Source organism: Mesorhizobium temperatum (genome assembly GCF_002284575.1).
Classification (GTDB): domain Bacteria; phylum Pseudomonadota; class Alphaproteobacteria; order Rhizobiales; family Rhizobiaceae; genus Mesorhizobium; species Mesorhizobium temperatum.
On the sequence record NZ_NPKJ01000015.1, the window covers coordinates 112,164 to 161,817 of the forward strand.

The 49,654-nt window shown below is 64.1% G+C and carries 40 protein-coding genes (1 of these 40 running past the window's edge); 17 read left to right on the forward strand and 23 right to left on the reverse strand.

Annotated features, from left to right (window positions below; all coding sequences use genetic code 11):
• Nucleotides 1–292, reverse strand: the 5' portion of a protein-coding gene (locus CIT26_RS03520; RefSeq protein WP_095491265.1) for a hydantoinase/oxoprolinase family protein. The gene continues 1,808 nt to the left of window position 1, outside the view; only the first 292 of its 2,100 coding nucleotides appear in the window; its start codon is at nucleotides 290–292; the stop codon falls past the left edge of the window.
• 220 nt (nucleotides 293–512) lie between these two features.
• Here CIT26_RS03520 and CIT26_RS03525 point away from each other — a divergent pair, with 220 nt between their 5' ends.
• The 5 genes from CIT26_RS03525 (at nucleotide 513) to CIT26_RS03545 (ending at nucleotide 6,864) form a co-directional block, all read left to right on the forward strand.
• Nucleotides 513–1,340 (forward strand): ferredoxin--NADP reductase, encoded by an 828-nt coding sequence (locus CIT26_RS03525; protein WP_095491266.1) that lies wholly within the window; start codon nucleotides 513–515, stop codon nucleotides 1,338–1,340.
• Between the two features lie 160 nt (nucleotides 1,341–1,500).
• A complete protein-coding gene (gene deoC, locus CIT26_RS03530) occupies nucleotides 1,501–2,550 on the forward strand; it encodes a deoxyribose-phosphate aldolase (protein ID WP_095491267.1) in 1,050 nt (349 codons plus the stop codon).
• A 16-nt stretch (nucleotides 2,551–2,566) separates the two neighbouring features.
• Nucleotides 2,567–4,939: an aldehyde dehydrogenase family protein gene (locus CIT26_RS03535; protein ID WP_095491268.1), complete on the forward strand. Its 2,373-nt coding sequence runs from the start codon at nucleotides 2,567–2,569 to the stop codon at nucleotides 4,937–4,939.
• 186 nt (nucleotides 4,940–5,125) lie between these two features.
• Nucleotides 5,126–5,857: an SDR family oxidoreductase gene (locus tag CIT26_RS03540; protein WP_095491269.1), complete on the forward strand. Its 732-nt coding sequence runs from the start codon at nucleotides 5,126–5,128 to the stop codon at nucleotides 5,855–5,857.
• A gap of 161 nt (nucleotides 5,858–6,018) precedes the next feature.
• Nucleotides 6,019–6,864, forward strand: coding sequence for a fumarylacetoacetate hydrolase family protein (locus CIT26_RS03545; protein WP_095491270.1), 846 nt, complete (start codon nucleotides 6,019–6,021; stop codon nucleotides 6,862–6,864).
• A 163-nt stretch (nucleotides 6,865–7,027) separates the two neighbouring features.
• Here CIT26_RS03545 and CIT26_RS03555 read toward each other — a convergent pair whose 3' ends face one another.
• The 7 genes from CIT26_RS03555 to CIT26_RS03585 form a co-directional block, all read right to left on the reverse strand.
• Nucleotides 7,028–8,026 (reverse strand): ABC transporter ATP-binding protein, encoded by a 999-nt coding sequence (locus tag CIT26_RS03555; RefSeq protein ID WP_095484638.1) that lies wholly within the window; start codon nucleotides 8,024–8,026, stop codon nucleotides 7,028–7,030.
• Between the two features lie 31 nt (nucleotides 8,027–8,057).
• Nucleotides 8,058–9,113, reverse strand: coding sequence for a Gfo/Idh/MocA family protein (locus tag CIT26_RS03560; RefSeq protein ID WP_095491272.1), 1,056 nt, complete (start codon nucleotides 9,111–9,113; stop codon nucleotides 8,058–8,060).
• Between the two features lies 1 nt (nucleotide 9,114).
• A complete protein-coding gene (locus CIT26_RS03565) occupies nucleotides 9,115–9,582 on the reverse strand; it encodes a DUF4304 domain-containing protein (RefSeq protein ID WP_095491273.1) in 468 nt (155 codons plus the stop codon).
• Nucleotides 9,579–10,418 (reverse strand): carbohydrate ABC transporter permease, encoded by an 840-nt coding sequence (locus CIT26_RS03570; protein ID WP_095491274.1) that lies wholly within the window; start codon nucleotides 10,416–10,418, stop codon nucleotides 9,579–9,581. Before CIT26_RS03570 ends, CIT26_RS03565 begins: the two co-directional genes overlap by 4 nt.
• Nucleotides 10,419–10,426: 8 nt before the next feature.
• Nucleotides 10,427–11,350: a carbohydrate ABC transporter permease gene (locus CIT26_RS03575; protein ID WP_095491275.1), complete on the reverse strand. Its 924-nt coding sequence runs from the start codon at nucleotides 11,348–11,350 to the stop codon at nucleotides 10,427–10,429.
• 240 nt (nucleotides 11,351–11,590) lie between these two features.
• A complete protein-coding gene (locus CIT26_RS03580; protein ID WP_095491276.1) occupies nucleotides 11,591–12,850 on the reverse strand; it encodes an ABC transporter substrate-binding protein in 1,260 nt (419 codons plus the stop codon).
• Between the two features lie 2 nt (nucleotides 12,851–12,852).
• Entirely contained in the window at nucleotides 12,853–13,809 is a 957-nt protein-coding gene (locus CIT26_RS03585; protein ID WP_095491277.1) for an N-acetylmuramic acid 6-phosphate etherase, read from the reverse strand.
• Nucleotides 13,810–14,009: 200 nt separating this feature from the next.
• Here CIT26_RS03585 and CIT26_RS03590 point away from each other — a divergent pair, with 200 nt between their 5' ends.
• From CIT26_RS03590 to nagA, 4 genes are read left to right on the forward strand one after another with little or no spacing between them, the layout of a single operon-like run.
• Nucleotides 14,010–14,891, forward strand: a complete 882-nt coding sequence (locus CIT26_RS03590; RefSeq protein WP_095491278.1) for a glucosamine kinase nucleotide-binding domain-containing protein — start codon at nucleotides 14,010–14,012, stop codon at nucleotides 14,889–14,891.
• Entirely contained in the window at nucleotides 14,888–15,670 is a 783-nt protein-coding gene (locus CIT26_RS03595) for a GntR family transcriptional regulator (RefSeq protein WP_095491279.1), read from the forward strand. Before CIT26_RS03590 ends, CIT26_RS03595 begins: the two co-directional genes overlap by 4 nt.
• A gap of 32 nt (nucleotides 15,671–15,702) precedes the next feature.
• Nucleotides 15,703–16,713, forward strand: a complete 1,011-nt coding sequence (locus tag CIT26_RS03600) for an SIS domain-containing protein (protein ID WP_206072718.1) — start codon at nucleotides 15,703–15,705, stop codon at nucleotides 16,711–16,713.
• Nucleotides 16,710–17,888 (forward strand): N-acetylglucosamine-6-phosphate deacetylase, encoded by a 1,179-nt coding sequence (gene nagA / locus CIT26_RS03605; RefSeq protein WP_095491281.1) that lies wholly within the window; start codon nucleotides 16,710–16,712, stop codon nucleotides 17,886–17,888. Before CIT26_RS03600 ends, nagA begins: the two co-directional genes overlap by 4 nt.
• Nucleotides 17,889–17,930: 42 nt before the next feature.
• Here nagA and CIT26_RS03610 read toward each other — a convergent pair whose 3' ends face one another.
• The 5 genes from CIT26_RS03610 to CIT26_RS03630 all read right to left on the reverse strand — a co-directional run bounded on the left by CIT26_RS03610 (nucleotide 17,931) and on the right by CIT26_RS03630 (nucleotide 28,114).
• Entirely contained in the window at nucleotides 17,931–19,310 is a 1,380-nt protein-coding gene (locus CIT26_RS03610) for a malonyl-CoA decarboxylase (protein ID WP_245319074.1), read from the reverse strand.
• A 222-nt stretch (nucleotides 19,311–19,532) separates the two neighbouring features.
• Entirely contained in the window at nucleotides 19,533–20,210 is a 678-nt protein-coding gene (gene rpe / locus CIT26_RS03615) for a ribulose-phosphate 3-epimerase (RefSeq protein ID WP_095491282.1), read from the reverse strand.
• Between the two features lie 413 nt (nucleotides 20,211–20,623).
• A complete protein-coding gene (locus tag CIT26_RS03620) occupies nucleotides 20,624–22,429 on the reverse strand; it encodes a hypothetical protein (RefSeq protein WP_245319076.1) in 1,806 nt (601 codons plus the stop codon).
• A gap of 167 nt (nucleotides 22,430–22,596) precedes the next feature.
• Nucleotides 22,597–26,121, reverse strand: a complete 3,525-nt coding sequence (locus CIT26_RS03625; protein WP_095491283.1) for a DUF7929 domain-containing protein — start codon at nucleotides 26,119–26,121, stop codon at nucleotides 22,597–22,599.
• 10 nt (nucleotides 26,122–26,131) lie between these two features.
• Nucleotides 26,132–28,114 carry a hypothetical protein gene (locus CIT26_RS03630; protein WP_095491284.1) on the reverse strand — a complete coding sequence of 661 codons (1,983 nt, stop codon included), beginning with the start codon at nucleotides 28,112–28,114 and terminating at the stop codon, nucleotides 26,132–26,134.
• A 530-nt stretch (nucleotides 28,115–28,644) separates the two neighbouring features.
• Here CIT26_RS03630 and dnaK point away from each other — a divergent pair.
• From dnaK to CIT26_RS03660, 6 genes are all read left to right on the forward strand, one after another.
• Nucleotides 28,645–30,561, forward strand: coding sequence for a molecular chaperone DnaK (dnaK, locus tag CIT26_RS03635; protein WP_095491285.1), 1,917 nt, complete (start codon nucleotides 28,645–28,647; stop codon nucleotides 30,559–30,561).
• A gap of 211 nt (nucleotides 30,562–30,772) precedes the next feature.
• Complete coding sequence (gene dnaJ, locus CIT26_RS03640; RefSeq protein WP_095491286.1) at nucleotides 30,773–31,903, forward strand: molecular chaperone DnaJ; 1,131 nt, start codon at nucleotides 30,773–30,775, stop codon at nucleotides 31,901–31,903.
• Between the two features lie 143 nt (nucleotides 31,904–32,046).
• Entirely contained in the window at nucleotides 32,047–32,652 is a 606-nt protein-coding gene (gene pmtA / locus CIT26_RS03645) for a phospholipid N-methyltransferase PmtA (RefSeq protein WP_095491287.1), read from the forward strand.
• Between the two features lie 265 nt (nucleotides 32,653–32,917).
• Nucleotides 32,918–33,514 carry an NADPH-dependent FMN reductase gene (locus tag CIT26_RS03650; protein ID WP_095491288.1) on the forward strand — a complete coding sequence of 199 codons (597 nt, stop codon included), beginning with the start codon at nucleotides 32,918–32,920 and terminating at the stop codon, nucleotides 33,512–33,514.
• 20 nt (nucleotides 33,515–33,534) lie between these two features.
• Nucleotides 33,535–34,218: an orotidine-5'-phosphate decarboxylase gene (pyrF, locus tag CIT26_RS03655; protein WP_095491312.1), complete on the forward strand. Its 684-nt coding sequence runs from the start codon at nucleotides 33,535–33,537 to the stop codon at nucleotides 34,216–34,218.
• 168 nt (nucleotides 34,219–34,386) lie between these two features.
• Entirely contained in the window at nucleotides 34,387–34,674 is a 288-nt protein-coding gene (locus CIT26_RS03660) for a DUF1330 domain-containing protein (protein ID WP_095491289.1), read from the forward strand.
• A 23-nt stretch (nucleotides 34,675–34,697) separates the two neighbouring features.
• Here the strand turns inward: CIT26_RS03660 and CIT26_RS03665 are convergent, their stop codons facing one another.
• The 7 genes from CIT26_RS03665 to CIT26_RS03695 form a co-directional block, all read right to left on the reverse strand.
• Nucleotides 34,698–35,051 (reverse strand): cupin domain-containing protein, encoded by a 354-nt coding sequence (locus tag CIT26_RS03665; protein ID WP_095491290.1) that lies wholly within the window; start codon nucleotides 35,049–35,051, stop codon nucleotides 34,698–34,700.
• Between the two features lie 20 nt (nucleotides 35,052–35,071).
• The gene (locus CIT26_RS03670) at nucleotides 35,072–36,325 is read right to left on the reverse strand and encodes an NAD(P)/FAD-dependent oxidoreductase (protein ID WP_245319079.1); all 1,254 of its coding nucleotides are present in this window, start codon (nucleotides 36,323–36,325) and stop codon (nucleotides 35,072–35,074) included.
• Between the two features lie 13 nt (nucleotides 36,326–36,338).
• Nucleotides 36,339–37,409, reverse strand: coding sequence for a D-alanine--D-alanine ligase family protein (locus CIT26_RS03675; protein WP_095491313.1), 1,071 nt, complete (start codon nucleotides 37,407–37,409; stop codon nucleotides 36,339–36,341).
• Nucleotides 37,410–37,586: 177 nt separating this feature from the next.
• A complete protein-coding gene (locus CIT26_RS03680) occupies nucleotides 37,587–38,468 on the reverse strand; it encodes an SMP-30/gluconolactonase/LRE family protein (RefSeq protein WP_095491291.1) in 882 nt (293 codons plus the stop codon).
• Entirely contained in the window at nucleotides 38,465–39,106 is a 642-nt protein-coding gene (locus tag CIT26_RS03685; RefSeq protein ID WP_095491292.1) for a 2-dehydro-3-deoxy-6-phosphogalactonate aldolase, read from the reverse strand. Before CIT26_RS03685 ends, CIT26_RS03680 begins: the two co-directional genes overlap by 4 nt.
• Nucleotides 39,103–40,056, reverse strand: a complete 954-nt coding sequence (locus tag CIT26_RS03690) for a 2-dehydro-3-deoxygalactonokinase (RefSeq protein ID WP_095491293.1) — start codon at nucleotides 40,054–40,056, stop codon at nucleotides 39,103–39,105. The genes CIT26_RS03685 and CIT26_RS03690 overlap by 4 nt, the downstream gene beginning before the upstream one ends.
• Complete coding sequence (locus CIT26_RS03695; RefSeq protein ID WP_095491294.1) at nucleotides 40,053–40,820, reverse strand: SDR family NAD(P)-dependent oxidoreductase; 768 nt, start codon at nucleotides 40,818–40,820, stop codon at nucleotides 40,053–40,055. The genes CIT26_RS03690 and CIT26_RS03695 overlap by 4 nt, the downstream gene beginning before the upstream one ends.
• Before the next feature lie 393 nt (nucleotides 40,821–41,213).
• Between CIT26_RS03695 and gshB the strand changes: the two genes are divergently transcribed.
• Together gshB and CIT26_RS03705 are read left to right on the forward strand one after the other, a co-directional pair.
• Nucleotides 41,214–42,155, forward strand: a complete 942-nt coding sequence (gshB, locus tag CIT26_RS03700; RefSeq protein WP_095491295.1) for a glutathione synthase — start codon at nucleotides 41,214–41,216, stop codon at nucleotides 42,153–42,155.
• Nucleotides 42,156–42,337: 182 nt separating this feature from the next.
• Nucleotides 42,338–43,870: a YifB family Mg chelatase-like AAA ATPase gene (locus CIT26_RS03705; protein WP_095491296.1), complete on the forward strand. Its 1,533-nt coding sequence runs from the start codon at nucleotides 42,338–42,340 to the stop codon at nucleotides 43,868–43,870.
• Between the two features lie 137 nt (nucleotides 43,871–44,007).
• Here CIT26_RS03705 and CIT26_RS03710 read toward each other — a convergent pair whose 3' ends face one another.
• The 3 genes from CIT26_RS03710 to CIT26_RS03720 all read right to left on the reverse strand — a co-directional run bounded on the left by CIT26_RS03710 (nucleotide 44,008) and on the right by CIT26_RS03720 (nucleotide 49,354).
• Nucleotides 44,008–44,550 carry a hypothetical protein gene (locus CIT26_RS03710; RefSeq protein WP_095491297.1) on the reverse strand — a complete coding sequence of 181 codons (543 nt, stop codon included), beginning with the start codon at nucleotides 44,548–44,550 and terminating at the stop codon, nucleotides 44,008–44,010.
• A gap of 236 nt (nucleotides 44,551–44,786) precedes the next feature.
• Complete coding sequence (locus tag CIT26_RS03715; protein ID WP_095491298.1) at nucleotides 44,787–46,961, reverse strand: malate synthase G; 2,175 nt, start codon at nucleotides 46,959–46,961, stop codon at nucleotides 44,787–44,789.
• A 365-nt stretch (nucleotides 46,962–47,326) separates the two neighbouring features.
• Nucleotides 47,327–49,354 carry a hydantoinase/oxoprolinase family protein gene (locus CIT26_RS03720; RefSeq protein WP_095491299.1) on the reverse strand — a complete coding sequence of 676 codons (2,028 nt, stop codon included), beginning with the start codon at nucleotides 49,352–49,354 and terminating at the stop codon, nucleotides 47,327–47,329.
• Between the last annotated feature and the right edge of the window lie 300 nt (nucleotides 49,355–49,654).

The window sequence follows — 49,654 nt, forward strand, 5'->3', positions numbered from 1 at the left end:
GCGTGGTAATCATGCCGGTCTTGGCCAGCCGGCGTTCGAGCACGGCGTTGGTGGTGGTCGTCGTGCCGTGCACGATGAGATCGATGCCGCGGATGGGGAAGCCGGTGGCACTGAGCGCCGAAACGACGCCGAAGGCCTGGTTGTCGATAGTGGTCGGGGTCTTGGCGATATGCACCCGGCCGCCGTCCCGGCCGTCGATCAGAAGCAGGTCAGTAAAGGTTCCGCCGACGTCGATGCCGGCGACGACGCTGCCCGAGGAATCCAGCGTCTGCGCCGAAAAATTCTCTTCCATTGTCGAAACCCGAAATGTCAGGACTACAGATATGTCTCAGTTTGGAAAGGTGTTTCACGCTGGCGTCTTGACGCAAATATCATTTGTATACTAATAAATTCCGGACACAAGAGCTTACCGCTTCGCAGTGTGCAAACGGCACGCCGGAACCTGATCGGTTCGGGCGCGCAGGAGAAGGTTTGGCGTCAGCGCCCTCGGGTTGGCCAGAAGGTTAGGTTTGATGAACACCACATCCGCGCTCAACACCGCCGGCGCCCGGCCGCTGCAGTTCCCAATTCCGGCCAACGTCTATGCCGAAACCGTCGTCTCGGTGAAGCACTATACCGACCGGCTGTTTTCGTTCCGCATCACCCGGCCGCAGTCGCTGCGTTTCCGCTCCGGCGAGTTCGTCATGATCGGCCTGCCCAACGCCGAGAAGCCGGTGTTCCGCGCCTATTCGATCGCCAGCCCTGCCTGGGACGACGAACTGGAATTCTTCTCGATCAAGGTGCCGGACGGCCCGCTGACCTCGCAGCTGCAGAAAATCCAGATCGGCGACACCGTCATCATGCGGCAGAAGTCGACCGGCACGCTGGTGGTCGACGCGCTGACCCCGGCCAAGCGCCTGTTCATGATCTCGACCGGCACCGGCATCGCGCCCTTCGCCAGCCTGCTGCGCGATCCTGATACCTACGAGAAGTTCGAGCAGGTCGTCCTGACCCACACCTGCCGCGACAATGCCGAACTCACCTACGGCCAGGAGCTGGTTGCAGAGCTGGAGAACGATCCGCTGATCGGCGAACTGACTGGTGGCCGCGTCACGCTCTACAATTCGACGACGCGCGAAACCTCCGAGCGCATGGGTCGTATCACCGCGCTGATCGGCTCGGGAAAATTCTACAGCGATCTCGGCATCGACAAGCTAGACCCTGAGACCGACCGCATCATGATCTGCGGCTCGATGCATATGCTTAGGGATGTCAAGGAACTGGCCGAAAGCCTCGGCTTCCAGGAAGGCTCGCTGCATCATCCGGCGAGCTTCGTTGTCGAGCGTGCCTTCGTCGGCTGAGACACCGGGGCGCCGGCGACGTCCCCTAAAGTGGGTTTGACCATACGGTCAAAAATCTGCTGCTTTCGCGGCCTTTTTCAATTATGACCGCCTGAAGGACTCGTGAAGCGCTGCTTCACGGTCTATCTTCGGCATAAGTCGTCGAACGAAAGGGCAGGAGATGAGCAGCACCATCCGCGAAGCCGATCTCGGACCTTCCAAGATCACGCCGCTGCCGGCGCGCACCGCCGCCAATGCGCCGGCGCCGCAAGCGCACGGCATTGCCCGCAACCCCGGCATGAAACTCGATCTCGGCTTCATGGAATCGATGCGCAGCGTCAACCGCTCGGCGCTGGAACGGCGTGTCGCCAGCCTGACCAAGCGGCGCTCGATCAAGGCCGACAACCAGGCCGCCTGGCTGCTGCGCGCCGTCGCCTGCATGGACCTGACCACGCTGAACTCGAACGACACCGAAGAGCGCGTCCGCCGGCTCTGCGCCAAGGCGGTCAATCCGTTCCGCCGCGACATCGTCGAAGGCCTCGGCATTACGGGTGAAAAGATCCGCCCGGCGGCGGTCTGCGTCTATCACCCCTTCGTCGCCACCGCAGTCGATGCGCTGCGCGGCAGCGGCATCCATGTCGCCGCCGTATCCACCGCCTTCCCGCACGGCCTCACCCCGCTGTCGACGCGCCTGCAGGAGATCGAAGCCTCGGTGAAGGACGGCGCCGACGAGATCGACGTCGTCATTCCGCGCGGCCTGGTATTCGGGGCGAAATGGCAGGAACTCTATAACGAGATCGTCTCGATGCGCGCCGCCTGCGGCGAAGCGCATCTCAAGGTCATCCTCGGCACCGGCGACCTCGCGACGCTGCGCAACGTCATGCTCGCCTCGATGGTGGCAATGATGGCGGGCGCCGATTTCATCAAAACCTCGACCGGCAAGGAAAGCGTCAACGCGACGCTGCCGGTCGGCCTCGCCATGGTGCGCGCCATCCGCGCCTATTTCGAGGAGACCGGCTATCTCATCGGCTTCAAGCCGGCGGGCGGCATTTCCACGGCAAAGGCATCGCTCGACTGGCTGGTGCTGATGAAGGAGGAGCTCGGCCGCCGGTGGCTGGAGCCGGACCTGTTCCGCTTCGGTGCGTCCAGCCTGCTAACCGACATCGAGCGCCAGCTCGAACATCACCTGACCGGTCACTATTCGGCCAATCATCGCCACGCGATGGCGTGATTTTCGGGAGCGCTCCATGAACATTCTCGAACGCTATCATGCCATGGACTACGGCCCGGCGCCGGAGGCCCGCAATGAGACCGATGCCTGGCTTGCCGCGCGCGATTTCGGCAAAGCACTGTTCGTCGGTGGCGACTGGAAAGCAGCCGGCGGCGGCAGGACCTTCGACACAAGCGACCCGTCTTCGGGAAAACTGCTGGCCAAGGTTTCGGATGCCGGTGCTGCCGATATCGATGCGGCGGTTTCGGCCGCCACAAAAGCGCTGCCGAAATGGAGCGCCAGCTCCGGCTACAGCCGAGCGAAAGTGCTCTACGCCATCGGCCGCGCCATGCAGCGCCACCAGCGCCTGTTTGCGGTGCTTGAATCGATCGACAACGGCAAGCCGATCCGCGAAAGCCGCGACATCGACGTGCCGCTGGCCATCCGCCATTTCATCCACCATGCCGGCTGGGCGCAGGCGCTGGACAAGGATTTCCCGGATCAGAAGGGCGTCGGTGTCGTCGGCCAGATCATCCCGTGGAACTTCCCGCTTTTGATGCTGGCCTGGAAGATCGCGCCGGCGCTGGCCGCCGGCTGCACCGTGGTGCTGAAGCCGGCCGAATTCACGCCGCTCACCGCCATCCTGTTCGCCGAGATCTGCGAACGATCAGGCGTGCCGAAGGGCGTCGTCAACATCGTCCAGGGCGGGCCGCAGGCTGGCGCGGCCATCGTCAACCATCCCGGCGTCCAGAAGATCGCCTTCACCGGCTCGTCCGAGGTCGGCAAGATCATCCGCAAGGCGACTGCCGGGTCTGGCAAGAAACTATCGCTGGAACTCGGCGGCAAGTCGGCCTTCGTCGTCTTCGAGGATGCCGATCTCGACAGCGCCGTCGAGGGATTGGTCGACGGCATCTGGTTCAACCAGGGCCAGGTCTGCTGCGCCGGCTCGCGCCTGCTGGTCCAGGAAGGCATCGCCGATGCCTTCATCGCCAAGGTCAAGACGCGGATGAGCCGGTTGCGCGTCGGCAGCCCGCTCGACAAGAACACCGATATCGGCCCGCTGGTCGACCTGACCCAGCTCGATCGCGTCAGGGGTCTGGTCGCCGCAGGCGCCAAGCAGGGCGCCGTCTGCTGGCAGCCGGACGTGGCGCTGCCGTCCTCCGGCTATTACCATCTGCCGACGCTGGCAACAGGCGTTTCGCCGGCCAACATCCTGGCGCAGGAGGAGGTGTTCGGGCCGGTGCTGGCGACCATGACCTTCCGCAACACCGAGGAAGCGATCGAGCTTGCCAACAACACGCGCTACGGGCTGGCCGCCTCGGTGTGGAGCGAGAACGTCAACCTTGCGCTGCACGTCGCGCCGCAATTGAAGGCCGGTGTCGTCTGGGTCAACGGCACCAATATGTTCGACGCCGCCTGCGGCTTCGGCGGCTACCGCGAAAGCGGTTTTGGCCGCGAAGGCGGGCGCGAGGGCATGTTCGAATATCTCTCGGCAAAACTGCCGCTCGGCCCGGCCATCAAACCGGCAGTGGCTGCTGCCCAGTCGATCGAGCGGGCGGAAGGCGACGCCATCGATCGCACGGCAAAGCTGTTCATCGGCGGCAAGCAGGTCAGGCCGGACGGCAATTATTCGATTGCCGTCGCCACCGCCAAGGGCAAGCTTGCCGGCGAGGTTGGTCTCGGCAGCCGCAAGGATATCCGCGACGCCGTCGCGGCCGCACGTGCCTGCAAGGGCTGGCCGGAGGCGACCGCCTATAATCGCAGCCAAGTGCTCTACTATCTGGCCGAGAACCTGTCCGGTCGTGCCGACGAATTTGCCGCGCGCCTCACGGAGCTTACCGGCGCCACCGCCAAGGCCGCGCGCGAAGAGGTCGAGATGTCGATTGAGCGGCTGTTCCTCTATGCCGGCCTGACCGACAAGTTCGAAGGCCGTGTCCACCAGCCGCCGGCCCGCGCCGTCACCTTGGCACTGCATGAGCCGGTCGGCGTCGTCGGCATCGTGGCGCCCGACAATGCGCCCCTGCTTGGCCTGATCTCGCTGGTGGCGCCGGCGCTCGCCATGGGCAACACAGTGGTCGCGGTGCCTTCGGAAAAATATCCGCTGGTTGCCACCGATCTCTATCAGATCATAGAATATTCCGACGTTCCGACCGGCGCCATCAACATCGTCACCGGCCGCAGCGCCGAGCTCGCCGGCGTGCTGGCCAAGCACGACGATGTCGACGGGCTCTGGGTTTTCGCCGATGCCGAGACCTGCGACAAGGCCGAGGCCGACTCTGTCGGCAATCTCAAGCGCGTCTGGACCGGCAACGGCCGCAGCCTCGACTGGACGTCGACCGAGGCCGCCGGCGATGCCTTCCTGCGCCGTGCCATCGAGGTCAAGAACGTCTGGGTGCCCTACGGCGACTGAACGGTCGCCTTCGCGCGGCGTCGGACGAGAAGCGTTCGGGCTTGACGGCAGAAATGATGTTCTTTACCGAGAAAAAACATTTGCCCCTAAGCAAACAGCGATACAGGCGGCATGATAGTGCCTATCTGGCACATTGCGCCTTGGCCGCGGGCCGGTAAAAGCCGGGCGGCCACAGAGGAGAAAAGCATGGCGGATCTGGCAGGCAAGATCGTTGTCGTCACGGCGGCGGCACAGGGCATCGGCCGGGCGAGCGCGCTGGCTTTCGCCAAGGCAGGCGCCGTCGTCCATGCTACCGACATTAACGAGGTGATGCTCGCCGAACTTGGCAAGACGCCCGGCATCAAGACCCGCAAGCTCGACGTGCTGAACGACGAGGCTGTGACGTCGGCCTTCGCCGAGATCGGCGCCGTCGACGTGCTGTTCAACTGCGCCGGCTTTGTCCATTCAGGTTCGATCCTCGAGATGAAGGACGCCGATCTCGACTTTGCCTATGATCTCAACGTTCGCTCGATGATCCGCACCATCCGCGCCGTGCTGCCCGGCATGCTGGAGCGCGGCGACGGCTCGATCATCAACATGGCGTCGCTGGCCGGCTCGACCAAGGGCGTGCCAAACCGCTTCGTCTATGGGCTGACCAAGGCTGCCGTCATCGGCCTGACCAAATCGGTTGCCGCCGACTATGTCGGCAAAGGCATACGCTGCAATGCCATTTGCCCCGGCACGGTCGAAAGCCCGTCGCTGCAGGACCGCATGCATGCGCAGGGCGACTACGAGGCAGCCCGCGCCGCCTTCATCGCCCGCCAGCCGATGGGCCGCCTCGGCACGCCCGAGGAAATCGCCGATCTCGCCGTCTATCTGGCCGGCGCCACCTATACGTCGGGACAGGCTTATAATATCGACGGCGGCTGGTCGATCTAGGAGTCTGAAAATCCTATTCCGCCGGGCGTCTGGCGGCGTCTGCGCTTGCCTAGGCTCACGTACTTTAAGTACGCTCCGCTCCGGTTCTCGAAAACCACGCCATTCGCCTCAGCGGAGCGAGTTTGCAAACGGCCTCTGGTCGCAACTGGGAGAAAAATTGCATGAAACTGCTGCGCTATGGCGAGGCGGGGAGCGAACGCCCCGGCCTCCTCGATGCGGATGGAACGATCCGCGACCTCTCCGCCCATGTCACCGACATTGCCGGCAAGGCGCTCGACCCGGCATCGCTTGAGACATTGTCGAAGCTCGATCCGCAATCGTTGCCGGCGGTTTCCGGCAAGCCGCGCATCGGCGCCTGCGTCGCCGGCACCGGCAAATTCATCTGCATCGGCCTGAACTACTCCGATCATGCCGCCGAGACCGGCGCCATCGTGCCGCCGGAGCCGATCATTTTCATGAAGGCAAGCTCGGCCATCGTCGGGCCAGACGACGACGTGCTGATCCCGCGCGGATCGGTGAAAACCGACTGGGAAGTCGAGCTTGGCGTGGTCATCGGCAAGACCGCGAAGTACGTAACCGAGGCCGAGGCGCTGGACTATGTCGCCGGCTATTGCGTCGCACATGACGTTTCCGAACGCGCCTTCCAGGCCGAGCGACAGGGCCAGTGGACCAAGGGCAAGAGCTGCGACACCTTCGGGCCGATCGGTCCGTGGCTGGTGACCAAGGACGAGGTCAAGGACCCGCAGAACATTCCGATGTGGCTGAAGGTCAACGGCAAGACGATGCAGAACGGCTCGACCAAGACCATGGTCTATGGCGTCGCCTACCTCGTGTCCTATCTCAGCCAGTTCATGTCGCTGCATCCGGGCGACATCATCTCGACCGGCACACCGCCCGGCGTCGGCCTCGGCATGAAGCCGCCGGTCTTCCTGAAGCCCGGCGACTTCGTCGAGCTCGGCATCGAAGGGCTGGGCATGCAGAAGCAGACGTTCAAGGCGGACGAGTAGTGGCGCTCTGCCTTCTCCCCTTGTGGGAGAAGGTGTCGCCGAAGGCGACGGATGAGGGGTGCTCCAGCTTGGCACCGACCGCACTCCGTCCAACACCCCTCTTCCGTCTCGGCGCTGCGCGCCGATCCACCTTCTCCCACAAGGGCAGAAGGAAAGGAGGCGCTTACTTCAGCACCTTGCCATCGGCCCCGAACCGATAAGTCTTCGCCGGATCCGGCGTCGCGTAGAGCGTAGCACCGGGTTCGGCATTGTAGACGCCGAAGATGCGCACGGTGATCAGCCCGGCCTTCTCGCAGTCGAGATAGAGGTTGGTGTCGGCGCCGAGGTGCTCGGCATGGACGACCGTGCCTTTCCAGGCCCCGGATTTCGCATCGACGGTCAGGTGCTCGGGGCGCACGCCGATGGTCTTGGCCGTCTCGCCAAGCCTGGCACCATCGACGAAATTCATCTTCGGTGAGCCGATGAAGCCGGCGACGAATTCATTCGCCGGCGAATTGTAGAGTTCCATCGGCCCGCCGATCTGCTCGATCTTGCCCGCGTTGAGCACGACGATCTTGTCGGCCAGCGTCATCGCCTCGACCTGGTCGTGGGTGACATAGATCATCGTCGCCTTCAGCCGGCGATGCAATTGCGCGATCTCCAGCCTGGTGTTGACGCGCAGTGCTGCATCGAGGTTGGACAGCGGCTCGTCGAACAGGAAAAGCTTGGGCTCACGCACCACGGCGCGGCCGATGGCGACGCGCTGGCGCTGGCCGCCGGAAAGCTCGGCCGGGCGCCTTGCGAGATAGGGTTCCAGCGACAGCATCGAGGAGGCGATGCCGATGCGGCGGTCGATCTCGGCCGCCGGCGTGCCCGCCTGCTTCAGGCCGAGGCCCATATTGTTCTTCACCGTCAGATGCGGGTAGAGCGCGTAGGTCTGGAACACCATGGCGATGCCGCGCTTGGCCGGTGGGGTTGCGGAGACGTCCGCCCCGTCGATGACCACGCGCCCCGAGGTCGAATCCTCCAGCCCGGCGATGACCCTGAGCAGGGTCGACTTGCCACAGCCGGAGGGGCCGACGAAGACGACGAATTCGCCATCGGTCACTTCTAGGTTGATGCCCTTCAGCACCTCGACCGGCCCAAAGGCCTTCTTCACATTCTCGATATTCAGCGAACCCACGGCTTCGTCCCTGTTCTAGAGTTTGACTGGTCTAGAGTCTGATTGGGGCGCCGCTGCGCACGCTCTCGTCGGCGGCAAGGCAGACGGCGAGCGACTTCACCGCGTCGTCCATGTGGCGGGAGAGATCAAGATCCTCGCGGATCGCCTTGAGCAGAAAAGCCTGCTCGAGATCGCAGAGATCCTGATGGCCGGGCTCACCCTCCATCGACAGCATCTCATCCGGCTTGGCGAACTTGCCGTCCGCGCCGGTCGCCGCACTGTGCAGGCGGATGGTCGAGGTCTTGGTGTGGGTGTCGATGTCGTCGGATTTGGCGCCCTCCTTCATGACGATCGACACGCAGCCATTGGGCGAGATCACGTCCTTCACAAAAAAGGCCGTTTCCGAGATCATCGGCCCCCAGCCGGCCTCGTACCAGCCCACCGAACCGTCGTCGAACAGCACCTGCAGGTGACCGTAATTGTACATCGTTGGCGCAATCTCGTCGGTCAGCCTTAGCCCCATGCCGCGCACCTCGACCGGCCTGGCGTCGGTGATCTGCAGCATCACGTCGAGATAGTGAACGCCACAATCGACCATCGGCGACGTCGTCTGCATCAATTGCTTGTGCGTCTCCCAGCTTTGGCCTGAGGATTGCTGGTTGAGGTTCATGCGAAACACGTAAGGACCGCCCAGTTTTCGCGCCTCGGCGATCAGCCTGATCCAGGACGGATGATGGCGCAGGATGTAGCCGATCACCAGTTTTCTGCCGTTGGCCTTGGCTGCGGCGACGACGCGTTTCGCATCCGCCACCGTCGTCGCCAGCGGCTTTTCGACGAAGACATGGCAGCCGGCCTCTAACGCCTTCACGGCATAGTCGACATGGCTGTCGGAATAGGTGGCGATACAGGCGATATCTGGTTTTTCGTCGCGCAGCGCCTCGTCGAAGGAGCGCCTGATGCCATAGCCGGAAAGCCCGGCCGGCAACGGCACATCCGAACGGTTGACAAGTGCGGCGATCTGGAAGCCCGGATTGGTGTGATAGGCCAGCGCATGGCTGCGGCCCATATTGCCGAGCCCGGCGACGACGACACGAAGAGGTTCAGCCATTTCAGCTCGCCTTTCCCTGCATACGGGCTTTCAGGGCCACCATCACAGTCGGCCCACATTCATCGGCGACCTGCAAAGCCGCCTGTTCTGTTTCGCAACGTGCCAGAAGTCCGAAGCCATATTCATCGACACCGTCCTTGATCAGTGAAGATCTGTGATCGTCCGGCATCGGGTGGTCCAGATCGAGTGCATCCGTGAATGCCTTCGACTGCTCGCCTTCCATCCGGGAATTGACGCGCCAGCGAATATGACAGTTGTATTCTTTCGGTCGGCGCTCCGCCCCTAACCGCGTCAGCCAGACAGCGGCATTGAGATAGAACTGTGGTCCCCAGGCAGACTTCTGAACGTTAAGCAGGCAGACCGTTTCCGGCCACTCGCGGTAGTAATTCGTGGCGCGCACGCCTCGAAATCCATGGCGGTTTGCCGTCTCGGCAAGGCTCTGGACGATAATGTCTCGACCCTCGCTCACTTGACCGCTCCCGAAGTAATGCCGCGGATCAGCTGCCGCGAGAAGATGACGTAGAGGATCAGCACCGGCATGATCGCCAGCGAAAGTGCGGCCAGGATCGCGTTCCAGTTGGTGACGAACTGGCCGAGGAACAGCTGCGCGCCGAGCGTCACCGTCTTGGTTTCCTCCGACGGCGCCAGGATCAGCGGAAACCACAGATCGTTCCAGATCGGGATCATGGTGAAGACGGCAACCGTTGCCATCGATGGCCGCACCAGCGGCAGCACCAGCCGAAAAAAGATCGTGTATTCGGACAGGCCGTCGATGCGCCCGGCATTCTTCAGATCGTCGGATACCTGCTTCATGAATTCCGACAGGATGAAGACGGCGAGCGGCAAGCCTTGCGCCGTGTAGACCAGGATCAGTGCCGTCAGGGTGTTGACCAGCCCGCTCATCACCATCAATTGCAGGATGGCGACGGTGGCGAGGCGGATCGGGATCATGATGCCGAGCGCCAGGTAGAGCCCCATCAGCGAATTGCCGCGGAAGCGGTATTCCGATAGTGCGAAAGCCGCCATCGCGCCGAACAGGAGCACGAAGAACAGCGAGGCGACGGTGACTACAAGGCTGTTCTGGAAATAGTGGATGAAATCGCCCTGCCCGATCACGGTGGTGTAGCCGATCAGGTCGAAGGTTTTCGGGGTCGGCGGCGCCAGCGGCGCGCCGAAAATCGCGGCGCGCGACTTGAACGAATTGACGATGACGATGATCACCGGAAGCAGTGCGATCACCGTGTAGGTCAACAGGACCGCATGGGCGCCGATGGTGCGGGGCAGGGAGCTGGTTGTCATGCTCATCTTACGCCTCAGAACTGGTAGCGACGCAGGCGCGTCTGAACGAGGAAGAGGTAGACACAGACGCCGCCAAGGATGATCAGGAACATCATCGTGGCAATCGCCGCGCCCATATTGGGATCGCCGATCTGCAACTGGAACCCGAAGAAGGCGCGGTAGAGGAAGGTGCCGAGGATGTCGGTTGAATAGTTCGGCCCGGCCAGCGCGCCTTGCGCGGTATAGATCAGGTCGAAAGCGTTGAAATTGCCGACAAAGGTCAGGATCGAGATGATGCCGATCGACGGCAGGATCAGCGGCAGCTTGATCTTCCAGAACTGCGACATGCCGGTGATGCCGTCGCATTCGGCGGCTTCGATCACCTCCTCGGGGATGGACAGCAGTGCCGCATAGATCAGCATCATCGGGATGCCGACGAACTGCCACACCGAGATCAGGCTGAGCGTGGTCAGCGCATATTGCTCCTTGCCCAGCCACGGCGTGAACAGGCTTTTGAGGCCGACGAGATCCATCAGGTTCGGCGCCACGCCCCACAGCGGCGACAGGATCAGCTTCCAGGCGAAGCCGACGATGACGAAGGACAGGATCGTCGGCACGAAGATCGCCGTACGGTAGAAGGCGGAGAATCTCAGCCGCGGGCTGGACAGAAGTGCCGCCAGCAGGACGCCGATCGGGTTCTGCACCAGCATGTGGATGATGAAGAACCAGACATTGTTCCGCAGTGCATTCCAGAAGCCCAAGGACCAGTTAGGATCGCCGAACAGCGTGCGGAAATTTGCCAGTCCCACGAAGACCTGGGCCTGGTCGATGTTGCGGAACAGCGAGAGCTGCAGCGTGCCGGCCAGCGGCAGGATCATGATTGCCGTATAGACCAGCACTGCCGGCGCCAGAAAGACGCCGATATGCCAGCGGAACGGTCGTTTCGGTGCTGCGGCCATGAGTTCGGTTCCCGCCGATCAGGTGTTGCAATTGCCGCCAAAGGGCGCGGCACCTCCCTCCCCCTCGAGGGGAGGGTGCCTCGCGAAGCGAGGCGGGTGGGTCGGCCAAGGCAGTGCGCCATCGTGGTTTCGATCGTGCTTTCCAGCAACGATCAGGGTCGCAGCCTGCCTTCACCGACCCCTCTGTAGCCTTCGGCGCTATCCCCACTCGAGGGGGGGAGATAGCGCTTCGCCGGGCTCTTACTTCGCCGGCTTATACCAGCTGTCGAGACCGTCCTGCAGTTTCTTGGCGGCAGCTTCCGGCGTATCGGTGCCGTTGATGACGTTAGCCGACTCAACCCATGTCTCGTTTTCGAGGTTCGGCGTACCGCGGCCCAGGATCTGGTAAGTCGAGCGGATCGTCGACTTGCACTTGTCGCGCCAGGAGACGAATTCCTGCGCCAGCGGGTCTTCCATCTTCACCGGGGTGTTGTTCAGGCTGAAGAAGCCCGGCAGCGCGTTGGCATAGATGGTGGCAAAATCAGACGAGGCGACCCAGGACAGGAAGGTCTTGGCCGCATCCGCGTTCTTCGACGCCGCATTGAGGCCCATGCCGATGTCGGTGTGGTCGGAGATGTAGCAGGTGTCGCCGGCCTTCTGCACCGGCGGCGGGAACGCGCCCATCTTGAACTGCGCCTGCGTGTTGAACAGGCCGATCTCCCACGAGCCGGCCGGGTAGATGGCGGCGCGGCCAAGCGTGAACAGGTTCTGGCTGTCCGGATAGGTCTGCGCCTCGAAGCCGTCGCCGAGATAGGGCTTCCACTTGGCGAGTTCGGCAAACGGCGCTACCCACTGCGGATCGGTCAGCTTCTGCTCGCCCTTGATCAGTGCGGCGCGGCCTTCCTCGCCCTTCCAGTAGTTCGGGCCGATGTTCTGGTAGCCCATGGTGGCGGCTTCCCAGAGGTCCTTAGTGCCCATCGCCATCGGGATATAGGTGCCGTCGGCCTTGATCTTGTCGAGCGCGGCGTAGAATTCCTCATTCGTGGTCGGCACCTTGATGCCGAGCTGGTCGAAGGCGTCCTTGTTGTAGATGAAGCCATGGATGACGGAAGCCATCGGCACGCAGAATGTCGCCTTGCCGTCGTCGGTCTGCCAGGCCGACTTGGCCACGTCGGAGAAGTTCTCCATGCCAGGCAGCGTCGAGATATCGGCGAGATTGCCCTTCTTGAAGAGTTCCAGCGACTTGTCGAACGGGCGGCAGGTGATCAGGTCGCCCGCCGAGCCGGCGGCGAGCTTGGCGCCGAGTGCGGCGTCATATTCGGTCGGCGCCGACGGCGCGAACACCACCTTGATGCCCGGGTTCTTGGCCTCAAAAGCCGGGATCAGCTTGTCCTTCCAGATGGCAAGGTCGTCGCCGCGCCAGCTTTCGATGTTGAGCGTTACGTCCTGGGCATAGGCCATTCCGGCTGAGCCGAGAATGCTGGTGCCGAGAAGAAGTGCCGTCAGTAGTTTCGTTGTCATGCTCAGTCTCCCTGTTGACCTTTTTCAGGTTCGGTTTTGAGAACAGAGGCTTTCTGCCTCATGCTCCCCTCGATCGCGGAAAGGGCCGGGCGCAGCTTCTGGCCGGTCCCTTCCAGTATCTTCTCGGCCGCATCGGCGTTGGCAGCACCTGCGGCGAGCAGAATGGCGGTCTTGACGACGCCGCCACTCTTCTCGAGCAGACGCGCCGCATCGTCCCTATCGCGTCCGCTGATGGCGGCGACGATGCGTGCCGCGCGGTCGCGCAGCTTGATGTTGTCGGCCATGAGATTGACCATGTAGCCGTCATGGACATGGCCAAGATGGATGGCGGCCAGCGTTGACAGCATGTTGAGCGCGATCTTCTGGGCAGTGCCGGCGCCCATGCGCGTCGAGCCGGCGATCAGCTCCGGCGGTGTTTCGAGCAATATGGCAACTTCGGCCAGCCGAAGCAGCGGCGCGTGCTTGTTGTTGGCGATGGCGATGGTCGCCGCCCCCCGGGCCCGGGCTTCCTCGATCGCCCTCACGGCATAAGGCGTCGAGCCGCTGGCCGAGACCGCGATCAGGCAGTCGCCCTCGCCGATGCCGGCAGCGGCAACCGCCGCCGAGGCTTCGTCGGTGTCGTCCTCCGGCCCACCGGCCAGTGTCTTGAAGGCTTCGTCGCCGCCGGCGATCAGGATGGCGATACGGTCGCGCTGAATGCCGAAGGTGCCCGGCAGTTCCAGCGCATCGGCCAGCGCCATCAGGCCCGAGCTGCCGGCTGCCGCGTAAGCGAGCGTGCCGCCGCTCTTTAGCCGGCTGGCGATGATCTCAGCTGCTTTGGCGATGGCAGGAATGGCGCCGCGCACCGCCTTGGCGGCCTCGATCTGCGCATTGGCCAAAGAGGAAAGGATGGCGTCCGGAGCCTGGATGTCCAGCCCCTCGGCATTCTGGTGAAGCGCTTCGGTGCGCGTTTCGGCCATCCGCTTTCCCTCCAATCCAGAAAACAATACCAAAAAAATACCACTTGTCCACACGCATTAACGACTTCCCTGCCCTGAAATCGCCGTGTTGGCAAAATGCGGTGGTTTTTCAATCAAATACGCCTTAATCTTTTTGAAACGGAAATTAAGCCTTGGCTATTGGTATTTTATTGGTATTATCCGCCCGGAGGAGAAATCGTGTGAATTTCGTGCTTGGCATCGATGGCGGCGGCACCAGCTGCAGGGCGGCCCTTGCAACAGTCGACGGCACCGTCGTTGGCCGCGCCAAGAGCGGCGCCGCCAACATCCGCACCGATCTCACCGGTGCCAGGGCCAACATCGTCGAGGCGGCAAGGCAGGCCTTTGTCGCGGCCGGACAGGACCCCGAACTGATCCCGCAGACCCCGGCCATCCTCGGCCTCGCCGGCGCCAATGTCGGCACCTACAGGCAGCAGCTCGAAGCCATCCTGCCGTTCAGCGTCAGCCGTGTCGAGACCGACGCCGAGATCGCCCTGGAAGGCGCGGTCGGCTCCGGTGACGGCGCCATGGCCATCCTCGGCACCGGCACCGCCTATATGGCGCGCAGACATGGCAAGTCGCGCGCCATCGGCGGCTGGGGTTTCCAGGTCGGCGACCAGGGCAGCGGCGCCCGCATCGGCCGCGACCTGCTCGAACAGACGCTGCTTGCCTATGACGGCATCCGCCAGGGGTCGCCGCTGACGCAGGCCATGCTCGCCATCTTCCGCGACAATCCTGAGGATTTGGTCGAGTTCACCACCAACGCCAAACCCGGCGATTTCGGCGGCTTCGCGCCAAAGGTCTTCGACCATGCCGAAAAGGGCGACGCCGTCGCCAACTGGATCCTCGACAAGGCGGTCGCCGACGTCGAGGCAGCACTTGGCGTGCTCGATCTCGGCGACGACGATCCGCTCTGCCTGCTTGGCGGGCTGGCGCCGCTCTATGCACCACGTCTGTCGGCACGCTACCGGGCGCTGCTGAAGCCGCCGCTCGACGATGCGCTGGGCGGCGCAGTGCAGATGGCGGTGCGCGTTTTCTCGAGTGCGGCGGAGGCGGCGCGATGAGCGAAGCCGCCGACCAGATTTTCGCCATGCTGAAACAGTCGGCGCAAAGCGGCGCACCGCTCTATCTGCAGCTCAGGAAGAGCATCGAGGACGCGGTCAATCGCGGCCTGATCGGGCCGGGCGATGCGCTGCCGTCCGAGCGCGACATCGCCAGCAAGGCCGACATTTCGCGGGTCACCGTGCGCAAGGCAGTGCAGGATCTGGTCAAGGGCGGCATCCTTGTCCAGCGTCACGGCTCCGGCACCTTCGTCGCGCCGCGGATGGAGCGCGTCGAGCAGTCGCTGTCGCGGCTGACGTCTTTCACCGAGGATATGGCGCGGCGCGGCATGGCGGTGCGTTCGGCCTGGCTCGACCGCGGCCTCTATGCGCCCTCGCCGGACGAGATGATGGTGCTCGGCCTGTCATCGAACGAACTGGTGGCGCGGGTGGCGCGCCTGCGCATTGCCAACGATACGCCGCTGGCGATCGAGCGCGCCGCACTGTCTGCCAGCGTGCTGCCCGACCCGGCAGGAATTGGGTCCTCGCTCTACGCTGCACTGGAAACGACCGGCCTCCGGCCGGTACGGGCGGTGCAGCGCATTTCCGCAGCCAATCTCGGTGGCGACGACGCGCGGCTGCTCGAAGTGCCGTCAGGTATTGCCGGCCTGCACATCGAGCGTATTTCCTATCTGGCGAGCGGCAAGGTGATCGAATTCACCCGCTCCATCTACAGGGGCGACGCCTATGATTTCGTCGCCGAGCTCCGGCTGAGCGGGCCGGGCGAAGAGGGCCGGCCATGAGCGCAGTAAACACCCAAATGGAGATTACCCATATGCGGCGCGAGATCGAGGAGATCCCGGAAGCCACTGCCCGCCTGCTCGACGGTTCGGCGGCGGTGCTGACCGAGGCCGGGCGCGGCATTCGCGAGCGCGATCCGCATTTCATCGTCACCGTGGCGCGCGGCTCCTCCGACCATGCCGCCACCTTCATGAAATATGCCGTCGAGCTGACCGCCGGTCTCGCCGTCGCATCGATCGGTCCGTCGATCGCTTCGATCTACGGCGCCAAGCTCAAGCTGGCCGGCTCGGCCTGCCTGGCGATCTCGCAATCGGGCAAGAGCCCGGACATTGTCGCCATGGCGCAAGCCGCGAGAGCCGGCGGTGCCCTGACCGTCGCCATCACCAACACCGCCGATTCGCCGCTGGCGCGCGCCTCCGATTATGCGATCGACATCCTGGCCGGCCCGGAACGCAGCGTTGCGGCGACCAAGACCTTCGTCAATTCGGCCGTCGCCGGCCTCGCCTTGATGGCGCATAGCACCGGCGACGATAAGCTGCTGGCAGCGCTCGTCCGTTTGCCGGAGCAATTTCGCAAGGCGATCGCCTGCGACTGGATGGCGCTGGCCGGTGCGTTGGAGACGCCGAAATCGCTGTTCATCCTCGGTCGCGGTCCGTCCGCTGCGATCGCCAATGAAGCGGCGCTGAAGTTCAAGGAAACCTGCGCCATGCATGCCGAGGCCTATAGTGCTGCCGAAGTCATGCACGGCCCGCTGGCGCTGGTCGGGCCTGATTTTCCGGTGCTGGCGCTCGCCGCCCGCGATGCTTCCGAGCCATCGGTCGCCGAGGCCGCCGACAGCCTGGCGGCCAAGGGTGCGGCCGTCTTCGTGACTTCGGACACGGCGAAAAGCGCTCAGCACCTGCCGCATGTCGCCACCGGCCATCCGTTGACCGACCCGCTGGCGCTGATCGTGTCCTTCTATGGCTTCGTCGAGGCCTTTGCCCGTCATCGCGGTCTCGATCCGGACACGCCGCCCAATCTTCGCAAGGTGACGGAAACCATATGAGCGACCGTTTTGCCCTGACTGGCGCCCGGATTTTTGACGGCGACGACTGGCACGACAACGCTGCCCTTGTCGTGCGAGACGGTCTCGTCGAGGCCATCGTTGCCACCGGAGCCGTTCCGTTCGGCGTCGAGCGTATCGAAACCGGCGGCGGCATGCTTGCACCGGGCTTCGTCGACCTTCAGGTCAATGGCGGCGGCGGCATCATGCTCAACGACCATCCCGATGTCGCTTCGATCGAAACCATTTGTCGGGCGCACGCGCCGTTCGGCACGACCGCGCTGTTGCCGACGCTGATCACCGACACGCCTGAGATCACCGCCGCGGCGGTTGCCGCCGGTGCGGAGGCCGCGCAGCAGAAGGTGCCGGGCTTTTTGGGCCTGCATCTCGAAGGCCCGCATCTGTCGATCGCCCGCAAGGGCGCGCACGATCCGGCATTGATCCGGCCGATGCTGGATGCCGACCAGGCGATGCTGATTGCGACGCGAAAAACCCTGCCGGTGCTGCTGACCACTGTAGCGCCGGAATCCGTCGACACCGTGCGCGTTTCGGCGCTCGTCGAGGCCGGCATCGTCGTCAGCCTCGGCCATTCCGACACCGGCTATGCCAAGGCGCGCGCGTTCGCCGATGCCGGCGCAGCATTGGTCACCCATCTGTTCAACGCCATGAGCCAGATCGGCAATCGTGAGCCGGGTCTGGCGGGTGCCGCCATCGATACAGGCACATTGTTTGCCGGCATCATCGCTGACGGCATCCATGTCGATCCCGCCACCTTGGCCATCGCGCTGCGCGCCAAGCAGGGCCCGGCAAAAATTTTCCTGGTCACCGACGCCATGGCGACGATCGGCACCGATATGACCTCGTTCACGCTGAACGGCCGCACCATCTATCGCAAGGACGGCAGCCTGCGGCTTGCCGACGGGACGCTGGCGGGCGCCGATCTCGACATGATCTCCGCCGTGCGCTTCGTCCACCGAGTTGTCGGACTGGAGCTTTCGGAGGCGCTGCGCATGGCTTCGCTCTATCCGGCGCAGGCGATCGGCCAGTCGCACCGGCTCGGGCGATTCGCCAACGGCACCGCTGCCGATATCATTGCGCTGTCGGACGAATTGGACGTCAAGGGCGTCTGGATAGAAGGCGACAGGGTTTTCGAGGCCGGTGTCGCAAAGGGCGCCTAAGGTATCAGCCGTTCGGCCGGCAGCCTGAAGCGGGTGGGTTGCTCATATGTCCCTCTTGTCCTCAATCCCCTGAGCTTGCGCCGGAAGCCGCGGCGCGGCCCGGTCTCGCCGGTTCGGCAGCAGGCGGCGCACGGCGGGCGCGGCCGCCACATCGTTCCTGGCGGCGAACAGCTCGTGGTTCTTCTCTATATCGTCAAGCTTGTAGCGATAATTGACCATCAGGCCATGCGCCTGACGCAAGGCGCGGGGCGACAGGTCGCCGAAAAGATCGATGCGCTCCAGCCGCGCGCCATTACCGAGATGGAACCGGGCGACCGGATCGATCACCTTGCCGGAGGCGGTGCGGGCTTCGAGGAAATACTGTGCCGCAAGAGGAAGCAGAGCCTGGCCCGCGCGGTCGCGCGCGGCAGCGTCCGCATGCCAGCCCTCGTCGGCGACGAGGTCTAACACTTCGGCGGCGGAGGGGATGGTTTCAGCCTGCTCGGCCAGCCAACGGGCAAAGCCCGGCACCGGGGACAGCGTGACGAAATCGGTCAAGCCGGGAAGGTCGCGGCGCAGGTCCTCGACCACCTGCTTGATCAGGAAATTGCCGAACGAGATGCCGCGCAAGCCCTCCTGGCAGTTGGAGATGGAATAGAACACCGCCGTCGTGGCCTCCCGTGGCTGCACCAGCGGCCGCTCGTCAGCAAGCAGCTCGGCGATCGTCGTCGGCATCGCCCGGGTGAGCGCGACCTCGACGAAGATCAGCGGCTCGTCGCCGAGCTGCGGATGAAAGAACGCATAGCAGAGCCGGTCGTCGGGTTCGATCCGGCGGCGCAGATCGTCCCAGGTGTGGATGGCGTGCACCGCCTCGTAGCGGATGATTTTTTCCAGGATGTTGGCCGGGGTCGACCAGTCGATCCGCCGCAGCACCAGGAAGCCGCGGTTGAACCATGACGACAGGAGGTGCGTGAAATCGGCATCGACGATGGCGAGATCGGGCGATATGGGCAGCCGGGCAAGCAGATCCTCGCGCATGCGCACCAGCGTCTCGATGCCGCCGGGCGCCAGGTTCAGGCGGCGCAGGAGCTCCTGCCTGGCCGGCTCGGCGGCGGCGTGCAGGGCAAGTGCCGAGCGATCGTCGGGCTCGGCGCGATAGGCATCCACCGCGGCGGCAAGCCTGGCATGATCGGTGCCGAAACGATCGCGCAGCACACGCAGGAAAGCCAGCCTTCCGTCGGTGCCGAGGGTGCGCCAGCGCTCCAGGATTTCCCTTGCATAAGCGACACCCGATGCCTCGCCCTGGCTGGAAAGCAGACGGGCGCACAGACGTGCCAGGCTGTCGGCCGAAACCGGCTCGTCACCGCGAACGAGGTTCAGCATCATCCGGCCGCGGTCGGCGATGGTGTTCAGCAGGTCAGCGAAGAAAGGGCTGCGGTTCATCGATCCCAACCGTCGAAGAGGAGCCTGCGGGAGGGTCCGGAGAGGCATGAGGGTGAGACAGAGAATATGGATGCAGTTTCTGATATACCAACAAAATTGCCAAAAATGGACAAAGACATTTTTGGCTGGCGGACCGCATGTCATAAGCACAAGCGCACCGGCGTCGGCCAACGAATTCCTGACCGGCTGAAGAGACGGCGCGTGGCGCCGGCAGCCGCAGCGTCAGCCGGCAGCCCGGTCGGCCGCTGTCCTGATCGCCTCGATGTTCGCCCGATAGGCTTCGACGCTGCCGCCCTTGAAGATGGCCGCACCGGCGACCAGCACGCTGGCGCCGGCGGCAGTGACCAAAGATGCGGTTTGCGGCGAGATGCCGCCGTCGATCTCGATCCGGATCGGCCGATTGCCGATCAGCGCTTTCACCCGCTTCACCTTGTCGACGACCCCCGGAATGAAGGCCTGGCCGCCAAAACCCGGATTGACGGTCATGATAAGGATCAGATCGAGCCGGTCGAGCACATATTCGATCGCCGTTTCCGGCGTCGCCGGGTTGAGCGACACGCCGGCCTTCTTGCCGAGGTCCCTGATCGTCTGCAGCGAACGGTCGAGATGCGGCCCGGCCTCGGCATGCACCGTCATGCCGTCGCAGCCGGCCTCGGCGAAGGCCTCCAGATAGGGATCGGCCGGCGCGATCATCAGATGGCAGTCGAAGAAGGCCTTGGTGCGGTTGCGGATCGCCTTGATCACCGGCGGACCGAAGGTGATGTTGGGCACGAAATGCCCGTCCATGACGTCAAGATGGATCCAGTCGGCGCCGGCGGCCGCTACCGCCTCGACCTCGTCGCCGAGCTTCGAAAAATCCGACGCCAGCACAGATGGCGCGATCAGGGTCTTGTGAGCCATGTTCGCTTCCCGTCCTTGAGCCCGCCTTCGCCTACCGCATCGGCCCGAAAATCGGAATCCGATTTTCGGAAAGCACGAAGCGAAGATTCAAAGTCTTAGAGCGTACTTTGTGCGTCCAAGTGGACGCACGTCGCTCTAATCGTCTCAGCGCCGCTTGTCGACAGGAATCCGGCGCCGATGGGTTGTTGCACAAAGATGGGTTGTTGCACAAAGGAGAGAGGCAGCGTCGGCCACCTCTCTCCCTGTTCAAGCGTCGCGATTTCAGTTCACCGGATGCCGCGGCCTGGCCGGTCGTGGCAGTAAGACCTTGCCGGTGCCTTACTTCACTTTCTGCAGATTGAGCTTTTTCACAGGTTGCTTGGGCACGCAGTGTCCACGCACCAGTTTTTCGGTTGCCCGGCAGGCGGTGATGATCAGCGGGTTCTTAACGCATGCCTTGCCGACCAGATGATAGCCGCGCTTGCAGTCGATAATGATGGGGGCTTGCGCACGCATCTCCCGTCGATGCGCTGTTCGTTGCGCTTGCACCTGTCGGCGATCACTGCATTGCGCACGCATTTCAGGCCGACCTGATGGTAACCGGGCAGGCAGTGGATGCTGACCCCAACGCACTTGCCGTTGACACGCTTTTCGGTGCCGCGGCAGGCAGCCACGAGCGGCCTGTCGACGCATTTGCCACGGATCAGCCTCTGGCTCGGCAGGCATGTGCGGCCGGCGTCGATGACGACCGGCGGAAGTTGCGGTTTGCCGGGATTGGGTCGCGTATCGACCGCCAGACCATCGGCATTCGGATCAAAACTACGCTTGATGCAGGTAAAATCCTCGCTGCCGTTGTCGACGGTGGCGATCGAACCGTTCTGCTTGATCTCCTGCAGGGTGCACTGGATCGAGCGGGTTCTGACGATGCTGAGCTCGTGTGCGGCACTCGCCTTGAACACACAGCCATCGTTGAAGGCGGCCGTCGTGCCGGTGAAGAATGCGCCGTTCGAGCAGCTGATGCGGTAGTGAAACGCACCCGGCGCATCGCGTTCGACCTCGAACGCCACCTGGCCCTTGCGCGGGCAGAATTTTTTGAAGCCAGCGCTGTCCGAGACAGTGACTTCTCCCTGCCAGTCCGAATGCGCCGGCGGGTTTTCGGGGTTGTCCTGAGGTGCGTCGGTGAAGCCGCCCCCGCCCGCGCCGGTGCAATGGACGGTGATGTCCTTCCAGCCGTCAAATGGTTCGAACGGACCGTTGCCGATGATCTCGGTCTTGTATTGGAAGTAGGCGGTGGCGCCGACATCCTCCCATTTCTCATAGGTGGCGAAATAGCCATTCTTGGTCGCGTCGTATGACGCCCACGCCTGCTGCACCTCGGAGGTGATCGGCCCGTCGTTCTTCTGGCGCCAGATGCGCATCGACACAGGCCCGGCCTGGTTGGCCTGCGCCTGGCTCGTGACCTTCAACGACGGGCAGACCGTACCGGGCGTCGAGCCGGTCTGGTTCGACTGGTAGGTGGTCAGGAACAGCTTGACGTTGTCCACGTCGAATTCGCCGAAATCATTGGCGACGTCCTGAACCGGCGGCTTGATGACGGGGTCGCAGACAACCTGGACGTCGAACGATCCATGCTCGGCATAGTGCGAGTCGTACAGCGGATGGGGCCAGCTGCCGCCCTGGGCCTCGCTGACCGCATTGTCCATGTCGAGCGCCGTGTCGGTCAGTGCCGAGAAGCTCACATGGAAGCTGTGCGTGAACGAGTAAGACTTTGTCGGCCCATCGGGCTGGAGGTACTGGTTGCACCTGGCAATGATCTGGTCTCCGTAAGGCACGACGGCGATACCGGTGTCCGACGACAGCGGTATTATGGAGGAATCGAAGTAGAAATTTTCCTGATGATCGTAGTCGCGGCTGACAGGCGACGTGCTCCAGATCGGCGGAAATGCGCCGCACTGGCCCGGTCCACAAACGCCGAGCGCCACGCCGACATCCTGCACATAACCTGGCCACCGTGTGTTGAGCTTCATGTGGCCCCAGAACTGGACGTTGCCGCTCTTAAGCGTGTCCCATTTTTGCTTGTCGCTGGAGCTGACATGGATCGTCGTGTTGGCGCTTTCGGTGTTGAACGACATTGACTTGATGTTCGCCTGCTTGGCGAAGGCCGGTGTGGTGGCGAGCGCGGCTGCGATCAGGGCAACGGTCGCCGCCGTATTGCGGAAAACATGTTTGGTTGAAGACATCTTCTCTCTCCCTGAAATGTTCCTTCAGGGAGTTTGTCGCCGACTGCAGCGATTAGGTTCACGCGGCGGCTGAAACACGTCCGACCAACACCAAAACCCCGCCGGTTTGCTCCGGCGGGGTTTTGGTGTTGCGGTCCAATGTGACGGACTGTTGCGCGCCGGGTCCCCTACTGGAGAGCCCGCGGCCTGCGCCTCGGCTGCTGCAGGATGTTCGGGTTTAGCAGCAGGTTCGGATTGATCTGCAGCGTCGGCGCCCTGCGGATCGGAGTGCAGTCTGGATACTGTCCGACTGTCCCGACCGGGCAGCGCCGCTTGATGATCGGCTGGCACCGGCCGTTGATCAGCCGTGAGCCAGGCGCGCACTCCACCTGCGCCCGGCGGCATGCGCCTCTGATCACCTCGGTCCCGCGCGGGCAGACACAAGCGCCGCGCTTGTTGTGAATCTGGCCGCGGGTGGTGCACTGTTCAACGATCGGCTTCTTGACGATCGGCACGCAGGCCCTGCCCCTCAGTTCCGTCCCTCTCGGGCAGATGCAATCACCATCCTGGGTACGGATCTGGCCAGGCAGCAGCTTGCACAGGCGTGCCGGCGGCTCGTCGGTCGACACGCACCTGCGGTTCTCCAGCTCGGTTCCGCGCGGGCAGACACAACGCCCGTCGGAGGTCCGTATCTGGCCATTGAGCAGCACGCAGCGCTCCTTCGGCTTCGGTATGATGACCGAACCGCCACCCGACGAGCACTGGCCGTTGCGGAAAGTGGTGCCTTCCGGGCAGACGCACCGGCCGGCGTCGTTCATGACGAGACCTGCCGAGCACTCCTTCTGCACCTCATTCTTGATGGTGAAGGGACGGCAGGCATAGGCCTTGCCGCGATCGCCCTGCACGTTGGCCGGGTCGCGGGAGAGCACTTCGCCCGCACCTCGCACCGGCGTATCGGGCGACAGCACGCCGACGCAGTTCTGGCCGCTGACGGTGCCCTGCAGATTGGTCAGGCGGCCGTCGTCGGGAATGATCACGGTCACACGGTGAACGTGGCTTTCCCCGGCGCCGAGCGTCAGATTGGCGATGCAGGATGCCGGCAAGGTCGCCGGTTCCGGCGCGCAGCCGAAGGGCGGGTCGACCGAGGTGATCGCAACGCCTTCCAGCCGGCCGAGGCCTTCGACACCGATCGCATCACCGATGCGAACCGGACCGGAGAAGGTGTTTTGCCCATCATTCGCGATGGTGATCTCGAACGAGCAGGGCCGGCCGATCCGGCACTCGGCATTGCCGGTCTTCTCGACGCGAATGGTGGCAGGGCGGCCGCCCTTGGCGCAGGCCCTGCCGATCGGATAGACGATGTCGTCTCCTGGCGCCGGGCCATGGAAGCCGCGTGCGCAGTTCTCGAACACGCCATTGCCGGCAACCGTCACATCGAGGTGGCGGCTGGTTCCGGGCGTCATGATGGCGCCGGGAATCTGGCACGACAGCGCATTGGCTGGAACCGGTCCGCACGCCCATTCCGCGCCGTCAGGGGTGACAGTCTGGATCTGCACGGGCGCTCCGCCGGCCACCAGCGTGGCGGCATCGCTGACCCGCACCGGACCGGTGGGAGCAGTGGTGCCGGTGCTGATGACGGTGATGCGGCAGGTCATGGCTGCAGCACCGGCCAGCGAGCCGCTGCACATCTTGGCAATGCGCATGGCCGGCTTGCCGCCATCACCGATGCGTTGCTTGGCGCAGGCGCGGTTGTTGGTGAGGTCGTGCTCACCGGGGATAGCTTTCACCTCGGCGCAGTTCTCGACGGTGTCCGGACGGTAGCCGGCCGGCATCACCGCCTTGACGAAGATCGGCGTCGAGGCGCCCGGCGAGAGCACGATGCCGGCATTGTCGCAGCGGAACTGGCCGGGGCCGTTCGGTCCGCATGTCCAGGGCGGGGTCGGGCCGAAGCTCGACGATGCCGGCGCGCCGCCCGGATAGGTGTCGGTGACCGCCAGCGGCCCGTCGTAGAGGACGCTGCCGTTGTTGATGATGTCGATCACGAAGGTGCAGACGCGATCGGCCGTGCAGACCGGGGTACGGGCACGCTTCTTCAGGATCAGATCGACCTTCTTTTCCACCGGCGGCCGGCAGTCGCGGTCACGGTCGCCGCGCCGGCAGATCGGGATCGAGGCGCAGCCGCGGTCGTTTTGCTGGCTGCCGAACAGCGGCTTGCCGCTGGCCCCATAATTATAGGCGGCGCAGTTGCGCAAGATGCGGCCCTTCCAACCTCCGGCCGGCTTGAAGCCGAGCTTGAGGTCGACGGAGGCACCCGGGTTGAGCTTGGTCACTGGATGGGTGCATATCATCGGGGTGGCCGCCGCCGCACAGGCCCAGAGCGCATTCGGTCCTGAATCGAGGGTGGAGCCGGCCGGCAGCGTTACTTCGTCGATAACGATCTTGCCGTGATACGGCGCGTCGCCGACATTGGTGACCCGGATGGTGAAGTCGCAACCGCCATCCATCGTGCAACGCGGGACGTCGGCGCGTTTTCCGACTTTCAGATCCGGTTCCCTGTCCTTGGGCGGACACCTCTGGTCACGCGGAATGACGATTTCGATCGTCTGCGTGCAGCACAGGCCCCAGCCCTCTTCCGGGCCGGCATAGGTTTCGATGCCGGTGACGACGAGGTGGATGACGTCGCCAGGTGACGCACCGACGATCTTCCAGTCGAGCACACCGCCGCCCGCCGGCACCAACTGCGTGTCGGGGATGATGGTGATGCCGGGTGTCGTCGGCGTCGAAAGCTGCACCCATTTGCCGCCCATCTCGGCGCCGACCGGCATGTGATAGATGAAGGCGCCGCCGGTTACGCAATCGACCGTGCCGCGTTCCGCCTTGAAGCATTCCTTGCCGGGAGGTGGAGGTGGCGGGTTGCATTTGGTGATGTCGATCTTGATCGAGGTCTTTTCGCCGGTGAGGAAATTGCCGTCGTCAGGCTTGCTTGGGTCCTGCGACGGGATGATGGTCCCAGTGCCGGGTCCGACCGTCAACTTGATCATGCCCTGATTGTCGACGATCGCCGGCGAGGCAAACGTCGCATGGTCGATCCTGGCGGTGATCTGCAACGTGATGACGCGCTCGTTCGGAGCGCCGACGCCGTCGAGATCGGAGGCGGAGATCCGGAAATCGGAAACATCCGCCGTGTCGTTGGGATTTGCCGACGTGCTGATCGAGGTAGCGGGCAGCGGTCCGCCGGACGCATTCGTGCCGTCGCCGGACACATGCACGCCGACGATCCGCAGGCCATGCGAAAGCTGGTCCTTGAAGTCGATCTCGGCCTTTTCCAGCGCGGCCGCGAGGCCTGGGCTGGCAAAAGCTTGCGGGTTGCCGCGCAGGCCGAAGCTCAGCGAATATACGACAAAGTCGCAGCCTCGTTGCCCGCCTTTCTTGGTGAAGAACGGCACGACCCGGCCCGGCCGCGGATTGACGATGCGCGGATTGTCCAGATCGAGCCCGAAATCCGGACTGGCGGTTACGAGCGGACCGGGATCGGCGGGCTTGTCGAGGTCGGCCTGACTGGTCTGGGCCGGAACAAGGTCCTGGGCGAAGCCTTGCGCCGGGGCCAGCATGGCGACCGCGATCCCGGCCGCAACCAGCCAGCGCGCGCCGCGCCTGGCGAGTGACAGCGGCTTCATGATCGTCGCAAGCGGGGAAAATGCTGAAATGCTCATCTTCCCCTCCTCAACGTTCGCAGCTGAAGGCTGGGGTTCTGAGCGGCACGGTCATCTTGCAGCAAGGGAAGTAGCCGCCCTTGTCGCGGTCGGACTGCCGGTAGAGGCAGAGCCCGACGTCGACCGTGTCGCTAGGATAATGGCCGGTGATGCCAATCGCGTAGGGCGCGCCGGGAGCATGCGATGGGGGTGAAGTCACGCCGACGCCTGATGTCCTGGACAGAGCCTTGATCGAACCGCCGCCAAAGCCGGCAGGGTCGCGGAGATAGAGTTCGGCCTCGAGGCCGGAGGGCGTGCAGAAGTACCTGACATCCTCGAGGTCGAGGCAAGGAGGCGCGCCACCGGGGGGCGGAAAATCAGGCGGATAGAAAGGTGGCAGGTAACCGCCGCCCGGTATCTGCTCGTAATAGCCGGCACGGCCCTCGCAGGGGTGCCAGACCTCGACGTCGCCGACGTGACCTTCAACCTCGGGGTCTTCGAAATAGCCGTCGAAGTCGATGAACCACGAGCTGAAAGGCGGCACGTTGGCCGGCTTGACCAACGCCGCCGGCGTGATCTGCACGCCGTGCACGGCCAGCGGCCCGCCGCCGGCAAGCTGTTCGGCAAGCGCCGGGTTATCACGCAATTTGTCGCCTGACTTAACCAGCGTGTCGGTGCAGACGCTCGTGTCGAGATTGCCGTCGGCGTCATAGCCATATTGCAGGTCGAGGCCGCCGGCCGACTGCCGGTTGTCTTGCGGGAAACCGACCGCATATTCCTGCGGCATTTCCACCCAGACTGATTCCGTCGCCGGATCGTCCGGGTTTTCGCGCCAGTAGCGAATGACCTCTCCTTCGCCGGAATCGGCGAACCGGCTGTAGTCGTAGCGGTTTTCCACCGGTCCGCGCTGGGCCAGGTACATGAAGCCGCTGATATCGAAAGCGATGTCGGTGACGGCGTGGTCCTTGTCGGCCTTGACCGTTAGCTCCCAGCGCGGGTCGCCGGCAAAGCTGCCGTCGCGGGCAACGCCCACCGACCAGATCTCGGCTTTTTCACCGACCGAATAATAGAGCCGGCCGCCATGATAGGCGACGGACCAGACACGGCGCTCATCCTGCGTGTAGCCCCAGCTGTCGGGGTCTTCGCTGTCGAAGGCAGCGTCCTCGATGTCCATCCCCGTCCCATCGTCGGCAAGCGGGGCCAGCTCATGCGCCGGACGCCCGGCAATGCCGTGGTCGAACATGTCGACCAGGGCGCCGTTGGCATCGATGCGATGGATGAGACCGGTGTCGAGGTCGCTGGCGACGAGCTGGCGGTGGATGGTGTCGAAGGTGACGTCGCCGATGCCGGGACCGCTGTTGGTGTCGATGTCGGCGAATTTGCTCACTTGGCCGGAGATGCCGTCGATCTTCCAGATCGTGCCCGGTCCGCCACCGTTCTCGGTGCCGAACTGGCCATCCATGAACGTGGCGCCGGCAGCACCGCGACGCTGCCGCTCGGGAGGACCGTCCGCCTCTTCGTCTGACGTGACGATGCGGATGCCATGCAACGAGGTGGCGCCGGCATAGAGGTTCGGGATGCCTGAGGGAGCGCCGTCGCGGACACCGTCGTCATAGGTGATGGCGAACACCTGGCCGATCTGCCCGGCCGTCACTTCGAAGGGCGGCGGCGTGAAAACGAGTTGGCCGGAAGCCGGCCCGCCTAGGCTTGAAACATCGAAAACGCGCAAGGTTGCGCGCGTCGTGTCGATGAAGGTTTCGTCGACAGGGTCGACGCCGGGCGGCAGGCCTTCTTCGAAATTGGGATCCTGTTCGAAATTGGGAATGACGGTGCCGGAAAATCCGGTCACCGCCATCGAGCCTGGATAGATGATCTGCGTTTCCTGCGCCTGGGCGGCACCGCCAAGCCACAGGGCGGTGGCGAGCGCCAGCGCCAGAAAGCCACTGGTTTGTTGCATCGCGCGACGCGAACGGCCAGCACGAGTGCGCACGAACGCGCCGTGGTCGCCAGACATGGAGTTCCCCCCGCGGGCTACGGGAGAAACATCCGGCATTTCCGCGCAAATCAGGGCAAGGCGCGGCGTTCCGGCACGTTTTTCCCTGATCGAATTGTCTGCTTTCCTCGTAGTCACGATATGCCGGCACTTACGCGGGGTCAACGGAATCAGCGGAAGGCCTGGCATATCGGCTCCATCCCGCAAGCGGTGGTCGCGCTGAGTTCCCGGAGACCGCGGAGGCTCTGGATTTCCAGTCATGGGGCTTTCCTTTCCAGGGCCGCACCATGCGGCGCACCTTGGTGTCAGTCGCGAACGGACGCGGAAAGGTTCAGGGGAGCCATGGCCGGAGAACAACCGGCCGGCCCGAGAAAAGGATGTTGGACGCCTTGCGCAGAATGCTTGCGCGCCGCGCAGCCTGTTCTTATATACGCGCCAAGCCGTTCGACGCCGGAATGCCGGTTGCCGAAGCGGAATTTCTTGTGAACAGGGGCTTTCGCCGGAACGCCTGTACGGGTCCTGAGAGCCTGCTTAGCGGAGAGATTAGAAAAATGGCAAAAGTAATCGGTATCGATCTGGGGACCACCAACTCTTGTGTCGCCATCATGGATGGCAAGGAATCGAAGGTGATCGAGAATGCGGAAGGCGCGCGCACGACCCCTTCCATCGTCGCCATAAACAGCGATGGCGAGCGCCTCGTCGGCCAGCCGGCCAAGCGCCAGGCAGTCACCAATCCTGAAAATACCATCTTCGCGGTCAAGCGCCTGATCGGCCGCCGCTATGACGATCCGGTGACGGAAAAAGACAAGAAGCTTGTCCCCTACAAGATCGTCAAGGGCGACAATGGCGACGCCTGGGTCGAGGCCGGCGACAAGAAGCAGTCACCCAGCCAGATCTCGGCGATGATCCTGCAGAAGATGAAGGAAACGGCGGAAGCCTATCTCGGCGAGAAGGTCGAGAAGGCGGTCATCACCGTTCCAGCCTATTTTAACGACGCCCAGCGCCAGGCGACTAAGGATGCCGGCAAGATCGCCGGCCTCGAAGTGCTGCGCATCATCAACGAGCCGACCGCGGCCGCGCTTGCCTATGGTCTCGACAAGAAGGAAGGCAAGACCATTGCCGTCTATGACCTTGGCGGCGGCACCTTCGACATTTCGGTGCTCGAAATCGGCGACGGCGTCTTCGAGGTGAAGTCGACCAATGGCGACACCTTCCTCGGCGGCGAGGATTTCGACATGCGTCTGGTCGAATATCTGGCGGCCGAGTTCAAGAAGGAACAGGGCATCGACCTGCGGAGCGACAAGCTCGCCCTTCAGCGCCTTAAGGAAGCGGCCGAAAAGGCCAAGATCGAGCTGTCGTCGACGACGCAGACCGAGATCAACCTGCCCTTCATCACCGCCGATGCCACCGGTCCCAAGCACCTGACGCTGAAGCTGACGCGGGCGAAGTTCGAGAGCCTGGTCGAGGATCTCGTCCAGCGCACGATCGATCCCTGCAAGGCGGCGCTCAAGGATGCCGGCCTGAAAGCCGGCGAAATCGACGAGGTCGTCCTGGTCGGCGGCATGACCCGCATGCCCAAGATCCAGGAGATCGTGAAGCAGTTCTTCGGCAAGGAGCCGCACAAGGGCGTCAATCCGGATGAGGTCGTCGCATTGGGCGCCGCCATCCAGGCCGGCGTGCTGCAGGGCGACGTCAAGGACGTGCTGTTGCTCGACGTGACGCCGCTGTCGCTCGGCATCGAGACGCTGGGTGGTGTGTTCACGCGGCTGATCGAGCGCAACACGACGATCCCGACCAAGAAGAGCCAGGTGTTCTCGACGGCGGAGGATTCACAGTCGGCCGTGACCATCCGCGTCTTCCAGGGCGAGCGTGAAATGGCCGCCGACAACAAGGCGCTCGGCCAGTTCGACCTGGTCGGCATTCCGCCGGCGCCGCGTGGCGTGCCGCAGATCGAGGTCACTTTCGACATCGACGCCAACGGCATCGTCAATGTCTCGGCCAAGGACAAGGGCACCGGCAAGGAGCACCAGATCCGCATCCAGGCGTCTGGCGGCCTTTCGGACGCCGACATCGAGAAGATGGTGAAGGACGCCGAAGCCAATGCCGAGGCCGACAAGAAGCGGCGCGCGCTGGTCGAGGCCCGCAACCAGGCCGAGGCGCTGGTGCATTCCTCGGAGAAGTCGCTGAAGGAATATGGCGAGAAGGTTTCCGAGGCCGACCGCACGGCGATCGCCGATGCGATCGCGGCGCTGAAGACCGCTGCCGAAGGCGACGACGCGGCCGAGATCGAAGCCAAGACCCAGGCGCTCGCAGAAACTTCGATGAAGCTCGGCCAGGCCATGTACGAGGCTTCGCAGAAGGAAGCCGCGGAGGCTGACGCCAAGGCGGATGCCGCCAAGGACAGCGACGTGGTCGATGCCGATTTCGAGGAAATCAACGAGGACGACGACAAGAAGAAGTCGGCCTGAGCGGCCTGACGGCAGGTTTAGGCAGAAAGCCCGGCGCAAAGCCGGGCTTTTTTGCAACTCTAGCCGAAAAAGTGCGGCCCTGATCGAAAAAGTGCGAGCAAGCCCGTGTCAACACTGGCATCCCGGCTCCATCGCACCTAAATCGGAACAGCGTGCCGGCAAACGACGCAACAAGGCTTCAAGACGTTGAGTATCCGGACTGCAGGAAAAGATGAAAGCTGATTTCTACGAAACGTTGGGCGTGCAAAAGGGGGCCGACGAGAAGGAGCTCAAGAGCGCTTTCCGCAAGCTCGCCATGCAGTTCCATCCGGATCGCAATCCCGGCGATCATGCCTGCGAGCACAAATTCAAGGAAATCAACGAAGCCTACGAGACGCTGAAGGACCCGCAGAAACGCGCGGCCTACGACCGTTTCGGCCACGCCGCCTTTGAACAGGGCGGCATGAACGGCGGCGCACACGGCTTCGGCGCCGGCGGCTTCGCCGACATCTTCGAGGATATTTTCGGCGACATGATGGGCGGGCGCCAGCGCCGCTCCTCAGGTGGCCGCGAGCGCGGCGCCGACCTGCGCTACAATATGGAAATCACGCTGGAGGAGGCGTTTACCGGCAAGACCGCACAGATTCACGTGCCGGCCTCGATCTCCTGCACGGAATGCTCCGGCAGCGGCGCCAAGCCCGGCACCCAGCCCGTCACCTGCTCGATGTGCAATGGCCACGGCAAGGTACGCGCCACGCAAGGGTTCTTCTCGATCGAGCGCACCTGCCCGCAATGTCAGGGGCGTGGCCAGACCATCAAGGAGCCGTGCCCGAAATGCGCCGGCCAGGGCCGCGTCACCGAGGAGCGCTCGCTGTCGGTCAACATCCCGGCCGGCATCGAGGACGGCACCCGCATCCGCCTTGCCAATGAGGGCGAGGCCGGCCTGCGCGGCGGCCCGTCGGGCGACCTCTATATTTTCCTCGCGGTCAAGCCGCACGAATTCTTCCAGCGCGACGGGGCCGATCTCTACTGCAAGGTGCCGATCTCGATGACGACGGCAGCACTTGGCGGCTCCTTCGAGGTGGCGACGCTGGACGGCACCCAGACGAAAGTGAAAGTGCCGGAAGGCACCCAGAACGGCCGCCAGTTCCGCCTCAAGGGCAAGGGTATGCCGGTGCTACGCCAGCACAATGTCGGCGATCTCTATATCCAGACCGCGGTCGAAACGCCGCAAAACCTTTCCCGCCGCCAGCGCGAGTTGCTGGAGGAGTTCGAGCAGCTTTCCTCGAAGGATAATTCGCCGCAGTCGAGCGGCTTTTTCGCCCGCATGAAGGACTTTTTCGAAGCCTTCGGCGAGCGCTGATGCCGATTCCCGCCAATCGGGTGTAGAGTACAACTGAGCGGAAGCTTCCCTAGCGTCATCAACATCTTATGCCGGCATCCGCCTTGCCTTGGACCGCGTAGCTGCTAAGTAGCCTCTCGGGGGAAGCGTTCAGGAGAACTTGCATGGCACATGGTCCCGGACTGCGAAAGGCGCTGGCGGAAAAGTTCGACGACGAACTGAAGTTCTTCAAGGGCTGGATCGACAAGCCGAAGGCGGTCGGTTCGATCGTGCCGACCAGTTCCATTACGGCCCGCAAGATGGCCTCCGTCGTCAACCCGAACTCGGGCCTGCCGGTGCTCGAAGTCGGGCCCGGCACCGGCGTCATCACCCGAGCCATCCTCGCCCAGGGCGTAAAGCCTGAAAATCTCTACGCAGTCGAATACTCCCCCGATTTCGTGCGCCATCTGCGCCAGCTCTATCCCGGCGTCAACATCATCGAGGGCGACGCCTTCAATCTCGATGCGACACTCGGCGACAAGAGCGGCCTGACCTTCGATTCGGTCGTCTCCGGCGTGCCATTGCTCAATTTCCCGGTCGCCCAGCGCATCGCCTATGTCGAAAGCCTTCTCGACCGCATCCCGACAGGCCGCCCGATTGTGCAGCTGACCTACGGCCCGCTGTCGCCGATCCCGCCCGGCCGCGGCGACTACACGGTCGAGCACTTCCATTTCGTCATCCGCAACATCCCGCCGACGCAGCTGTGGATCTACCGGCGCGGGGCGCATTAGGGTGTGCCGACATTCAGGTGAGGCCGGCCTGCAAATGGCAGCTTCCTGCGCTTCCAGTGCTCACATACTTCAAGTACGCTCCGCTCCGGTTCTCGGAACCAACCTGTTTGGTCGCTTCGCGCCCGTCTTCGACTCCGGCTCGGCCTGACCTGAATTTCAACACACCCTTCGCGCATGTGCCCCAAACATCGCTTTTCGATTTTTGGGGCCGGTGCGTTGATTTGACCGATCCTTGGCTGTACCTGTCCGGGAACAAGGGTGGCCAATGGCAGTGATCCCGAAAATTCTCGTCTTCGCAGGTTCGATTCGCACTGGCGCCTACAGCGGCAGGACCGCCGATGTGGCGCAGAAGGAACTCGCCCTGCAGGGTGCCGAGGTGACCCGCATCTCGCTTGCCGACTATCCGCTGCCGATCCTCGACGAGGATCTGGAAAAGGAGAAAGGCATTCCTGAAAACGCCATCAAGCTTGCCCGGCAGATCGCCGCCCATGACGGGCTGCTGATCGCGACGCCCGAATATAACGGCTCGATCCCGCCGCTGCTCAAGAACACCATCGATTGGGTGAGCCGGGTGCGCATGGATGGCGGGCGGTCGTTCAGGCCGTTCACCGGCAAGCCCGCTGGTCTTTGCTCGTCTTCCAAAGGACGCTTCGCCGGGGTACGCTGCATCAACCATCTGCGCGCCGTGCTGGTGCGCTGCCAGATGGAGGTGGTGACGCCGGAGTGCTCGGTACCGGAGGGCGGCAACGCCTTCGACGAGGACGGGAATTTCAGGGACGAGAGACTGCACAGATCGATGGAGCACCTATGCCGCACGCTGATCGAAACCTCGCGCCTGCTGTCGACGCGGATCGAGGCGTGATCCAGCAGCGCGCCGAAACCATGCAAGACAGGCTGATCGTCGGCCTCGACGTGCCGACGCTGAAGGAAGCCGAGAAGGCCGTGCGCGAGCTCGACGGGGTCGTCTCCTTCTACAAGATTGGCTACCAGCTCGCCTTCGCCGGCGGCCTCGACTTCGCCCGCGAGCTCGCCAGCGGCGGCACCCGGATCTTCCTCGACATGAAGCTGCTCGACATCGACAACACGGTGGCCAAGGGCGTCGAGGCCATTGCCAGGATGGGCATGACCATGCTGACGCTGCACGCCTATCCGAAGACGATGAAAGCAGCAGTCGAGGCCGCCAGGGGCAGCGATCTCTGCCTGCTTGGCGTCACCGTGCTGACCTCGATGGACGAGCAGGACGTGATCGACGCCGGCTATGAGCATGACCCGCATACGCTGGTGCTGAGGCGCTCCGAACAGGCGCTGCATGCCGGCATGGGGGGCATCGTCTGCTCGGCCGAGGAAGCGGAAGCGGTGCGCCGGATCGTCGGGCCCAACATGGCCGTCGTCACGCCGGGGATACGGCCCAAGGGCAGCGACCATGGCGACCAGAAACGCGTGGTCACGCCGGCGCAGGCGATCCGCAACGGCTCCAGCCATCTCGTCGTCGGCCGGCCGATCGTCGGCGCCGCCGACAGGCGAGCGGTCGCGGAAGCAATTCTTGACGAAATGCGCTCGGCCTAGGACCAATTCCGAAACTCTACTCCGGCGGCCGTCTGGCCGGCGTTTTCTCCGCTTCCGGTGCTCATATACTTTAAGTACGCTCCGCTCCGGTTCTCGAAAACACCTCCAGCCATCTCGCCGGAGCGACTTTCAAAATCGGTCCGCACGGCCAAAACGAGGAGAAAAAGCATGTCCAAGGGGTACTGGATCGCCCGCGTCGATGTGCGCGATGCGGAAGGCTACAAGGACTATGTCACTGCAGCCAAACCGGCTTTCGATCGTTTCGGCGCCGTTTTCCTGGCACGAGGCGGTGCGCATGAAAAGGCAGAAGGGCCGGGCCGCGACCGCAACGTGATCATCGAGTTTCCGTCATTGGCTGCGGCGCACGATTGCTATCACTCGCCGGAGTATCAACGCGCCGTGGCGATCCGCCAGAAGGTAGCCGACGGCGAGATCGTGCTGGTCGAAGGGGTTTAGTTCAGCGGCAACCGCTGCGGCGGTCAGATCGAATGCAGGATGTAAAGCTTGCGCGTTTTCTCATGGATGGTCCATTCGCCCTCCCAGCCAAGGGGCAGGACAAGCAATTCGCCAGGCCCGACATCTTTGGCGGCGCCGTCGGGACCGTGCAGCGTCACGCGGCCGGAGACGATGTGGCAAATCTCGGAATTCGTGTCTCGGCGCGCGGTGAACCGGCCCTGCGAACATTCCCAGACACCGACTTCGATCTTGCCATCTTCCGAAGTCCAGAGGGTGTTGGCTGCTTCCAGCTGATCGCCTTCCACCGAGGTGGGTTTCGGCTGGGGCTCACCGAGGTCGATATGCGCAAGGTGGGCGAAGGTCTTGAAGTCGATCATTCCTAAATCCTCGATGCGGTTCAGTGGCCGGTGATGCGATCGGCCAGGGCCGCCAGCCGCGATGTACGCGGCAGCCCCTTTGCTTCGCGCTCGTCGGCGATTCGATAGAGCTGATACATCGAATGGACGCCGAGCCAGCGCAGCGGCTCCGGCTCCCATTTGCGCACGGTTCGATTGACCCAGGGAAGCCGCGTCAGCTCGGTGTCGTTGCCCAGCAGCAGATCCGTCAGAGTGCGTCCCGAGAGGTTGGAGGTGGAAACGCCGAGGCCGACATAGCCGCCTGCCCAGCCTATTCCGGTCTGCTTGTCAAAGCCCACCGTCGTGCACCAGTCGCGCGGCACGCCCAGCGTTCCACACCACGCATGGTCGAGCCTGAGCCCCTTGGTCTGCGGCAGAAGCGTCGTCAGGATTTTGTGCAGCTTGTCGATCGTCGCCTGCTGGGTAACGCCTCGCACGTCGGTCTTCGAGCCGAACCGATAGGGCACGCCGCGCCCGCCCATGGCAATGCGTCCTTCCCGGGTGCGCTGCGCGTAGCAGTATGTGTGTGCGGCATCGCCAAGCACCTCATAGCCATCCCAGCCGATTTCGCTCCATAGCTTGTCGGACAACGGCTCGGTCACGACGATGGCGCTGTTGAGCGCCAACCACAGCCGCTCGTGGCCGGCAATTCCCGCAGTAAAACCCTCGGTCGCCCGCACGATCTTTTCGGCGCGCACGACGCCTCGGTTGGTTACGACCTTGCCTTTTTCGATCGACAGCACGGTGGTCTGTTCGTAGATCGGGACACCGAGGCGCTCCACTGCCTTGGCGAGCCCCTGCACCAGCTTTGCGGGCTGAACCCGCGCAACTTTCTTGATGACGAAGGCGCCGCGCGCGTTGTGTACCGCTATGCGCCGGCGCGTCTCCGCTGCATCGATATACCCGACGCGATCGTCAGTCAGCTCCCAGGACCTGGCATCGGCATACATCGCCTTGGCGCGCTGCTCCTGCGCCTCGTTGGTTGCGACCAGCAGTTCGTCGGTGCGGCGTATGTCGGCGTCGATGCCTTCGGTTTCCGCGACCGATATGACCTCGTTCACCGTACCCGTCATTGCCGCCTGCATGGCAATGACTCCAGCGCGCGAAGTTGCTTTCTCATATTTTTCGCGCGACCATGAGAACCCGCCGGACAGCCAGCCGCCATTGCGTCCCGAAGCACCGAAGCCGGCGAACTCCTTCTCGACGATAACAATGTTGAGGTGGGGCGCTGCCTGCTTCAGTCCGGGCAGCTTCACGCAGGATTTCTGCTCAAGACGCGGCCAATCGACCAAAACGACTCGCAGCGGTCTCGGCCATCGCATCGGCGAGGCCCATCTCCCACTGCGTGCGGCAATAGGCGCGGAAATCGAAGCAGGGCAGGCCGGGGCAGACCTCGAACTCGATGAGATGGACACTGTCGTCAGCTTCGACCCGGAAGTCTATGGAAAACACATCCCGCAAGTCGAGCCCGACCATCAGACTTTGCGCGATTTGGCGGATGGTTGAATCGGCTCGCGGCTGGCTGGCGGTGACCGGCAGCAGCACCGGCTCGGCATATGTTCCCGCCGCCTTGGCAGCCTCGCCGGTGTCGCCGTAAAGCGCCAGGCTGTCCGCCATGGTCTGGAAATCACCGCCCGGATCGACAAAGGCGATGCCGAGCGCCTCGACCCCGGTGTCCGGCTTCAGGCCGAGAAAACTTGCGCGCGCGTTGTGCCCGGCGACATAGGGCTGCACGACGACGTCGTCGCGATAGGCGGCGAAGACGCGCCGGCTAAGCTCCAGCGCGTGGCCGAGATCGCTGCTGCGCGAATCCGGCCAGATGCCGATTTTGGCGCCGAGCCGGTTCGGCTTGACGAACCAACCGGTTGGCGAAGCCGGTGGCTCGACCAGCCAATGACCGTCGCGGGCCAAACCGGATTGCGGCACCGGCAGGCCGAGTGCGCCGAGCACGGCGCCGGAGCGGAATTTGTCCTGGCAGAGTGCAAACAGCGCATCGTCGGCGCCGAGTACCTTCAGGCCGTTCAGTCTTGCCAGAGCCGGCGCTGTACCGCCGCGGAAATAGGCGATGCCGTCGGTCAACGTCCACACCAGCGTCGTGTCCAGGCCCTCACCGGCAAGCACGCTTGCGGCATCGTCGAGTTCCACCGGCACGAAGGACAGGCCGCGCGTCTGGCAGGCTGCCGCCAGCGCGTCGAACTCAGGGGCGATGTCGGTCGACTGCGCCAGATAGGAGGCGATTTCGGCGGCGCGCGCCGGCACGTGACCATCGGCGACCAGCCGGTCGAAGCAGGCCTTTTCAGGCTCGTAGACAAGGATCAGCTTCGGCTTGCGGCTTGACATGAGATTCACGATCCCCGGGGATGAACGGGTCCTGGCAGCGCGATTGCCTACCATCGCACGGCAGACGCATTCGGCTTTCGCGGAAAACCGACGTCAGCTGGACGCCTGCACGACAGTGCTGGCGCTATCTTCATGTTGACCGTGATCGTTTCCGAACCGAAGGTTCGGGATCATGGTCTAGGCGATCAGCACGCGCGGCTCGAAGCGGCCGTTGACCGGAATATCGAGCAGAAACGTCATGCCGGCTTGCGGATCCAGCAGGCGCTGTTTCTCATCCTTGCCCGACCAGGCAGAGGTGACCGCCAGCCGGTCGGCATCCCTGCCGACAAAGGCCGGGCAGGAGGGTTGCGTCACCGGCATCGCGACCGAACGGATGAGCTTGCCGTCAGGCCCGTAGGCTTCGATGACGCTGCCGCCCCAGCAGGCGTTCCACAGGACACCGTCGCGATCGAGCACCGAACCGTCGATATAGCCCTTGGCCTTGCGGTGATCGACGAAGATCTTCGGTTCGCCGACCGGCAGGCCGGTCGCTGGATCGCAGGCGACGCGCATCAACAGGCCGGTGCTGGTATCGGTGTAACAGGCGATCGTTCCATCTTCGGAAAAGCAGATCGAGTTCGACACCGTGATGTCGGAATAAAGCCGGCGCAACTCTCCCTTGAAGAACCAGTAGATCGAGCCGGCGGCCTTTTCCTCACCCTTGCCCATCGTGCCGACCCAGAATGCGCCGCAGGGGTGGACGCGCGAATCGTTCGAGCGCGTCGTCGGGTTGTCGGCCTCGATCGCCGTATGCAGCGTCATCTTGCCGGTCGCCACGTCGCGGACATGCAGGCCGGTTTCGGTGGCGATCAGCTGTCTTTTGTCATCAATGACGGCTATCGCGCTGGCCATCTGGCCAAGCTCGTGGATTTTCACCGCACCGCCGGAAAGGGGCTTTTCCAGAAGCTGACCGTTGACGATGTCGAACCAGTAAAGCGTATCGGTGACGGGGTCATAACTCGGCCCTTCGCCGAGCTGGCAGACATGGTCGGAAAAAACCGAAACGATGGCTTCGCTCATCGCGCCGCTCCAAACGCCGCATCCCAGGCCGCGACTGCGGCCTGCGCCCGCGTTGCTACCTCATCGGCGCTCATGCCTGGCTTGAACAGGCTGGAGCCGAGGCCGAAGACGCTGACGCCGGCCGCCTTGTAGCCGGCAAAGTCCTTTTCCGAAACGCCGCCGACCGCACCGACCAGCGTCTCAGCCGGCAAAACGGCGCGCATCGCCGCGATGCCGGCCGCGCCGAGCACGCTCGCCGGGAAGAATTTCAGCGCCGAGGCGCCGAGCCGGATGGCCTGGAAGGCCTCAGTCGGCGTGAACACACCGGGCATCGTCACCATGCCGTAATGCATCGCCCGGCCCATGACATCGGCATCGATGTTGGGGCTGACCAGCAGCCGCCCGCCGGCGTTGTGCAATCCGTCGACATCGGCCGCGGTCAGCACAGTCCCGGCGCCGACCAGTGCCGTCGCCGGCAGCGCGTCAACAATCCTCGCGATCGAGATAAACGGGTCCGGCGAATTGAGCGGCACTTCGATCGCTTCGATGCCGGCCTCGAAGATCGCCCGGCAAATGGCCACCGCCTCGTCCGGCTTTAGGCCGCGCAGGATGGCGACAAGCCCGCGCCCGAGCTTCGGAAACGGTGCGGTCTCGGTCATGCGGCAACTCCGCTTCCAGCAATCATGCCATTTTCGCGCGCCGCCTCGATCAGGCCGGCGCGCACCGCCTCGTCGGCATCGACGGTCCGAACCGCGAGTCCAGCAAGGCCGAGCGCCTCAGTGTAGAGCGCGCCGAGCGCGCCGGAGGCAATCAGCACGACGGACTCCGTGCCTTTCCGGTAACGGCGGCTGGCCGACGCGATCTCGCCGCCGATCAGCAGGCCGGACAGGCAAGCAGCGGCATCGTCGGGTTTCAGGTCCTGCAGCAGGCCCGCGGCGCGGATCGAGAACAGTCTCGAGGTGACATCGCCGCCCTCGGCCAGCGCTTGCTCGCACCAGCGCTGAAAAAACGGATTGCCTGATGCAACCGGCTGTGGCTGCTCGCCAAGCGAATGGCGCAGGATCGAATGCGCCGCCAGCACCGAAAACAGCTCCCCGGTCGGCCAGGTGCCAAAACCGGCAACGGCGCCGTCCTCGACCAAAACCCATTTCGAATGAGTGCCGGGCATGCAGACGAGATGGCGGCCCTTTGCCGGCAAACCAGCGCCGGCAAGCTGCGTTTCCTCGCCGCGCATGACGTCCGGCGCGTCGGCCTGGCGCTGGGCCAGGCCCGGCACGATCCGGATGTCGCGGCGCTGGCCGGGGACGCGCGCAGCACCGGCAAGGATGGCACCGATCGGCGCCGGCACGGTGACATAGGGCGCCTCCAGCCAGCCCTGGCGCGATCCGGCCATGCCGCAGATGATGACGGGCATCGCTTCCGGCGCGCCCATCGCCGCCAGATGTCCTTCGAGGATGGTCGAAAACCCGGCGGCTTGCGCGGTGATCAGCCCGTCGTCGCCGCGACGCTCGGCAAGGATTTTTCCGGCCTCATCGACCAGCCAGACCCTGAGACGGGTCGTGCCCCAGTCGACAGCGGCCACAGAAGGCACGTTGCTCGCTGAGTTCACAGGAAGCCCCCATCGACGATCAGCATCTGCGCGGTCAGCATCCGCGAAGCATCCGACGCCAGGAACAGCACCGTGCCGACAATGTCTTCCGGCTGCATCACCTGTTTGATGCATTGCTTGGCAATATGGGCGGCGAGCGCCTGTTCGCTAACCCAGAGCTCCTTCTGCCGCTCGGTGATCACCCAGCCGGGTGCGATCGCATTGACGCGAATGCCGTCGACGCCGAGCTTGCCGGCAAGCCCCTTGGTCAGGCCGACGATCCCGGCCTTGGCCGCGGTATAGGCCGGCATGTCGGGGTGGTTGATCAGAAACGACGTCGACGTGAAGTTGATGATTGAGCCGCCGCCGGCGCGCTTCATGCCTGGCGCCACCGCCTGTGCGGTGAAGAAATGCGGACGCAGATTGACCGCCTGGTTGTTGTCCCAGAACTCCACGGTGACATCCTCCACCGCGTGGCGATCGTCAACTGCTGCATTGTTGACCAGCACCGTAACATCGCCATGCGCTTCGGCCGCCCTGGCGGCTGAAGCCCGCAGCGCTTCGATATCGCGTATGTCTGTCTTGAGATAGAGGGGCCGCCGGCCGAGATCCTTCTCGATGCGATCGGCCAGCGCCAGGCTCGGGCCGTCGGCGATGTCGATGAAGGCGACCTTTGCCCCCTGGCGGGCAAAACCCTCGGTCAGCGCCGCGCCGATGCCGGAACCGCCGCCGGTAATCAGCACCGAAGCACCTTCAAGGTCGGCAAAGCGCGCCGATGGCATCATCTTTTTCTCCCTGCGCATGACCCCGAAAATCGGTTTCGATTTTCGGAAAGGATCATGCGCAAAATCAAAGTGCTACAGCGTCCTTTCCGCGTCCAAAAGGACGCGCGGCTCAGTCGGCGCGCATCCTAGCCAGCCCGGTCGGGGGAGCAAGGGAGAAAAACCGATTCCCGAGGCTATGTCAGACAAAAAGGCGATCACGCCCCACTACGCGTCCTCGCAGCGGCGGCCAACTCCACGAAGGCATCGAGCGCACGCACAGCCTCGCTTTGTCTGCAACTGACCGACAGACGTCCAGCTTGCAGCAGGCAATCCTCAAAATCTCGCGATTGGCAGATGACCGGCGAGGTTGTAAGGGCAAGCACAGCTGCCCATCCGATCCGCCGGAGATCCGCCATGCCTCTGAAAATCGCCGTCCAGATGGACCACATCTCCACCGTCTCGATTGCCGGCGACACGTCTTTCGCGCTTTCGCTGGAAGCGCAGCGGCGCGGCCACCAGCTGTTCCATTATACGCCCGACCGCCTGTTGCTGCGCGGCGGAAAGGTGTTTGCCCGCATCGAGGCAATGCAGGTCCGCGATGAGAAGGGCAATCACTATTCGCTCGGCGAAGAAGTCCGCACCGACCTGTCGGAGATGGACGTCATCCTGCTCAGGCAGGATCCGCCGTTCGACATGAACTACATCACCACGACGCATATCCTCGAGCGTATCCGTCCCAAGACGCTGGTGGTCAACGACCCGGCCTGGGTGCGCAACAGCCCGGAAAAGATCTTCGTCACCGAATTTCCGGACCTGATGCCGGAAACGCTGATCACCAAGGACCCGCTGGAGGTTGCCGCCTTCCGCAAGGAGTTCGGCGACATCATCGTCAAGCCGCTCTACGGCAATGGCGGCGCCGGCATCTTCCACCTGCACGAGGCCGACCGCAACCTTGCCTCGCTGCTCGAGATGTTCGGGCAGTTGTTCCGCGAGCCTTACATCGTGCAGCGCTATCTCAAGGAGGTGCGCGCCGGCGACAAGCGCATCATCCTGATCGACGGTGAGCCGGTCGGCGCCATCAACCGGGTGCCGGCCGAGACTGATTCACGCTCCAACATGCATGTCGGCGGCCGCGCCGAAAAAACCGAATTGACGGAGCGCGAACGCGAGATCTGCGCCCGCATCGGCCCGTCGCTGAAGGAGCGCGGCTTTATCCTCGTCGGCATCGACGTGATCGGCGACTACATGACCGAGATCAACGTGACGTCGCCGACTGGCGTGCGCGAGGTGCAGCGTTTTGGTGGCGCCGATATCGCCAGCCTGTTCTGGGATGCGGTCGAGGGCAAACGCAAGTAGCGCCCATGCTTGGCGGAACAGCGGTTTTCCGACCCGTAGCCGACGCAACGCCATCAGAGCGTAGCGTTCAATTGTTCCCGTAATGTTCTTGCCTTCGCCCGAAATCTGTGGTTGTTTCCGGTGACGCCGTTCGCGGCATGATCGCATGGGCTTCGGGCGAGCCCATATCCGGGGGACGAAAAATGGTTGCGCGGGTCCGCACGGTCGCTTTCCAGGGCATCGAGGCCGTACCGGTCGACGTGCAGGTGATGATCGCGCCGGGCAAGGTCAACATGCACATCGTCGGCCTCGGCGACAAGGCGGTGGCCGAAAGCCGCGAGCGGGTGCAGGCGGCCCTGCACGCGTCGGGCCTGTCGATGCCGTCGAAGAAGGTCACGGTCAATCTGGCGCCGGCTGACCTGCCCAAGGAAGGCAGCCATTACGATTTGCCGATCGCGCTCGGCCTGATGGCGGCATTGGGGGCGATTCCGGGCGACATGCTGGCCGGCTATGTCGTGCTTGGCGAGCTGTCGCTCGACGGCACCATCGCCGCTGTCGCCGGCGCGCTGCCGGCGGCGATCGGCGCCAATGCCGAAGGCAAGGGCCTGATCTGCCCTTTCGCCTGCGGCCCGGAAGCGGCGTGGGCCGGCAAGGATTTCGACATTCTGGCGCCACGCAGCCTGATCGCCATCGCCAATCATTTTCGCGGCACGCAGGTCCTGTCGCGGCCGGAAGCCGGCATCCATGCCTCGGCGCGCGACCTGCCGGATCTCGCCGACATCAAGGGCCAGGAGACCGCCAAGCGGGCACTGGAAGTGGCGGCGGCCGGCGGCCACAATCTGCTGATGGTCGGACCGCCAGGATCCGGCAAATCGATGCTGGCGCAGCGGCTGCCGTCGATCCTGCCGCCACTGGCACCGAGGGAATTGCTCGAAGTCTCGATGATCGCCTCGGTGGCAGGCGAACTCGGCGAAGGAAAACTGACCGACCGGCGGCCGTTCCGCGCGCCGCACCATTCAGCCTCGATGGCGGCGATGGTCGGCGGCGGCCTGCGCGTGCGGCCGGGCGAGGCCTCGCTTGCCCATCACGGCGTGCTGTTCCTTGACGAGTTTCCCGAATTCTCGCCGCAGGCGCTCGATGCGCTGCGCCAGCCGCTGGAGACCGGCGACTGCATGATTGCCCGCGCCAATCATCGCGTCACCTATCCGGCGCGCATCCAGCTGGTCGCGGCGATGAACCCGTGCCGCTGCGGCATGGCCGGCGAGCCCGGCTATCGCTGCCTGCGCGGCGACCGTTGCCGCACCGACTACCAGGCGCGCATTTCCGGCCCGCTGCTCGACCGCATCGATCTCCGGATCGAAGTGCCGGCGGTCTCGGCCAGCGATCTGATCCGGCCGGACCGGGCGGAGAAAAGCGCCGCGGTGGCATTGCGCGTGGCACGCGCCCGGACGATCCAGCGCGAGCGTTTCGAACGGCTCGGCGCGACGTCCGCCACCACCAACGCGCATTGCTCGCCCGCCGTCATTGAAGAGATCGCCATGCCGGATGCATCAGGCCTGTCGCTGCTCCGGGATGCCAGCGAAAAGCTCGGCTTTTCCGCACGGGCCTATCATCGGGTGCTGAAAGTGGCGCGAACGCTGGCCGATCTCGAGGCGAGCGAGACGGTCAGCCGTATCCATCTGGCGGAAGCGATTTCCTATCGCATGAGTTCGGAGCGGATGGCGCAGGCGGCATAGAGTGCAACGTTCGGGTGCCGGAAAGCTTGACCTCGGAGCCCCATCGCCGGCGGCCATAGGTCGCCGAAGAGACACGGGCCTGATCTGCCCCCTTCGCTACGCAGCCTTGTCGCTATCGCCAATCATTTCCACGGCAGCTATTTAACCGGGATCATGAGATGTGCGTAGGGAGTGCCCGCCCACATCACAAATGGCCTGGACGTGTCAGGCTTGGGGTCCGCCGGATAGCCTTGCATCATATCCGTTGCGTTGACGATCATCACGTGCGGTCCAGTCTCGATCCAATTGTTGCCGGGCTCGGGCTTTGTCGCATAAGGATCGGTGTTGCTGCCGTCAGTGCCGCCGGACAGCATGTACATGAAGCCGACCTTGCCCTTGGGCGGTTCCTTTTTTCCCATCCACGCCTTCGCCCACTCCATCGAGTTGGCATCGCCACACATTGGATCCGGGCCAGGTGTGGCCGGGTTGTCGGGCATGCACCAGAAGCCGTTTGTGCCCTCGCGCAATGTGCGCATTGCACCCTTCTCATCCATAGCGTGGATCGTAGCGCTGCTTGCTACAGCAGGGGGTGCGGCGGATTCAGCGCTCTTGATCATCGCAGCGTCATCGGCGGCTGCGCCTTGCATCGCAAACAAACTGCCCGCCGCCAAAAGCGCAGCGACCGTCAGAAGCCGTTTCATGGCCGTTCTCCGGTTTTTTTGAGTTGATCTTGTGCATGATGTCGGACGCACGGCCTCCCAGAGCCGTTTGTCGGTGGTCAAAATTCTAGCAGATGGCATGCACCGGGACAACGCCATTTTAGCGATGTCTAATATCCGTCGGGTGATTCAGACCGGGCATCTCAAACGCGCGGCATCGGACGATTTTCTATTTCGCGCGTCGTATGGTGAGACTGCGCCTTGGCAACGGCGGCTTGCTATCCAGCCCGCTCCTTCGCCTTCAGCTCCAGCCGGCGCGCGTGCAGGACCGGCTCGGTGTAGCCGTTGGGCTGGACGCGACCCTTGAAGACGAGGTCGCAAGCAGCGAGGAAGGCGATCGACTTGTCGAAGTCGGGCGCCATCGGCCGGTAGAGCGGATCGCCTGCGTTCTGGCGGTCGACGACGCCAGCCATGCGCTTCATCGTCTCCATCACCTGGTCTGAGGTGCAGACGCCATGATGCAGCCAGTTGGCGATATGCTGCGAGGAGATGCGCAGCGTGGCGCGGTCCTCCATCAGGCCGATGTCATTGATGTCGGGCACTTTCGAGCAGCCGACGCCCTGGTCGATCCAACGAACGACATAGCCCAGAATGCCTTGCGCGTTGTTGTCGAGCTCCTTCTGGATTTCCTCCTGAGACCAGTTCGGCCGCACCGCTACCGGCACCGATAATATGTCGTCGAGCTTGGCCTTCGGCCGGCTCTTCAGCGCCACTTGGACGGCATGGACGTCGACCTTGTGATAGTGGGTGGTGTGCAGCGTCGCCGCCGTCGGCGACGGCACCCAGGCGGTGTTGGCGCCGGCCTTGGGGTGAGCGATTTTCTCGGCCAACATTGCCGCCATCAGATCGGGCATCGCCCACATGCCCTTGCCGATCTGGGCATGGCCGGCCAGCCCGCATTCCAGCCCGGTGTCGACGTTCCAGGCTTCGTAGGCGGCAATCCAGGCGGCCTGCTTCATGTCGCCCTTGCGAATCATCGGGCCGGCTTCCATCGAGGTGTGTATCTCGTCGCCGGTGCGGTCGAGAAAACCGGTGTTGATGAAGACGACGCGGTCTTTGGCGGCGCGGATCGCCTCCTTGAGGTTGACGGTGGTGCGCCGCTCCTCGTCCATGATGCCCATTTTGATGGTGTTTTTCGTCATGCCGAGCAGCGCCTCGACCCGGTCGAAGATCTCGACGGCGAAGGCGACTTCCTCCGGTCCGTGCATCTTGGGTTTCACGACGTACATCGAGCCGGCGCGGGAATTGGCGCGGCGGCCGTTCGGGCCGACATCGTGCAGCGCGATCAGCGCCGTCATCGCCGCATCCATGATGCCTTCCGGCACCTCGTTGCCGTCGCGGTCCGTTATCGCCGGATTGGTCATGAGGTGACCGACGTTCCTGACCAGCATCAGCGAGCGGCCGGGCAGCGTCAGCGCGCCGCCATCAGGCGCGGTATACGACCGGTCGGGATTGAGTTTTCGCGTAAACGTCTTGCCACCTTTGGTGATCTCCTCGGCAAGGTCGCCTTTCATCAGGCCGAGCCAGTTGCGGTAGACCACGACCTTGTCCTGCGCATCGACCGCGGCGACTGAATCCTCGCAATCCTGGATGGTGGTCAGCGCCGATTCCAAGATAACATCGGCGATGCCGGCCGGATCGGTCTTGCCGATCTGGTTGCTGCGGTCGATGACGATCTCGATGTGCAGGCCATTCCTGGTGAGTAGGACGGCCTCGGGGTTGGCGGCATCACCACGATAGCCGGCAAACTGTTTTGGGTCGGCAAGCGTGGTGGCGCCGGCGCCCTCGCCCAGCCGCAACATGCCGTTGGCAACCGAAAGCCCGTTCACCCCAGCCCATTTGCCCGAGGTGACCGGCACCGACTCGTCGAGAAAATCCTTCGCCCAGGCAATGACCTTGGCGCCGCGCACGGGATTGAACCTCCCGCCCTTCTCGGCGCCGTCCGTCTCGGGAATGGCGTCGGTGCCATAGAGCGCGTCATAGAGCGAGCCCCAGCGCGCATTGGCGGCATTCAGCGCATAGCGCGCATTCATCACCGGCACCACCAATTGCGGCCCGGCAACCACCGAGATCTCCGGGTCGACATTTTCGGTCGCGACGGAGAAGGCCGGCCCTTCCGGCACGAGATAGCCGATCTCCCTCAGGAACGCCTTGTAGGCTTCCATGTCGCCGGGCGCGCCATTGTCGCGATACCAGCGGTCGAGCTTGTCCTGCATGGCGTCGCGCTTTTCCAGTAGCGCCCGGTTCTTCGGCGAAAGGTCGTGAACGATGGCCGAAAAGCCGGTCCAGAACGCGTCGGCTGCAATGCCGGTGCCCCGCAGCGCCTCGTTCACGACGAAATCATAAAGCTCGCGGGCAATCCGCAATCCGGCGATTTCGACGCGATCGGTCATCAGGGTGTCTCCAAGGCTTTGGCGGTAGCCGGCACCGGGCGTTTGACATGCCATGGTTGCAGGGTCAATTCCGCTTAAGGTGAACGTAGGGCATTTTCGCCGCCGGCCAAAGCTGCCAATCTCCCCACTTCGTGGGAGATGCCGGCGGGCCTGGGTTCCTCGCCCCGTAAAGCGGGGGAGAGGTGGCCGCGAAGCGGACGGAGGGGGGGCATTCGTAAGGCGCAGTCCCCCTCTCCGTCTCGGCTTCGCCGAGCCACCTCTCCCCCACTTCGTGGGGCGAGGAACCCAAGCTGGAATGATGCCGCGATCGACAGCCCCCTCTGTCCTGCCGGACATCTCCCCCACAAGGGGGGAGATTGGCTAAATCACACCGCAATCCTTGGCCTGCCGGACGCCACCGCCACCACATGCGCCTCGATGAACATGCGCTGGCCTTCGACGGTCGAGACGCGGAACTCGCTGGCGACCTCGATCTCGGCGCTGTCGGTGCCGGCGTCCTTTGCCCGCCCGGCGGCGATTGTCCGCACATCGATTTCCGCCGCCGCGATCGCCGCCGCCTCGTCTAAAAAATCGCGCACGGTTTCGCCCGAGGCAACGCGAAACAGCCCTTCCTTGGGCTGGCTGACCCGCGCTTCCGCCGAAACCCTGACCTGACCGACGACGGCGCCGAGCGCATTGGCGACGTCGGTATCCTCGGGGACCACGCAGCCGTTGCCGACCAGCGGTGGCAGCCCGCCATAATGCAGCGGCGCCGATGCGCCGAGGCCGATGACCGGCCGGTCGAGTGCAACGCTGAGGCGGGCGATGCCGGGGTGCGCGTCGACAGCGCGCTGGACCAGCGCGTGCGCCACGGTCGCCGCGCCGTCGAGCCCGTCCTCGGCAAAGGCGGTTTCGAGGATGACTTCCGCCGACAGGCGGGTCAGCGCGGTCAGCACCCGTTCCGAGATCGCCTCCGGCGAGGCGGCGATCGCCTGCCCGCGGCCGTCGCGCTTGCGGGCGAACAGCTCCGCACCCAGACGGGCGGCGACCGCATCCCAATTCGCCTGCTTGCCCAGCACATGGGCGGCATCCGACGGCGTGAAGCCGGCGACATGCACCAGCCCGCGCGACACCAGCCGGTTCAAGGTGGCGTTCTGGGCGTTCGAGGTCAAAAGCCGGTCGACGGCGAGCGGGGTCGCGCCGATCATCTCATAGAGCTTGGCCTCGGCGCCGGTCAGACCAGCGGCGAGCCGCTCCGGCACGCCGGTCCTGACCGCCAGGCGGCCATCCATGCGGCCGGGATTGGGCGCCCGCAGCTGACGTTCGAGCTCCGATGTGACAGCCTCGCCATGCATCATGCCGGCCAGCGCCAGCGGCACCAGGCGGCGCGGCCCAAGCAGGATTTTTGGGTTGAGCGCGCCGTCCTCCAACGCCACTTCGGAATCGCCGCCGAGCCCAAAGGTGCGCATGGCGACGGCCTCGACCATGGTGCGGAAGCCCCCAACGGTAGCGCCTTCCGGATCGAGCCTGGGACGGCCCTTGTCGAGCACGGCGACGTCGGTGGTGGTGCCGCCGATGTCGGAGACGACAGCATCGTCGAGACCGGTCATGTGGCGGGCACCGACCAGGCTGGCGGCCGGGCCGGACAGGATCGTCTCGATCGGCCGCTGCCGGGCAAAGGCGGCCGAGACCAAGGCGCCGTCGCCGCGCACCACCATCAGCGGTGCGGCGATGCCGCGCGCGGCGAGAAAGCCCTCGGTCGCCGCCACCAGCCGGTCGATCATCGAGATCAGCCGGGCGTTGAGCAGCGTCGTCAGCGCCCGGCGCGGGCCACCGAGCTTGGCCGAAAGCTCGTGGCTGGCGGTGACCGGCAGGCCTGTTATGTCGCGGATCAGGTTCCGGGCGCTTAGCTCATGCGCCGGATTGCGGGTGGCGAAATAGGCGCAGACGGCAAAGCCCGACACCGAGGCGCCCAGTTCCGGCAGCGCCGCTTCCAGCCCGGACAGGTCGAGCGTGGCGGCATTGCCGTGGACATCGTGGCCGCCGGGGCAGAACACGACCGGGTCGGTGCCTAGTGCCGCCTTCAGACCGTCGCGGGCAAGATCGCCCTCGGAAAAACCGATCATCACCAGCGCGACGCGGCCGCCCTGGCCCTCGACCAGCGCGTTGGTGGCAAGCGTCGTCGACATCGACACCAGTTTTATCGCTGCAGGGTCGGTGCCGGCTTTTTGCAGCACCGCATCGACCGCGCCCGATATGCCGACCGCCAAATCGTGGCGGGTGGTCAGCGCCTTGGCCTTGGCCAGCACTTTGCCGCTTGGCCCGCCGGCTTCCGACCACAGCACGGCGTCGGTATAGGTGCCGCCGGTGTCTATGCCGAGGAACAGGGGGGAGGATTTAGTCTTGGCGGTCATATTCTGGCAGCGGTCCGGCGAATTTCGTCCCCGCCCCTTAGCCGATACGGAACGACGGATAAAGCCGCGAGCGCTGGGCCAAGCGCCTAATCTCCCTCCTTGAGGGGGAGATGTCGCCGAGGGGGGCGCTTCGCGTCGAGCGCCAAGCTCTTATAGGGCGAAAGAAGAAGTCGGCGCTTGATGCGCAGCTACCCCCCTCTGTCGCCTTCGGCGACATCTCCCCCTCGAGGCAGGGCTATCGCATTTGAGTCATGAGCTGGAAGAGATAAGCATCGTTCCAGCCTGCACGCATCATTTTGC

What these genes read in the sequence shown, in the direction of transcription:
- CIT26_RS03525 (WP_095491266.1), top strand. Translation starts at nt 513, where the DNA reads ATGAACACCACATCCGCGCTCAACACCGCCGGCGCCCGGCCGCTGCAG.
- deoC (WP_095491267.1), top strand. Translation starts at nt 1,501, where the DNA reads ATGAGCAGCACCATCCGCGAAGCCGATCTCGGACCTTCCAAGATCACG.
- CIT26_RS03535 (WP_095491268.1), top strand. Translation starts at nt 2,567, where the DNA reads ATGAACATTCTCGAACGCTATCATGCCATGGACTACGGCCCGGCGCCG.
- CIT26_RS03540 (WP_095491269.1), top strand. Translation starts at nt 5,126, where the DNA reads ATGGCGGATCTGGCAGGCAAGATCGTTGTCGTCACGGCGGCGGCACAG.
- CIT26_RS03545 (WP_095491270.1), top strand. Translation starts at nt 6,019, where the DNA reads ATGAAACTGCTGCGCTATGGCGAGGCGGGGAGCGAACGCCCCGGCCTC.
- CIT26_RS03560 (WP_095491272.1), bottom strand. Translation starts at nt 9,113, where the DNA reads ATGGCTGAACCTCTTCGTGTCGTCGTCGCCGGGCTCGGCAATATGGGC.
- CIT26_RS03570 (WP_095491274.1), bottom strand. Translation starts at nt 10,418, where the DNA reads ATGAGCATGACAACCAGCTCCCTGCCCCGCACCATCGGCGCCCATGCG.
- CIT26_RS03575 (WP_095491275.1), bottom strand. Translation starts at nt 11,350, where the DNA reads ATGGCCGCAGCACCGAAACGACCGTTCCGCTGGCATATCGGCGTCTTT.
- CIT26_RS03580 (WP_095491276.1), bottom strand. Translation starts at nt 12,850, where the DNA reads ATGACAACGAAACTACTGACGGCACTTCTTCTCGGCACCAGCATTCTC.
- CIT26_RS03585 (WP_095491277.1), bottom strand. Translation starts at nt 13,809, where the DNA reads ATGGCCGAAACGCGCACCGAAGCGCTTCACCAGAATGCCGAGGGGCTG.
- CIT26_RS03595 (WP_095491279.1), top strand. Translation starts at nt 14,888, where the DNA reads ATGAGCGAAGCCGCCGACCAGATTTTCGCCATGCTGAAACAGTCGGCG.
- CIT26_RS03600 (WP_206072718.1), top strand. Translation starts at nt 15,703, where the DNA reads ATGCGGCGCGAGATCGAGGAGATCCCGGAAGCCACTGCCCGCCTGCTC.
- nagA (WP_095491281.1), top strand. Translation starts at nt 16,710, where the DNA reads ATGAGCGACCGTTTTGCCCTGACTGGCGCCCGGATTTTTGACGGCGAC.
- CIT26_RS03610 (WP_245319074.1), bottom strand. Translation starts at nt 19,310, where the DNA reads ATGAACCGCAGCCCTTTCTTCGCTGACCTGCTGAACACCATCGCCGAC.
- rpe (WP_095491282.1), bottom strand. Translation starts at nt 20,210, where the DNA reads ATGGCTCACAAGACCCTGATCGCGCCATCTGTGCTGGCGTCGGATTTT.
- CIT26_RS03620 (WP_245319076.1), bottom strand. Translation starts at nt 22,429, where the DNA reads ATGTCTTCAACCAAACATGTTTTCCGCAATACGGCGGCGACCGTTGCC.
- CIT26_RS03625 (WP_095491283.1), bottom strand. Translation starts at nt 26,121, where the DNA reads ATGAGCATTTCAGCATTTTCCCCGCTTGCGACGATCATGAAGCCGCTG.
- CIT26_RS03630 (WP_095491284.1), bottom strand. Translation starts at nt 28,114, where the DNA reads ATGTCTGGCGACCACGGCGCGTTCGTGCGCACTCGTGCTGGCCGTTCG.
- dnaK (WP_095491285.1), top strand. Translation starts at nt 28,645, where the DNA reads ATGGCAAAAGTAATCGGTATCGATCTGGGGACCACCAACTCTTGTGTC.
- dnaJ (WP_095491286.1), top strand. Translation starts at nt 30,773, where the DNA reads ATGAAAGCTGATTTCTACGAAACGTTGGGCGTGCAAAAGGGGGCCGAC.
- pmtA (WP_095491287.1), top strand. Translation starts at nt 32,047, where the DNA reads ATGGCACATGGTCCCGGACTGCGAAAGGCGCTGGCGGAAAAGTTCGAC.
- CIT26_RS03650 (WP_095491288.1), top strand. Translation starts at nt 32,918, where the DNA reads ATGGCAGTGATCCCGAAAATTCTCGTCTTCGCAGGTTCGATTCGCACT.
- pyrF (WP_095491312.1), top strand. Translation starts at nt 33,535, where the DNA reads ATGCAAGACAGGCTGATCGTCGGCCTCGACGTGCCGACGCTGAAGGAA.
- CIT26_RS03660 (WP_095491289.1), top strand. Translation starts at nt 34,387, where the DNA reads ATGTCCAAGGGGTACTGGATCGCCCGCGTCGATGTGCGCGATGCGGAA.
- CIT26_RS03665 (WP_095491290.1), bottom strand. Translation starts at nt 35,051, where the DNA reads ATGATCGACTTCAAGACCTTCGCCCACCTTGCGCATATCGACCTCGGT.
- CIT26_RS03675 (WP_095491313.1), bottom strand. Translation starts at nt 37,409, where the DNA reads ATGTCAAGCCGCAAGCCGAAGCTGATCCTTGTCTACGAGCCTGAAAAG.
- CIT26_RS03680 (WP_095491291.1), bottom strand. Translation starts at nt 38,468, where the DNA reads ATGAGCGAAGCCATCGTTTCGGTTTTTTCCGACCATGTCTGCCAGCTC.
- CIT26_RS03685 (WP_095491292.1), bottom strand. Translation starts at nt 39,106, where the DNA reads ATGACCGAGACCGCACCGTTTCCGAAGCTCGGGCGCGGGCTTGTCGCC.
- CIT26_RS03695 (WP_095491294.1), bottom strand. Translation starts at nt 40,820, where the DNA reads ATGATGCCATCGGCGCGCTTTGCCGACCTTGAAGGTGCTTCGGTGCTG.
- gshB (WP_095491295.1), top strand. Translation starts at nt 41,214, where the DNA reads ATGCCTCTGAAAATCGCCGTCCAGATGGACCACATCTCCACCGTCTCG.
- CIT26_RS03705 (WP_095491296.1), top strand. Translation starts at nt 42,338, where the DNA reads ATGGTTGCGCGGGTCCGCACGGTCGCTTTCCAGGGCATCGAGGCCGTA.
- CIT26_RS03710 (WP_095491297.1), bottom strand. Translation starts at nt 44,550, where the DNA reads ATGAAACGGCTTCTGACGGTCGCTGCGCTTTTGGCGGCGGGCAGTTTG.
- CIT26_RS03715 (WP_095491298.1), bottom strand. Translation starts at nt 46,961, where the DNA reads ATGACCGATCGCGTCGAAATCGCCGGATTGCGGATTGCCCGCGAGCTT.
- CIT26_RS03720 (WP_095491299.1), bottom strand. Translation starts at nt 49,354, where the DNA reads ATGACCGCCAAGACTAAATCCTCCCCCCTGTTCCTCGGCATAGACACC.